Raw genomic sequence first — 56,406 nt, forward strand, 5'->3', positions numbered from 1 at the left:
CATTCCCCTGAGCGCAGGTTTTCGCTACCCTTCAGACTTTGATCGGTACTGAGTCGCTCATGTGCCGGGTTCCAGCCTCCATTTTCGCTGCCCGAAGCCCGTTCCGGCCTGGCCGCCGCCCGTCCTCTGCGAGGCGGAACCCGGCACCAGCGCTCGATTCCAGGCCTCGCCATCCGCATCCGGATACCCGAACCCAGCCCCTGACCGCCCCCAAGGTACCGACCGCTCATCGCTTTAGGAATGCTGCATGTCCACCCCCACAGTCCGCGAACAATTCCTTGTTATCAGTGCCCTCGGCGCCAACCCCATGGAGCTGACCAACGTCCTGTGCCGCGCCAGCCATGAAAATCGCTGCGCCGTCGTAACCTCACGCCTGACCCGCCACGGCGAGTACAGTGCGCTGGTCCTGCAGATTTCCGGTAGCTGGGACGCCCTGGCGCGCCTTGAAGCCGGATTGCCGAACCTGGCGAAGAAGCATGCCTTCATCGTCAGCGTGGTGCGCAGCGGTGCCCTGGAGAGCCGTCCCCAGGCGCTGCCGTACGTCGCTTATGTCAGCTCGGCCTACCGCTCGGACATCATCAACGAGCTGTGCCAGTTCTTTATGGACCATAACGTCGAGCTGGAAAACCTGACCTGCGACACGTACCTGGCGCCCCAGACCGGCGGCACCATGCTCAACGCCACCTTTACCGTGACCCTGCCTGCCGGCGTGCAGATCAGCTGGTTGCGCGATCAGTTCCTGGACTTCGCCGACGCGATGAACCTCGACGCGCTGATCGAACCGTGGCGCCCACAGAACCCAATGTAAGGAAACCTCCATGGCCGTCGTTATCGATCAACCCGTCGCCGATTTCCAGGCACCGGCCACCAGCGGGCAGACCGTCAGCCTCGCGGGCCTCAAGGGCAAGCAGGTGGTGATCTATTTCTACCCCAAGGACAGCACCCCGGGCTGCACCACCGAGGGCCAGGGCTTTCGTGACCAGTACCCGGCCTTCCAGGCCGCCAACACCGAGGTCTTCGGCGTGTCCCGCGACAGCCTGAAGGCCCACGAGAACTTCAAGGGCAAGCAGGCGTTCCCGTTCGAGCTGATCAGCGACAAGGACGAGGCCGTCTGCCAGCTGTTCGACGTGATCAAGCTGAAGAAGCTCTACGGCAAGGAATACCTGGGCGTGGACCGCAGCACCTTTTTGATCGATGCCCAGGGCGTGCTGCGCCAGGAATGGCGCGGCGTGAAAGTCCCCGGCCATGTCGACGCCGTGCTCGCGGCGGCCCAGGCCCTGCACCAGGCCTGAGCCGACGCGCTGCGTCAGGCTTTACGCAACCAGTAACGATAAACGCCGGACGCTTCCTCTTCATGAATCAGGATGTGTCCGGCGAGCCTGGCGAAAGTCCGAAAATCGCGCTGCGATCCGGCATCGGTGGCAATCACCTTGAGCACCGCACCACTGGCCAGGCGATTGAGTTCCAGCTTGGCCTTGAGCAACGGCAGCGGGCAGTTCAGGCCACTGGCGTCCAGCTCGGCGTCGTGCTCTACAACTTCGGTCATTGCTTCACTCCTGGCGCGCGCCGGATGGTCGATTCGAAGCGCTTAGAATACCTCAAGTGGAAGCGGCTCTGGTGGCAAGCCCAGTGTCCGGCTACAGTAAGGACTTTGCCGACTCAGAGCCCTGTGCATGACCTTTCTGCGCCCCACCCTGTTGACGCTCGCCTGCCTGCTCGCCTCCCCCGGCTTCGCCGACGACCTGCCGTCACTTGGCGACGCCAGTTCCGCCATTGTCTCCCCGCAACAAGAGTTCCAGCTGGGTCGTGCCTGGCTGAGCCTGTTGCGCAGCGAGGTCAAGCAACTCAATGACCCGCAGCTCAAGGATTACGTCGAGAGCACGGTCTACAAACTGGCGGAAAGCAGCCAGGTCCAGGACCGGCGCCTGGTGTTCATCCTGATCGACAGCAACCAGCTCAACGCCTTCGCCGCCCCCGGCGGGATTGTCGGGATCAACGGCGGCCTGTTCCTCAACGCCCAGACCGAGGGCGAATACGCCGCGGTACTCGCCCACGAACTGGCGCACTTGTCGCAACGTCACTTCGCCCGCGGCGTGGAAGCCCAGCAACGCATGCAACTGCCGATGATGGCGGCCCTGCTGACCGGGATCGTGATCGCGGCGGCGGGCGGCGGCGACGCCGGTATTGCCACCATCGCCGGCACCCAGGCCGCGGCCTTCCAGGAGAAACAGCGGTTCTCCCGTCAGAACGAACAGGAAGCCGACCGCATCGGCATCCTCACCCTGGAAAAAGCTGGTTACGATCCACGCTCGATGCCAACCATGTTCGAGCGACTGATGCGCATCTACCGCTTCGACGCCAAGCCGCCAGAATTCCTCCTGACCCACCCGGTCACCGAGTCACGGATCGCCGACACCCGCAACCGCGCCGAGCAATCCAAGCCCGGCGGCATCGAGGACAGCCTGCGTTATCAGTTGATCCGGGCCCGCGTGGTGCTGTCCTATGAAGACTCGCCGGGGCTGGCGGCCAAGCGTTTTCGGGCGCAGTTGGACGAGAACCCCAAGTCCGAGGTGGCGCGCTACGGTCTGGCCATCGCTCAGGTCAAGGGCACGCAGTTGAACGAGGCGCGCGCGACCCTCAAGCCGCTACTGGACAAGTCGCCCAACGACATCACCTACAACCTGGCCCAGATCGATCTGGACACCGCAGCTAGTCGGTTCCCCGAAGCGCTGCAACGGACCGACAAGATGTTGCTGCAATATCCCGCCAGCTACCCGCTGAAGCAGGAGCGTATCGACCTGCTGATCAAGCAGAATCGCCCGGCCGAGGCGGAAAAGGCCCTGGACGACTTGTTGAAGACGCGCCAGGACGATCCGGATGTCTGGTATCAGCTCGCCGAAACCCGTGGCCAGTCCGGCAATATCATCGGCCTGCACCAGGCGCGGGCCGAATACTTTGCCCTGGTGGGCGACTTCAAGCAGGCGATCCAGCAACTGGACTTCGCCAAGCGCCGCGCACCGAACTTCCAACTGGCCTCACGCATCGATGCGCGCCAGAAGGAATTGATTGATCAGGAACGCATGGTCAAGGATCTGATGGGCGGCTGACAACATCAGCCCCCTGTAGGAGCGAGCTTGCTCGCGATGGTAACCCAGGCACTGCGGGGTATCAGGTGCCCTGCGTTATCGTTGACGTCCATCGCGAGCAAGCTCGCTCCTACAGGGGTGAGCCGTCGCCAAATGCCTCTCAGGCATTCCCCGCCAGTTTCAGGCGCGCCGCCTGGGTGAAATCCAGCATGCGCTTGAGTGGGCGAACCGCGCGGGGAATCACCGCCGCATCAACGAAGATCTCGTTGCTACCCTCGCGCAGGCACTGCAAGGTGCGCTCCAGGGTGTTCATGGCCATCCACGGGCAGTGCGCGCAACTGCGGCACGCCGCGCCGTTACCGGCGGTCGGCGCTTCGATGAAGACCTTGTCCGGACACAGCTGCTGCATCTTGTAGAAAATGCCGCGGTCGGTGGCCACGATAAAGGTCTTGTTCGGCAGGCGCTGCGCCGCCGCGATCAACTGGCTGGTGGAACCCACCGCATCGGCCAGCTCGATCACCGACTCCGGCGACTCGGGGTGCACCAGGATCGCCGCCTCGGGATACAACGCCTTCATGTCCTCCAACTGCTTGGACTTGAACTCCTCGTGGACGATGCAGGCCCCGTCCCAGAGCAACATATCGGCGCCGGTTTCCTTCTGGATATAGCGCCCCAGGTGCTTGTCCGGTGCCCAGATGATGGTTTCGCCGTTGTCCATCAGGCTTTCGACGATCTCCAGTGCACAACTGGAAGTCACCACCCAGTCGGCCCGCGCCTTCACCGCCGCCGAGGTGTTGGCATACACCACCACCGTGCGCTCGGGATGCTGGTCGCAGAACGCGGAAAACTCATCCACCGGGCAACCCAGGTCCAGCGAGCAGGTCGCTTCCAGGGTCGGCATCAGGATGCGTTTTTCCGGGGTGAGGATCTTGGCGGTCTCGCCCATGAAACGCACCCCGGCCACCAGTACGGTCTTGGCCGGATGGGCGGCACCGAAGCGGGCCATTTCCAGGGAGTCGGAGACACAGCCGCCGGTTTCCTCGGCCAGCGCCTGGATCACCGGATCGCAATAGAAGTGGGCCACCAGCACGGCATCCTGGGCCTTGAGCTCAGCGGCGATCTGCGCACGTAGCTGCGCCTCTTCGGCGGCACTCAGGGGTTTGGGGTGCTTGGCGTCAAGGTGGGCTTGAACCAGAAGGCGTTCGGAAATCTGCGTCATGTTCGCAAGACCTGCAAGCGCGAGAGCGCGAAAGTCGAGTATACCCCGGCCCCCGCCCCTTTCCGAGACGGGATATTCAGTGCAACGTACGGGCCGGGAAAGTGAATCCATCAGGCATGGACTGCTTTGCAGCGCCGCAAGGCTACAGAATATCCAATGAATTCAAAAGATTATTCTGATCTTCGGACAAGTGGGGGCAAAGCGTTGGATAATCCGCCCATTGAAGAGGCCTGGATGGCAACCGATGAGATCCGATGAGTACCTCGTAATGACCCGCAACGAGTGGGCGGAACTGCGTGCCAGCACGCCGTTGACCCTCTCGGAAGAAGATTTGTCGGCATTACGCGGCGTGAACGAAGACGTCTCCCTGGAAGATGTCGCCAACGTCTACCTGCCCCTGTCGCGGCTGATCAACCTGCACATCGGCGCAGCCCGCCAACTGACGGGCATCCGCGATACCTTTCTCGGTCGCCCAACCCACCGCGGCCCGTATATCGTGGCCATCGCCGGCAGCGTCGCGGTCGGCAAGAGCACCTTTGCCCGCGTACTGCAGGCGGTCATGGCGCGCTGGCCGGATCACCCGAATGTCGCCCTGGTCACCACCGACGGCTTTCTCTACCCCAACAGCAAGCTGGTGGCCGATGGCATCATGCACCGCAAGGGTTTTCCGGAGAGCTACGATCGCAAGCATATGGTCAAGTTTCTCGCGGCCGTGAAAGCCGGCGAACACAATATCGAGGCGCCGATCTACTCCCATGTCAGCTACGACATCGTGCCCGACCAGTACCAGGTAATCGACCAGCCGGACATCTTGATCTTCGAAGGCCTCAACGTGCTGCAGACCGATGGCGTCGACGGGCAGAAACCCTCCACCATCGTCTCCGACTTCTTCGATTTTTCGGTGTACCTGGATGCCGATGAACAAGATATCGAGCAGTGGTACGTGGCGCGTTTTCTGATGCTGCAGAAAACCTCGTTCCGCGCCCGCGGTGCGTACTTCCGCAAACTGGCCGACCTGACGCCCGAGGAGGCCCCCGAAGCCGCGCGCCAGATCTGGCGGGATATCAACCGGGTCAACCTGCTGGAAAACATTCTGCCGACCCGCGAACGGGCGGATCTGGTGCTGCGCAAGGCGGCGGACCATTCGGTCAGCGAAATCTGGTTACGTTGAGGCTGAGTCCCCATGAAGCTCCTCAGAGCATTGTTGAGCGTCACCTTGCTGAGCATCCCGGTCATGGCACTCGCCGAAGGCGGTAGCAACCGAGTGATCGCCCGCGCGCAAGCCCAGCGCGACGAGTCGATGGCACGCTTCCTCGAGCGTCAGGATGCCAAGGCGATTGTCAGCGCCCAACAAGCCGCCAAAGCTCGCCTCGCGGCTCGGATAGCAGGCTCGGCGCCCGTGGAAAAATCTGTAGACCAGCCCTGAACCGCGCGCCCGTGGCAACAGGCTCGGGTTACGCTGAATCCAGCGCCTGCTCGGCTTGCCATTGCCGTCGCCGCACCTCAGCGTGCGCCAGCCAGGCCAGGGTATCGGCGAAAGCCACGGGACGGCTGAAGAAAAAGCCCTGCACCTGCGTACACCCCAGGCTACGCAGGGCCTTGAGTTCATCCTGTGTCTCGACCCCCTCGACCACACACTCCAAGCCCATGTCCAGGCTCAAGGCCACCAGCGACTTGACGATCTTGTAGCTCGCGGGATTGACATGAATATCGGTGACGAAGCGGCGATCGATCTTGAGCTTGGTCAGCGCCAGGGCGTGCAACTGACTCAGACTGGAATAGCCGGTGCCGAAATCGTCCAGCGAGATACCGCAGCCCAGCTCGCGAAACTGCTCGATCGCCCATTGCACCTGGAGAATGTCCTGCATGACCACGGTTTCAGTGATTTCCAGGTCCAGATGCGCGGGATTGAAGCCACTGGCGTTGATCACATCGATGATCGACCGCACGCTGTCATGGGAGCCGCAATCGTGGACCGACAGATTGAATGAAAGCCGTATGCCTTCCGGCCAGGACCGCGCCATCTCCAACGCCTGCCGCAACAACGGTAGCGTGAGGCGATTGATCAGGCCGATGCGTTCGGCAATCGGAATGAACCGCACCGGGGAAACCAGGCCCAGCTCGGGGCTGTCCCAGCGGGCCAATGCCTCGAAGGCGACCGTCTCGCGACTGCAACTGTCGAGAATCGGCTGAAACAGCACGAAAAACTCCTTGTCCAGCACAGCCCTGCGCAACGCCTGCTCGGTGATGGCATCGCGATGCAGCTGCTCGCGATGGCTGGTCGAGAACAGGCACACCGACCCCGGACTATGGTGCTTGCCTTGATACAGCGCATAGTCCGCGTATTCGAAAAGCTCCTTGGTATTGGCGGCCCCCTGGGGAAACGTGGCGATGCCCAGAGTGCCGCCGATCTGGATCGGCACATCCACCAGCAAAAATTCCACGTGCAACTGCTCGCATACGGTCTTGCCGAATACCTGCAGCTCCTCGTCGCTGAGATCGCCTTCGAGCACCAGGGCGAACTCATCGCCACCCAGCCGCGCCACATGCACCGTGGCACCGGCCAACTGCAGCAACCGCCCACCGACCATGGTCAGAATCTTGTCGCCTACGCTATGGCCGTAGAGATCGTTCACCGGCTTGAATCCATCGAGATCGAGGATCCCTACCGCGAGGCGCGTTTCCTTGGCGAGCGCCTGGCTCATGGCGCTTTCCAGGGTGGTGAAAAACTGGCGCCGGTTGGGCAACCCGGTCAGGCTGTCCTGATTGGCCAGCCGCAGGTTCTCGTTGCTCAGCCGTTCGGTTTGCGCCTGCACATTCACCAAACGGGTGAAGTCGCGATAGTGATGCTGCAGGATGATCAACATCGCCAATGACACCAACAGGATGTTCACCGCCGTGGCAATAAAGGCCGGATTGTGGGTGGAGGCGAAAAAAATCACGAAGGCGACGTTGACCAGCAGTGTGGCGGTCAGCGCCGCGGGGCGCAGGTGCATCATGCAAAAAATGCAGACGATCACCGTAATCCCCATGAAAAAGGCGATTTGAGACTGTGAATAGGCGTCGCCGTAGGGATACAGGGCCAGGGACCAGGCGGTGAAAGCACTGGCCATAATCGGCACCAACTGATTGGTTCGCCGCAGGGACGCCAGGATTTGCGCATCGGCCGGCAAATGTCCGGAACAACGTAACCACATGCGTGCGCGCAGTACACAGATCAGCGTCATGATCAGTGGGATGACGAACGACAGCCAAAAAGGTGCGGTGCTCAGATGAGTGACGGCAAGCGCCCACATGTTGAGCAGCAAGACCAGGTACATCAGCGGCAGCTGCCGCGACAAGGCAACGTACTGGGCCTGAAGCAGCTTGGGGTTGTCATGGGGGACGGACAACAAGGTCCGCAGCGTATCCAGGAGCGTTCTTATCATTACAATGCCTCTCTGTCTGCGCAGTGAAGGCGTGCAGCGCTCGTCCGTTTCAGGTAGCTGACCAAAAATGAAGGCTTCCTCCTTACAACTGTCGGCGCTGGCGTTTCTTTCTTTAGAACCAACGGAGGATAAGCGTGTGGAAACGGACGAACGCACATTTCAAGAGACCGCTTGGGCGGTTCTCCTACGGAAGGCCACGATTCGTGGCAGGATCACTGTCCCCGCACTGACCGGGTTTGGCGACCACATCCAGTCGCTCAACTTCATCCAGCAAGCCGCAGAAGAGATCCACCAGCTGCGGGTCAAAATGCCGGCCAGCCTGTTCGCAGAGATATTCCCTTGAACGCTCGACGCTCCAGGCCTGCTTGTAGGGACGCGGCATCCTGAGAGCATCATAGACATCACAAATCGCCACGATCCGGCCCGACAACGGGATCGCCTCGCCTCGCAAACGGCTGGGGTAGCCGCTGCCGTCCCAACGCTCGTGATGGGCCAGGGCAATCTCCGCCGCCAGGTCGGTGACAGGAGAGCCATTGCTGTCATGCAATATTTCATAACCAATGCGCGGATGTTCCTGCATGACTTCGCGTTCCAGCGCTGTCAGCGCCCCGGGCTTTTGCAATATCGCGTCTTCTATGCCGATTTCCCCGACATCGTGCATCGGCGCCGCCATGCGGATCAGTTCACACCATTGCCGGGGCATACCGACAGCCTTGGCCAGCATGGCCGCGGAGTCGCCGATGCGACGGATATGACTGCCGCTATCGTGGTCACGGTAACTGGCGGCCCGGCTCAGGCTCTTGATGATCGCCTGGTAGCCGGCCTCCAACTGGGAGGTACGTCGTTCGACCTTGCGCTCCAGTTCGCCATTGGTGTCGCGCAACAACCGGGTGGCCTGGGCCAGTTCCAGGCAACTACGTACGCGCAACAGTACCTCCGGCAGATCGATGGGTTTGCAGATAAAGTCGTTGGCCCCCATCTCCAAGCCTTTGCGACGGTTCTTCGGATCATTCAGGGCCGTCACGATAATAATCGGCGATTCGATCCGACTGCGCTGCTTGAGCCGCTCAAGAATCTCGAAACCATCGGGTGCCGGCATATACAGGTCCAGCAGCAACAAGTCCCAAGGGTTGGACTGTAGCCAGGCAAGCCCTGAGGTGGAGTCGGAGAAAGTTCTGATGTTATTGAGTCCCGAGGCCCGCAAACACGAATCCAGCAGCCGGAGATTGAGCGGAACATCATCGATGATGACGATTTCACTTTCAGCGTTGACTTTGGAAAACATAAATCCGTCACTCCCATGGCCAGTGTCCCGTCGGAAGGAGCGCTGTCGATACCGGCAAAAGCACAGCAGATCCCCCGGGGCGGGATGATCCTGTGAAGCGGGGCGGTTTTCTTCGAAATGTTCGACGATATGGCATCAGCAACATAGCATCATATTGATATCATCCTATTCATACCTTAGACGTTTGTCCAAGCGGCCAACCGTCCTTCCGTCGGCAGAGGGGTCAAGACGCAATCGAGCCACTGGGCCCGCCTGGATCAGGCGCTGACCGGCGACCCCATGCCCCCAACCGAGCGGCTGTTCATACTATCGGGGGCTTACGCTATGCTCCAGACAGGATAACCGGGGGAAAGGCGAATGGATTCAACCGTGACAGCTGAGGTCGCTCCCACGCCAGGCGCGGAGGAAACCGATGCCCTGCTGCCGGGCCCCGCCGAGCAAGACTATCGCCTGGCCTTCGATTCCGCCGGTACTGGCCTGGCCTTGCTGCGCCTGAGCGGCGAATGGATCGCCGCCAACCAGATGCTCTGCCGGATGCTCGGCTACACCGAAGCAGAACTGCGCCGCACCTCGTTCCAGCAACTGACCCACCCCGATGACCTCCAGGTCGGCAGGGATGAAGTACCCAGGCTGGTCCAGGGCCAGCGCGCGAGCCTGACCCTGGAAAAGCGTTACCTGCGCAAGGACGGCAGCCTGCTCTGGGCGCGCTTGACCATCGGCGTCGCGCGCAACCCGCAAGGCGAAGCCCTTTACTACGTGTCCCAGCTCGAGGACATCAGCGAGCATCTGGCCTTGCGCCAGGCGCTGCTGAGCAACGAACAGAAGTACCGTTCCCTGGCGCAAAACTCGCCCAACATCATCCTGCGTTACAACCGGCTCGGACAACGTATCTACGCCAACCCCGAGTTCGAACGCACCCGCGGTTTTCCCGATGTTCCCGGCATCGAGCGCACGTCGTCCCAGGGGCCCCACACACAACCGATCGACGAGGATTTCCGCGCGCAGTTGCAACACACCCTGTCCACCGGCATCCCGGCCACCCAGTTGCTGGAAAGCAAGGATCCCTACTCCGGACGCTCCGTGGCATTCCTGTGCAGCCTGACGGTGGAACACGAGGATAGCGCCGAAATCTCCGGGGTCCTGGTCATGGCCCAGAATGTCAGCTCGTTGCGGCAACAGGAACGCGCGGAGAACGCCCGCTCGGCGATTTTCCAGGTGATGATCATCGACGGTGCGCTGCAGACAGTGCTGCCGTTGTTGAGCACCTACCTGGAGGTGCTGACACCCGAGTTTCGCCATGCCATCGTGTTCAAGACAGAGCCCGGCAGCAGCAACCCGCCCCTGCCGCCCGATGACCCGCGGTCGCTTCAGGCCTGCCTGGCCGCGGACCTGAACCGCTTTCCCGGATTCTTCGAGCAACGCCGGTTGATCGACGACCTGAGGACCGATGCCGCGCACCAGAGCTTCAGCGCCCCCGCCCTGCTGGCCGGCTATCGGGGCTGCTGGCTGGAGCCGGTGGTCAATAGCAGCGGTCGGACGCTGGGAGTCATCGTACTGCTGATCAACGCGGAACAGGCCCTGCATGACCAGGACCGCAAGTATGCACAAATGGCCAGCCATATAGGCTCCATTGCCTGGGAACGTTGCTCGGCCCTGGATAGCCTGGCGCAAAGCGAACGCCGCTACCGCGAAGTCTTCGATCACACCCAGGACATGCTTTGCCTGCTGGCCATCGATGCCGACCAGCAACTCAGTTGCCTGGAGGCCAATCCGATGCTCTGCCAGATGCTCGCCAGGAAACATGCGGACCTGATCGGGCAAGCCCTGGACCAATGGCTACCGGGCGAAGCCGCGCAAGTGGTCGAAGCCATCTGCCAACACTGCATCGCGGTCGGTGCCCCCATCGAGCTCGATGCCCACCTGCCCTGTGGTGAGCGCTCGCTCTTTATCCATTTCAACCTGGTGCCGGTCGCCGACGCCAACGGCCGCCTGCACCGAATGGTGTGCATCGCCCGAAACATCACCGACCTGCGGGAAATCCAGCGTAACGAACGGGCCCGCCAACAGGAAATCGGCACCCTGGTGGAAAACTCCCCGGATGGCATCGCGCGCCTGAGCCCGTCCGGCAAGCTGCTGTTTATCAATCCGGCGCTGGAACGCTGGCTTGACCGGCCCAAGGCCAGGTTGCTGCATAAACGCCTGCCGCAGGTTCTGCCCCGCAACCTGCAAAGCCAGCTGCTCCAGGATGCGCTGATCGAAGCAGTGGAAACCGGCCAGCCGCTGGAGCACGAGTATGTGCTCAGCGGCCAGCGACGCTTGCAACGGGTCTACCACATCAGCCTGGTTCCGGAACAGGACGTCCAGGGGCGCATCGGCACCGTGCTGGTGGTGGTCCGTGATATTTCCAAACTGCGGGTGGCCGAGCGGCGCCTGGTCACGCTGAACAATCAACTGCGGCAACTGATGTCCAGCCGGGAAAGTGCCCGGGAAGAGGAGCGCAAGCTGATCGCCCAGGAAATTCATGACGAACTGGGGCAGCACCTGACGGCGATCCGCATGGGCACTTCGCTGCTGCGCTTTCAGTATGGCGAGCAAGTGCCGCAACTCAGTGAGCAGGTCACGCGCCTGCTGCAACTGATCGATCAGACCGTCCAGGTGGTGAGAAACATTTCCACCAGCCTGCGCCCGTCGATCCTCAATATGGGACTGGTGCCCGCCCTCGAGTGGCTGACCGACACGTTCAGACAACAATGGGGCATCGTCTGCGACTTGCAGATCCCCCGACAACCGGTGCAACTGGAGGATGCCGCCGCCACCGCGGCCTTTCGGATCGCCCAGGAATCGCTGACCAATATCGCCCGTCATGCCGAGGCCAGCCGCGTCAGGGTGACGTTGGAAAAAACCGTCAGTGGCTGGTCGCTGGAAATCACCGACAACGGCAAGGGCTTCGAGCAACGCGGGTTATCCGGCAAGACCCTCGGACTGCTGGGCATGCGCGAACGTGGCCTGACCCTGGGCGGCACCACCCAGATTTCCAGCAAAATCGGCGGCGGCACCACCGTGCAGCTGAAGGTACCCGACTCAAGGACCCACGACTCATGATCCGACTGATGGTAGCCGACGACCACCGAATAATGCGCGAAGGCCTCAAGCAGCTGTTCGCCCTGGTCAAGGACTTTTGCGTGGTCGCCGAAGCGGAGAATGGCGCCCAGGTCCTGGACCTGCTGCGCCACACCGAGATCGACGTCTTACTGCTCGACATGACCATGCCCGGTAGCAGCGGCGAGGATCTGATCGGGCGTATCCACGCCCACTACCCCAAGCTGCCGATGCTGATCCTGAGCATGCACAACGAAGCCCATATCGCTCAGCGGGCCCTGCGTGCCGGGGCTTCGGGCTACATGACCAAGGACCACGATCCGGAGACCCTGCTGGCCGCCATCCGCAAGGTCGGCGGCGGCGGTCGCTACCTTGATCCGGAACTGGCCGAACAGATCGCCCTGCAAAGCAGCGGCTTGTCCCCCGAAAGCCCGTCGCAAGCGCTTTCGGCACGGGAATTCCAGATTCTGCGCATGCTGGCACAGGGCCTGAGTGTCAATCAGATCGCCGAACAACTGGTGATCAGCAACAAGACCGTGAGCACCCACAAGACCCGGTTGATGGAGAAGATGTGCTTCACCACCAGCACCGACCTGGTGCGCTATGCCCTGAGCCAGGGACTGGTCTGAGCCGGTCCCGGGCTCCTCAGCGAGCGTGTCCGCAGATGCCGAGGATCGCCCCGGCAATCTGCTCCAGCGGCAACTCCCGCTCGACCGCCCCCAGCTTGAACGCCTCCCGCGGCATGCCGTAAACCACACAAGACGCCTCATCCTGGCCGAGGGTCCTGGCGCCGGCCTCGCGCATTTCCTTCAACCCCCGGGCGCCGTCATCGCCCATCCCGGTCATGATGATGCCCAGGGCGTTGCTGCCGGCGCCACGCGCAACCGAACGGAATAGCACGTCGACCGAAGGCCGGTGCCGGCTGACAGGCGGACCTTCGACAATCTCCACCTGATACTGCGCACCACTGCGTTTGACCAGCATGTGATGGCCCCCCGGGGCGATCAACGCACGCCCCGGCATCACCCGGTCGCCGTGCCTGGCCTCACGGACTTCGATCGCGCAGACCTGGTTAAGGCGTTCGGCAAAAGCCTCGGTAAATTTTTCCGGCATGTGCTGGACGATGACAATCCCCGGGCAAACCCGCGGCAACACCCGCAGCACCTGCTCCAGGGCCTGGGTGCCACCGGTGGAAGTACCCATGGCCACGATGCTTTCGGTCGTGCGTAGCATGGCCGTGCTGCCCGCTGGCAGGATGGCGTCGGCCGTGAGCCTGGGTGGGACCTCGGGAGTCAGGACCCGCTTCATATTGGCCTTGGCCGCAGCCTTGACCGCGTGTATCAGTTCTTCGGCACTCTCGGTCAGGAACTGGCGCAGGTTGGACTGGGGTTTGCTGACGATACTCACCGCTCCCGCCGCCAGGGCCTGCAAGGTGGTCTTGGCGCCCTTCTCGGTCAGGGTCGAGCAGATCACCACCGGGGTCGGCCGTTCAGCCATGAGTTTTTTCAGGAAGGTAATACCATCCATGCGTGGCATCTCCACATCCAGCACAATCACGTCCGGCCATTGCTTGCTCATCTTTTCCATGGCGAAGAGCGGATCGGCCGCGACACCGATGACTTCGATCCCGCTGGCCTGGCCCAGGGTCGCGCTCAAGACCTGACGCACCACCGCCGAGTCGTCGACAATCAACACCTTGATATCCGTCATCTGGCGCGACTCCTCGGGGGCTCGGTCGGGCTTGGGGCCGAGTCGGTATGGTTGAGTTGCAGACGACCGCTGGCGACATCGAACACCAGGCTGCGATAACCCTGGCCACCCACGTGATACACCTCGCAGCGCAGGCCATGGGCCTGGATCAGACGCCGGGCGGCATTCACATTCAGCTCGCCGATGCCGACACCACCCTGCCGCCGGACACTGGGAAACATGTCGCCGCCGCCAAAGACACTGACGACGAACTGCTCGGGCCGCGCCTCGGCCTGGCGAATGAAGGTGAACAGCAACGCCAGCGCGTCGCTCGCGTAACGACCGTTGAGGTCGCCCGAGCCCCGTCCATGGCGCAGGGGCAACATGTAATGACACATCCCTCCCAGTAACCGCTGCGGATGCCACAGCACCAGGGCTACGCAGGACCCCAACAAGGTCCGCAAGCGCAGTTGCCGTCCGCCGAACACCACTTCGCCGGGTTGCAGGAAATGCTCCACCACCTCAGGCGCTTCACGCTGCGGGCTTGCGGTAGACGGAGGGTTTGACCAACTGCACATCATCGGTAATTCCATTCAGGCTCTCCGAATGGCTAATGACGAAGTAACCACCGGGTTTGAGGTGCTTGAGCAGACGCTGCACCACCTGAGACTTGGTCTGGTTGTCGAAATAGATCATCACGTTGCGCAGGAAAATCACATCGAACTGACCCACCGCGGGTATCGGGTTGTTCAGGTTGAGCGCGGTGAAATCGATGCGCGATGTCAGCGCCGGATCCACCATGAAAATGCCGGAGTTACTGCCGACACCTTTGAGGCAGTACTTGTTCAACAGCGCTTCGGGAATGCCCTTGATGGCATCCAGCGGGTAGCGCCCGGTGCGGGCCTTGTCGAGGACCCGGCTACTGATATCCGAAGCGAGGATCTCCCACGGCCGCGTGCCCAGGCTATCGGCCAGGACCATGGCCAGGGTGTAGGGTTCCTCGCCAGTCGAGCAGGCGCCACTCCAGACCCGCACCGGAGCCGGCCCCCGTAACTCGGGGAGAATGACCTCCTGGAGGAATTCGAAGTGCCTGGGCTCGCGGAAAAAATAGGTTTCGTTGGTGGTCAACAGGTCCACGGCCATCTGCAGTTCGGCCTTGTCTTTCATCAGCAGGCGATAATAGCCACCATAGGTGGTCAGCTTGAAAAACTGCAGGCGCTTGGCCAGACGGCCACTGATCAACTGTTTCTTCGCATCGGACATGCTGATGCCCGCGATCTCGCGGATCATCGAGCGAAACTGCTGGAACTCATTGTCTGAGAGAATCACATTCATGACGCCAGTCCTTGTGCCAGCGCACCCTGGGGTTGCAACACCGACCAGTCGTCCGCGCTGAGAATCTGCTCGATGTCCAGCAACAGGACGAAGCCACTACTGAGCTTGCCAATGCCCAGGACAAAGGCCGGGCTCAGGCGCCCATTGAGCGCTGGCGCGGGTTCGATCTGGTCCCGGGCGATCTCCAGCACCTCGCTGACCGCGTCGACAATGATGCCCACCAGACCGGAGCTGCCCGCTCCACGGGTTTCCAACATGACGATGCAGGTGCGTGCACTCTGCTGCGTCAGGCTACCGCCGAAACGCAGCCCCAGGTCCAGCACCGGAATCGCCGCGCCACGCAGGTTGGTCACCCCGCGAATGCTCGGCGGTGCCAGCGGCAGCGCGGTAATCGGCCCGTACTCGACGATCTCGCGGACACTCAAGGTGCCAACGGCAAACATCTCCTGGCCCAGGCTGAACGTCAGGTACTGGGTCGGCACCGCATCCCGTGGGGGCCGCAGCGGCGAATTGGATTCAGACATGGCTCACTCCCGGGGGCCGGCCGTGAACGGCCGGTCCCTTCTCAAGATTGGACAGAGGCACCCGCTTGCCCGGCGCCCGATCGACAGCACTCAGTGCAGTTGGCCGGCGATTTCGCTGACGCAGAGCACCTGGTCGACTTGCAGCAAGGTCAGGAACTCACCCCGGACCCGGACCATGCCGCGGATGAAATCCCCACGGATCCGGTTGCCGATCACCGGGGCCGGCTTGATGTCGCCCAGGTCGATCTCGATCACCTCGCTGACCGAGTCGACGACGATGCCCAGCACCTGCGCGTCGCCCTCCTGGTACACCTCGAGGATCACGATGCAGGTACGACTGCCCTGTTGCGTGGTGCCTTTGCTGAAACGCGCCTGCAGATCGATCACCGGTACCACAGAGCCTCGCAGGTTGATCACCCCACGGATAAAGTCCGGCATCATCGGCACCTGGGTGACCTGGCCGTACTCGATGATCTCGCGCACGCACAAGGTATCGATGGCGTAGGCCTCCCTGGCCGAGGTGAATGTCAGGAACTGCGCGGGCTCGCTCGCTCCCGGGTTCTGCGCCTCCGGTTCGAGGACGCTGGCGGCGACTGGGTTCATGGCTTAACTCCCGAAGCGAATGAAACCGCCCTCATGGGCATGCTCGCGGTCCTGCATGCCCCGCTGGCTGGAAGGGGCCACTCGCAGCGCCGGGGCGACCGTCGCACCGCCCTGCAGGGTGAAAAAGCCCATCAGTTCCTGCAACTGCTCGGCCTGGCTGCTCATTTCCTCGGCCGTGGCCGCCAGTTCCTCGGAGGCCGAGGCATTCTGCTGGGTAATCTGGCTCATCTGCGACATGGCCCCATTGATCTGTTCGGAGCCAATCGACTGCTCCTCGGAAGCGGCGGCAATTTCCTGGACCAGGTCGGAGGTCTTGGTGATCGAGGGCACGATTTCATCCAGCAGGCTGCCCGCGCGCTCGGCCAGGGCCACGCTGTTTTTCGCCACCTGGCCGATCTCCTGGGCCGCGATCTGACTCCGTTCGGCCAGCTTGCGCACCTCGGCCGCGACCACGGCAAAGCCCTTGCCATGCTCACCGGCGCGGGCCGCTTCAATCGCCGCGTTGAGCGCCAGCAGGTTGGTCTGATAAGCAATCGAGTCAACGATGCCGATCTTCTCGGCAATGGTTTTCATCGCCGAGACAGTGTCTTTCACCGCCTGCCCACCTTCGCTGGCTTCCTTGGTGGCCTTGCCCGCCATGCCGTCGGTGACTTTGGCGTTCTCGGTGTTCTGGGCAATCGAAGCCGACATCTGCTCCAGCGACGCCGAGGTTTCCTCGACCGAAGCCGCTTGCATCGACGCCGACTGGCTGATGCTTTGCGCGGTGGCGGAAATCTCTTCCGAAGCACTGGACAGCGAATCGGCGGAACTGCGCACTTCACCGATGATTTGCGAGAGCTTGCCGACCGTCTCGTTGACCGAGTTTTTCAGGTCTTGCAGGCTGCCCTGATAATGCCCCTTGACGCTGCGGGTCAGGTCGCCGCCGGACAGCGCCGCCATGACTTCCATCGCCTCGCTGAGCGGGGCGACGATCGAGTCCAGAGTGCTGTTGACGCCCTCGACGATGCGGCGGAAGTCGCCCTGGTGCCGAGCGCTGTCGGCGCGGGTGTCGAGTTTGCCGACCACGGCATCCTCGCTCAACCGGCGAGTGTCTTCGACCAGCGCCTGGATATTGCTGCGCAACTGCTCGATGTGCTCGTTGATAAAGGCTTTCTTGCCGGGGAAACGGGCCAGGGGCGCCGACAGATCGCCCTCGCCGAACGCGCGGATACAGGCCATGGCTTGTTTCTTCACGCTGATGTGGCCGTTGACCATATCGTTGATGCCCTGGGCGATCTGACGGTAGGAACCCTGGAATTTCTGCGCATCGATCTGCACATCGATGTCGCCTTTCTCATGCTCGTCCGACATCCGGCGCATCTCTTCGATCAAGGTCATGATCGTGCTGCGCAGGTGTTCGATGGTGACATTGATAAAGGCTTTCTTGCCGGGGAAAGCCTGGAGCGGCGCGCCCAGATCGCCCTCGCTGATCGACTTGATGCAGGCCATGGCTTGTTTCTTCACGCTGATATGGCCGTTGACCATAGTGTTGATCCCCTGGGCCATCAGTCCGTAGCTTCCGGCGAAACGGCCGGCCTCGATCTGCACCTCAATGTCGCCTTTATCGTGCTCGGCGGACATGTGGTTCATTTCCGTGATCAGCTGGTTCAGGGTGCCGCTCAGTTGCTGCATGGAACCCAGCAAGCCCGAAGCGGTTGCAGCATTGCCACTGGTCATGGCTTCCAATTGACCGGTGACCAGGCGATCGGTCAGAACCCGGACTTCATCCGGCTCCCCCCCCAGGGTGCGCAACAAGCCTCGAGCCAGGAAAACGCCCAGCAGGATGGTGACCAGCAGGGTGACGCCCCCCACCAGGACCACGGTATAGAACGCGGTCTGCTCCGTGGCGGTCGCGGCCTGGGCCGCCTTGCTGCCCAGCTCCAGGTTGTACTGGCGCATATCGCTCAAGGCCGCGGTGACTTTATCCAGAGCCGCTTCGCTGTCGAGCAACAGGCCGCGCGCCGCTGCCTGATCACCCCCTTTGAGCAGGCTGTCGAAACGTTCCAGGCCATGGTTATAGCCATCGATGCGACTGCGCAGGCTATTGAGCAACGCCGTGTCATGATCGTCGGAAATCAACTCTTTCTGATAGCGATCCAGTGCCTGGGTCACCGACGCCTGAGCCTTGTCGAGCGGCGAAGAGCGGCTGTCGAGCGGCGCGGAAAGACTCTGCCACTGATGAACGTGGCTATCGGCCAGGGTCTCGGCCACCTGGTCCAGCAAGACCACACTGGGAACCGTATTGACTTGGGCATAGCTGGCCATGGTTCTGACCCCGCCCATCAGGTAGAGGCTGACGGCCCCCAGGATCAGGATGCCCAGCAGGGCGGACGCGACCAACAGCGAGATATTCTTTTTGACGGTCATGAGGCTGCACTCCAGGGTGAAGGCTATTGAGTCAGTTCAGGGCTGAGGGTCGTGCCGTGCTTCTGCTGGCTGGCGACTTGCCCAAGTAAGTTGGGAATATCCAGGATCAGCGCCACCGCGCCGCTCCCTAAAATGGTGAAACCGCCCAATCCATGGGCCCTGCCGAACAGCTTGCCCAGCGGCTTGATCACGGTCTGGAATTCACCCAACAGTTGATCAACCACAAGCCCCACCCGAACGCCGGCGTAATGCACTACCACAATGTTTTCACGGCCATGGTGCGGCTCGTTGATGGCAAACATCTCCCGTAGCCGCAGGACCGGCAGCACCGAGCCGCGCAGGTCCAGATAGTCTTGGTTGTTGCGATCATCGGCGCTCAGCTCGATACACTCCTCGACCATGTCCAGGGGCACCACATAAGAGGCCTTGCCGACCCCGATGAGAAAGCCATCGATGATCGCCAGGGTCAGTGGCAGACGGATGCGCACCGTGGTGCCGACGCCCTCCTCGCTTTCCAGATTGACGCTGCCGCGCAGCGCAAGGATGTTTCGCTTCACCACATCCATGCCCACGCCGCGTCCGGAGAGGCTGCTGACCTGCTCGGCGGTGGAAAAACCCGGCTCGAAAATCAGGTTGAGAATGTCCTTGTCCGCCAGCACCTGCCCTTCGGCCAGCAGCCCCCGCTCCCGGGCCTTGGCCAGAATCCGTTGTTTGTTCAGGCCACCACCGTCGTCGGAGACTTCGATGACAATGCTGCTGGCCTCGTGATAGGCGTTGAGGCGAACGCAGCCCTGCGCCGGTTTGCCCCGCTCGCGGCGCAGTTGCAGGGCTTCGATGCCGTGATCCATGGCGTTGCGCACCAGGTGGGTCAGGGGGTCGCCAATGCGCTCGACCACGGTCTTGTCCAGTTCGGTTTCCGCACCGTTGACCTCCAGGACAATGTCCTTGCCCAGTTCCTTGGAGACATCGCGGACCACCCGCTGGAAGCGGTTGAAAGTGGCGCCGATCTGCACCATGCGCAGGGTCAGGGCACTGTCGCGCACCTCCTCGACCAGACGCGACAGGGAACTGGCGGCCTCGATCATCTCGCCGATACCGCTACGCACCGCCACCAGGTTGGCACCGGCGCCGGCGATAATCAGTTCGCCCACCAGATTGATCAGTTGATCCAGCTTGCCGGCATCGACGCGAATCAGGTTGCCCTCGACCGCGCGCGCCTCCCTCGGAGCCTTGGCACGGGACTGCCCGTCAGCTTGAGGTAGCGGTGGGTCCAGCACGGCTTCGGGAGCCGCTGCTTGAGTCGCCTGCAGCCAGTCCTCCCGGGTCAGCGAGCCACAAGCGATGAACGCCTCCAGCAAAACCTCCGGGTCGCTGCCCAGGCGGCCGATCAGCGCCTGGAAGTCCGCGACTTGGCGTGTGGGCGGCAGCACGCAGATCTGGCTGTCTTCACGAACGAAGTCGAAGGCGCTTTCGATAGTCGCCTGATCGGCCTCACTGACAAACCCCAACTCGAACCCCAGGTAGCAGCTTTCCGGGTCCATGGCCGCGACCTCGGGCAGGCGGTCGGTCATGCAGACGACCCCGGTGATCTGCCCGAAACTCTTGAGGTAACGCAGAAAGGACAAGGGATCCATGCCATTGCGCAGCACATCGGCGCCGAAACGCAGCGACAGGTGCCAATGACGAAATCCATCCGCCGAATCGCTCGCCGGCGTGTCCACGGGCGCCGCTTGTTCCGGCGCCAGCGACGGCTGTAGGTAACGATTGAGCCGGGCAACCAACGCGCTGCCCTGCCGCTCGTGGTCGGCGGTGAGACCTTGCAGGTCGCCATGGCTGGCGAGCAGGTCGATGAGTTCGCCCAGGTGGTCGCGAACCTGCAGGAACAACGCACTGAGTGCTTCGTCGACCCGTAGCTCATTGCCGCGGACCCGGTCCAGCACGCTTTCCGCCACATGGGTGAAGGCGACGATGGGGGTCAGGCCAAACAGGCCGGCAGAGCCCTTGATGGTGTGGGCCACGCGAAACAACGCATTAATGGTGTCAACGTCATCGGGGACCTGCTCGATCTGCAGCAGTGCATCCTCCATCAGCAACAACAGCTCCTGGCTTTCGGCGATAAAGGTCTGCAGCACATCGTCCAGGTTCATCGGCGAGGTCATGGCGTCAGCCTCTCTGCGCATGAGCGGCAAGCGGCTCAGCGAAATAGTGGTGCAAGCCGCTCAAGTCGAAGGCCTGGAGTACCGCGGCGCTGTGATTGCTCAGGATCAGGGTGCTGCCCTGACGGATCGACTCCTGCTTGGCCAGCACCAGCAACTGCAGGCCGGCGGTGTCCAGTTCGTCGACACTGCCCAGGTCCATCTCCACCTCTTGCGCCAGGGGAAACAGTTCCAGCAACAGGTCCCGGCGCTCGGTCGCGGTGTAGATGGTCAGCGGTCCCTCAAGAACCAGGATCCGGCGCAGGCAAGGCATGGTGTGTGGCATGACAATCTCCTTTCCAGGGCGTCCCGGACGGCTACGGCATGATCAATTTGGACACGGCACTGAGCATCTGGGCCGGCTGGAAGGGCTTGACCATCCAGGCCTTCGCGCCAATGGCCTGGCCCTGCTGTTTCATCGATTCCGAAGCTTCGGTGGTCAACATGATTACCGGCGTGAACTTGTAGGCCGGCAGCTGCTTGGCGGCCTTGACGAAGCTGAGGCCGTCCATGTTCGGCATATTCACGTCGCTGACGATCAGGTGGATCTTGCGACCGTCAAGCTTGCTCAGCGCATCTCTGCCGTCACAGCCCTCGATCACGTCGTAACCGGCGCCCTTGAGGGTGATGCTGACCACCTGGCGAATGGAGGCGGAGTCATCGACGATCAGAATGGTTTTGTTCATGGGGGATACTCCCTAGAAAAAGGTGATGTCGGATGAAGCATTGCCAGCCAGGGACTTGCCGTGATGAATCGCGTGCTGCTCTGGCATGGTGTAGGTACTGGCCAGTTGCTCGAGCCAGTCATGGGCGCCGATTGGCGGCGGCGTGACGCCGGCCTGGCTGAGTTGTTGACGTTGGTTCATCTGCTCATGCAGCTTGCCGAGGTCGTTGTTGACCAGGTTGAGCATCTGGCTGACCCGATCCTGAAACTGCAGCGCCACCAGCACATCGGCAATCTCGCTCGCCACGTTTTCGCTCTGCTGCTGCAGGGAGCTGCTGGTGTCGACGATGGCCTGGGCGTTGTGCCGGAAATGCTCGATGACCTGGGACACCAGTTGTTCGGAATGGGCCAGGGTTTGCGAGTCCTGCTGCGCCTGATGCCGGGACAGCTCGACCGTCCTGGCGATCGCCGCATTGACCGTGTTGACTGTTTCGCTGATTTTCAGACCGGTATCACCGGACAGGCTGGACAGCTTGCGCACTTCATCCGCCACCACCGCGAAACCGCGGCCGGCTTCACCGGCGCGGGCCGCCTCGATGGCCGCGTTAAGCGCCAGCAGATTGGTCTGCCGGGCGATATCACCGACAAATTTGGCCATCTCCTGCAACTGCGAGGTGAAGTCGGACAGCATCAATACTTCCTTGAGCTCCGACTCCTTGCGCAGGAGGGCGCCGCGCAACGCGACCATAATCGCGTCCAGGTCACGTTGACCGACCTCGAGGATCGCCACCAACCGGGTCCCGGAAGTCTGCCCGGCGTCCCTGGAAGCTGAAGCGCTGATGTCACCCGACAAGGTGGCGAAACGATTGCTGAGCTTGAGAATCGACTCTTCGCTGAGGCCACGGGCCGCGTCGATCTGACGGCACCAGATCGGCAGGACCTGGCTGCATACCTCGCCCAGTCCCTCATCCGGCGACACCGGCGCTGGCTTGCGCCATTGCTCAAGTTCCTGTTCCTGATGGCGTTGCCCGGCGCTCAGGGCACGCAAGGCAAGCGTGCCCATCAACAGCGCGCCCAACAGCACGGCGACACAGCTGCCGATGGCCAGACCGCTCAGGCCCATGCCGAGCAGGATCGCCAGGCAACCGAGCGCACCGCTCAAGACCGCAGGTAGCAGAGTCAGATTCACAGGGGAAGATAGCGTCTGTCCTTTCACCTTCGTCTCTCCAGATCAGGGCGGGTCAGAAAACCGGAAGACCGGTCGCGCATCAGGTAAAAGCGCTGTGCCGGTATTTCTGGTGGCCTGGAGAAAGAGTGGCCCAGCGACATCAGCGCAACTATCGGAGCATCCCTATTTCAGGGTAGGGATGATGGGGAACGGGGTAGGAAAATCCCTAGCCCCGTTGAAACGGAGCAGGTTCGGGGTTCTGCCGATTCAAAACCTTTATTCAGGCATTCCCTGTCGACGGATGGTTTTCATTGTCGGCGTTTCGGAAACTGCCGGGGGTGACACCGACTACTTTCTTGAACGCCCGGCTCATATGGCTTTGATCGAAGAAACCGCAGGCCAATGACGCTTCGGCGAGGCTCGCCCCAGTGCGCAGCAGGCCCTGGACCCGGGCAATTCTTTTCTGGATCTGATAGCTGTGCGGGGAGACGCCAACGTGCTTCTTGAACACCCGGATCAGATAGAGCGGCTCAAGATTCACCCACCGGGCTAGTTCTTCCAGGGAGATCGGCTGGTCGAACTCGTCTTCGAGTTTCTGCTTGAGTCGTTTCACCGCGTGCTGCTCAGCCGCACCGACCGATGCACTGGCCGCGTCGCAACGCTCGAACAATTGAGCCAGCAAGTCCAACAGGATAGTTTCCCGCTCCAGGCCGGGAGGGGACTTTTCAATGATTTGATGTTGACGCAAAAAGGTTCGGGCAAAGTCCGAGGCCGGACCCAGGGCTGTTTGAAACAGGTGGATGTGATCGCTCGCATAACGCCCCTGGAACACCACCCGATTGAGCCATTGCGGGTCGATGTAGAGCATTCGGTACATCCAACCCTGGTCGTACCCTGGCAAACCGTCATGAATCTCGCCGGGGGTAATGGTGACCAGACTGCCGGCGCCCCCCAGGGAGTGGCTGCCACGGTAGAAAAGCTTTTCAACACCGCCACTGATCACGCCAAGGGCATATCGATCATGGGAATGCCGGCCGAAGGATTGAGTGCTGTAGCGTGCGGATAACAGCTCGCAATCACCTTCAGCGATGCGCCAGAACCGAACAAAGTCTTTGTCATCACCAGGGGCTTGGTGACACGGCGTTTCATGCATGGCCTGTCCAGTTTTGTACAAGACGGTGGAAAACCCGGCGGCCAAACTTAGCACCTCGTTCATCACACAAGCTAGAGGGAACAATGTCCATCAAACTGGTTATTGGCGACTTCAATAAATCGTCGTGGTCATTACGCGCATGGCTGGCTCTTGTGAAGGCCGATATTTCATTTGAAACCCTTCAGGTCAAATTGGAACAGAGCACGACCCGGCAACATATTCTTGAGTATTCGCCCTCCGGCAAGGTGCCGGTACTGCTGCTCGATGACCTCGCGATCAACGACAGCCTGGCCATCTGCGAATACATTGCCGAGACCTACCCTACTGCCCGGCTATGGCCCGAGGAACCTCGGCTCAAGACTTTGGCACGGGCCGCAGCGGCGGAAATGCACGCGGGCTTCAGCGACCTGCGCACTCAGATGTCGTTCGGCCTGAACACCGGCGATATCCCTGAAGAGCTGAGCGCTGATACCCGGGAGGATATCCAGCGGGTTTTCGCCATCTGGAACCATCTACGCGAGGTCAGTGGTTCAACACAATTCCTCTGTGGTGACTTCGGTATTGTCGATGCGATGTTTGCTCCGGTGGTCTTCCGTTTCCGCCGTTATGGGATTGCCGTGCCCACCACTTTGCAGGGCTATGTAGACAATGTATTGGCTTACCCGCCGATACAACAATGGCTGGCGTTGGCCGCAGAAGAAGCTGCCTACCCCTGATCGACGCTTATATCTTCACCAAGTTGATAACAGACAACGGACCAAACGGAAGTTCAAACAACCTCCCGCCCGACTCCAGCGACCCCAGGTCGATGCCCGTCAGGTCCAGTTGCCCTATCAGCTTGGCGACATCCGCCTTGGCATCGGCATCGTCACCGGCGAGAAAAAACACCCGCTGGCCATTAGGCACGTCCAGATTGGCCAGCACCTTTGCATCCAGGTGATTGAACGCCTTTACCACACGGGCACCAGTTCCGAAGACACCACGCGGGAGGATCTGCCACCGATATCCAGGGCCTTGATGCCCTCAGCGACTCCGGCCCCCGGCTATTGGCAATCAACGCGGGGATACCCTTCTTGGCCAGTGCCCGAGCAAATCCACCGCCCAAGTTGCCTGCTCCAATGATGCCTATGCTCATGCCAACACCTCACAAGTATGTCACCAACACAGTTACATTTATCAGTAAAAACTCACCACGCCAAAGGAATGGTGAATTTGCCCAGCCGTGCCACTTCCTCGGCGATGTCGGCAACGCTGACCTTCGCCAATTCCATCTCAAGCGCCTGACGCGCGCGATCCAATGAAGGTTGTATCGCCGCCAGGATATTTCCGCCAACCGCGCAGCTTTCGCAGGGAGGCGTGCGGTGCAAGGAAAAAAGCTCCGGAGCTTCTACCGCTCGATACACGTCCAGCAACTTGATCTGCGCCGCCGGCTTTGCCAGCAGCGCACCGCCGCCAGCGCCCAGTTGAGAGGTCGTAAGTTTTGCCGCGCTTAGACGCGAAAGCAGTCCACGGATCACCACAGCGCTGGTGTTGGCGCTATAGGCGAGGTCTTCAGAGCGCATAGGCCTGCCACCACTCACGGCAATGGCTGCAAGTGTGTGAATCGCGACGGCAAAGCGTGTGCTGGTAGGCATCGCGGACACCCAAACTGTGTGTAACCAACACTATTACATTTATATTTTTTGCCGTCAATTTCTAACTCAGCCTCAGCCGTCATCGGTTTTTCATTGCCAACAAGACAACTCGCTTTCCCTTGACTGAAATTTCCTAGAAAATCCTGACCGCTTGCGCGTGCCTTCTCCGCTGGCTAGTCTCCTGTCTGGTAGGGGCAAGTCCAGCCTTTATGGTCTCATCTCCATCCTGTGGTTCTTGGTGCAACGAATTGGGCCAAGTAACCCGCGCATTTAATGCTCTCGGCTGAGGCCACTTTGCTAGATAGCGCTCGCTACCGAAGCCCAGGTGTCGCCCTGAAGGATCAGCTCGATCAGGGAAGAGTGGTTTCGCTCGCTGTATTCTCGAAGACAACAGGCACCGACTTGAGCGCTCCGTCCAGGTTGCGATAGCGGTGGTATCCATCGGAAGAAGGCAGCAGTTGTCCACGCTCGACGATGCGCTGGCCATCAAGTACGTAACGGATGGTCTCCTCGCGGCTGAAATGGCTATCGGTGACATTTAAATCCTGCGTCAACACACGCATGGCTTCGGCAATGCACACTTGCAGCTGCTCATTCACCCTGGCCTGATCCAGGTGCCCGTCATCCACGCACTGCTCGCCGCAACGACGGAATGGCTTGCCCAGGACCTCGATCCGCCGCTGATAGAGAACCGAACCCGCAATGTCCTGAACCTGTGTTCGGCTGACCAGGACAAAACGGCTGCGATCAGCGCTGAGCACCAGTTGCGCGGTAATCAGCAACCGTGCGCTGACCAGTCCTTGTGCTTACCTGAGTCCGGCAGCCTGACTCGCTTCTCGATAACGTCGCTGCAGGACGTCTTGCAGGCCCTGGTCGTCAAGCAGCGCGGCCATGGGCCGAGCGTCATTCTGTGCGCTGGCCCTGGCATCGCGCTCGAGTGCACCGACACCGGTTCGGGTATTGATGGCGCTGGCCGCCAGCAGGCCTACCAGACCACCGGCATTGACCGCACTTCGCGTCAGGGTGTCGCTAGTTTGCATGGCGTTTTGCGCAGTCTTGGCGTCAATGACCATGCTCGCGGTGACAAAGCCCTCGGGCGGCAGCTGCACCTCCACACTCACACCGTGGGCATTGACGTAAGGCAGTGCGGATGGATCGTCGAAATCGGGTTCGGAAACTGAATGTTCGACACATCCCGTCAGCAGCACGCCGCCGGCCAACAGGAATGCGCAATACCAGATCTTCATTGTGCGAAAGGAGTAATCACCAGTTGGCGACTGCTGTCCACAGCTTGATAGAACGCGTTGGACAAGTTGCTGTAGTTCGGTTGGTCCCATTCGCCTTGAGCGGGGTGGACAACAGCGAAGGGTTTGTACCAGAGCAGGTGATTGTCATGCAGATCTACCACCGCGCCGATGCCGCCTACTTGCGGAGTGGGGACACTTGTGGGAACTATGCTGTAGTAACTGCGAAAGGCACCGCTTGCGGTGTAGGAAATAAGCAGCAAGCGATCCACGCCAAACTTTGCTTGAAGCGGGGTCAGGTCGCGTCTGAAAAAACCATCGTGAAACGCAGTCTCCTTATAGACCTTGAGGTCGACTACCTCGTCCACTTTCTTGGCTTTGTAGCCCTTGGCCAGCAGCTTGGCAACGATTTCGTCGGGAATGGTAGCGGCATCATTCAGTTTCCAGGTAGCAACCTGATCGCTGAGCTTGCTGTTGATGCCTTTGTTGATCGCCAGATCCAGCAGCCCTTGATTGCCTACCAGGGCCAGTTCCGAAGGTGGCAGGGTCGTCATAGCCACACCGATGCTCTGGCTCTTGTCGCCCCAGAACTGCTGGTCAAGCTCGATGGGCTTCTGGAGGGTGGAGGCGCAACCTATCAAGCCGAAGCAAACGAACAGCAAGGCAAGGGAACTCAGAGCGACGCGTAGCGACATTGGCAAATCCTTTTGAGGGTGAAGTTCGACTTTCTACAACGGCTGATCACACTCGCGAGAGCGAGAGTACGTAGCAATAGGCTCAGCGGCAGCGTCTTGTGGAGTGCTTACTCAAACAGCTCTCGCCGCGAGGCCCGCCAGCAACAGATGTCATAATGACATCATTGCAGCGGGGCATGCTAGATCGTTTGAAAAATGGCGTCAAGATTCCTGCGAAAGAAAACATCGCCCGCTAAAGGCTGAACGCGAAAACCGGGCCAACTGCTGACCGACCCTGCACAGACATCAAGGAAACATTCACGCAGACGAAAAAAAATCCGGAAACCCTCACTTTCGTGGGTTTTCCGGATTTTCTTCTACTGCAAATATGGTGGGTCGTGTGGGATTCGAACCTACGACCAATTGGTTAAAAGACAATTGGACTAAAGGTTAGCTGTAGGCCCCGTAAAATAAGGCTCTCCACGATACGAGCATGGCTTCGCAGCCTCTAATGACCCCCACATTAGAGGCTTCAAAAATGAAAATCACATCGGTCGTTTCGACCAAAGGCGGTACCGGCAAGACCACGACGTCTAGCAATCTCGGCGCTTTGTGCGCGGATGCTGGGCTTCGAACCCTCCTCATAGACCTGGACCCTGTCCAGCCCTCCCTTTCGTCGTATTACCAGTTGGTAGAGGAAGCTCAGGGCGGCATCTACGACCTGCTCGCCTTCAACGTGACGGATTTTGATCGGATCATTTCAAGCACCTCAATCCCGAACCTCTCCCTGGTGCTGTCGAACGACGCCAATAACCAACTCATAAACTTGCTGCTACAGGCACCCGACGGACGGTTGCGCCTAGCAAGCCTAATGCCGGCCTTCAAAGATCATTTCGACCTGGTGTTGATCGACACCCAGGGCGCCCGCTCGGCCATGTTGGAAATGGTCATCCTAGCCTCTGATCTGGCTATATCACCACTTCCGCCGAACATGCTCGCTGCACGGGAGTTCAGCCGCGGCACTATGCAGATGCTGGATGGGCTGCGTGCTTACGGGCGTCTCGGCCTCAACATCCCTCCTGTTCATATCGTGGTCAACAACCTCGACCGGACTAAAGATGCACAGATGATCGAACGGTCTGTGCGTGAAATCTTCGAGGACAACCCTGAAATCAACGTCCTGGAAACCACCGTCCCCGCGGCCGTAGTTTTTCGCGAAGCCGCCTCCCGGGGCATGCCTGCCCACCGGTTGGAGTACAAAAAGCCTGCGGATCAAGTTGCTCCGTCGGCACTGACTACCATCCGTAACTTGGCTATCGAGGTCTTCCCTGAATGGCGTGATCGCTTCGAAGCCCTGACCGAGGAAAGGGTAGCCAAGCTGGTGAAGGAGGGTCGTTGATATGGCGAAGCCATCCATTACCGACGCCAGCGGCATTACGCCTGAAGTAATGCAAAAACTGAATCAGTCCTACAGCTCAAAGGAGCTACGCGCCGTTCAGACCAAACTCACTAACACAGCACGCGAAATCCGCAAGCTTAGCGACGGCCGCTGGAAAATGGGCACTGGTGTATTGGGTCGTCTCAGCGAACACCTGACCCCAGAGCAGCGCAAACTCCTGCAGGATGCAGCTCATCTCATCTACTCGGTGAATACTCAGGTCGAGCATGCGAAGGAAAAGCGCGTGCGATCAGAAAAAGAGTCGAAACGTCGCCAGGAAGCACGTCTTGCTCGGGCTAAACAGCTTGTAGCCAGTGCTTACCCCCTCCCAGCCGAGACCAATGAGCAGCAGCTGGACGTTATCAAAACTGCGCTCATCCTCAATCGCGCAAGACAGCACCACACCGTGCGTAACGCGATCGAGTTCAATCTCTACGTCAGAAATGAACTCAAGGAACCAGCTCGTCTATATGGGTGGACGATCACGCAATACCGCATAAACAACCTGACCTCGATCCGGTATGACGTCATCCACGACATAACAAGCCATCTCGCCTATGACGACGGGTCAACTGTAGAGGATCGACTCCAAGCCATTCAGGAAAAAGTAGCTGATGCCATCGCCCTAGTCGCATTGACGTCGGATGAACGCGAGACCCTTCGTCTGTGGAAGGACGCTTTATCTCCTGCATGTGAAAAACAGGAGGGTCAGGCATGAGCGCTCAAACGGTTAGCCAAGAGCAACTCAGCCTTCTTTGGCACACCCTCGGCTTGTCGCCCGACAACCGATATCGACGCACGGTGAGCCGAAACCACTTTCTCACCAGTCCTGGTTGCGACGACGGTCGGCACCTCGACGGGCTGGTCGCTGCAGGCCTCATGTCGTGCGGAAAGCCCCCAGCCTTTTGCCCACAGGATGAGGTCGTGTACCGCGCGACCCGGGATGGCGAACGCTTCGCCTTGGCTCATTTGCCAGCACTACCGAAGCCAACGCGCTATGAGCAGTTCCAGAGCGAGGACACCGGGCTGAACTTCCATGAGTGGCTGGGCATCGAGAAACCGAAAGTCGAGTATCGGGAGAAGTGCCGCATTTCTGGCTACGAAGCGGGATACCGCATGCGCACTAGCCGCGCCACTGGCGAGTGGTGCAAGACGCAGAAAGAGGCGAAGGCCAGCTACAAGACTGCGTTGGCAGCAACGAAGGCCAAACGTTTGGAGGCTGCATGATGGACAAGCAGAAAGTCTTGGACAAAGTCGCCAAGTGCTTCGCGCTGGCGAACTCCAAAGGTGCATCACCAACCGAGGTCGAAACTGCACTGCGTCAGGCCAGAGCGCTGATGAAGCAGTACAACCTCGAATCCCTTGAGGTGGTGGCACACTCCATTGATGAGGTCAGTGTAGCGACCGGAACTAAACGTGCACCGCAGGACTGGGCGCACCGCCTGGCATCTATCTGCGCACAGGCCTTCGATGGCTCTTACCTGGCCTACTTCAACGTATTGAAAGGATGGTCCTTCAAATTCCTGGGAAAGGGGATCTCCCCTGAGCTAGCAGCACATGCCTATTCGGCACTCCACCACCAGTTGGTGGCTGCTCGGCAAGAATTTGTTGCCCAGCAAAAACGCTGTCAGCTGAAAACCAAACGCCGTCGCGGTCAACTGTTCGCTGAAGGTTGGTTGAATGCTGTCAGCTACAAAGTGGCTGAATTCGCCGGGGCAATGGATGAAAAGACTGACCAGGAGATCAAAGCCTACCTGGAGTTCCACCACCCTGCCCTGAGCCTCAAGGAGATTGAACCCCTTGAGGCTAAGGGCTACGACACTGGCTCGCTCAATGCGGGCTGGACACAAGGTCAGAAAGTCCGCCTACACCGAGGTGTAGGACAGAACGCTAAAGCTGCACTTCCAGCTGGGGGTGCCAGATGACAGCCACTGTCAAACTTTCACCTTTGGCAAAAGCCGCAATGGAGCGAGCGCACGCAGCAAGGATCAATAGAAGCCGCCCTGTACCCCGCCGCCGCCAATGGACCCTGGCCGAAGAGGCCGAACTCACAGCCCGGTATGCGGACGAACCCACGGAATCGATCGCCGTTGATCTTGGCGTGACTGTGCCGCAGGTCTACAAAAAAGCAAATCAACTGGGTTTGCATAAAAGCGAGGAGTACCTCAAGCAGAGCCTTGCCGCATGCGGCCAACAGGTGAATAAACGCGGCGAAGCCAGCCGATTCCCCCTTGGTCATCGACCATGGAACCAAGGCCTGAAGGGGCTTCCCGTAAGAGGCCGCGCTGCTGATACGCAGTTCAAGAAAGGTAGCAAGCCAGGGAACTGGCTCCCGGTTGGTAGTACCCGAACTACACCCGAGGGCTACCTGCAGCGCAAAGTCACCGATACAGGTTATCCACCAGCCGACTGGGTATCCGTGCATGCCCTGCTCTGGGAAGAACACAACGGTCCGATACCTACCGGCCATTGCATCTGTTTCAAGGACGGCAACAAGAACCGCATCGTTCTTGAAAACCTGGAACTCATCACCCGTGCAGAGCGCATGAGGCGCAACACCATCCACCGCTATCCAGAAGAGCTGAAATCAGCCATTCGCGCCGTCGGCAAGCTCAAGCGCGCCATTCGTGAGGTCGAGCATGAAAAACAAGATTGAGGATCTGCGTAACCACTTGTTCGTCACGATCGAAGCCTTGCTTGATCGAGACAAACCGCTGGAGATCGAACGTGCCAAGGCCGTCGCCGAGGTTGCCCAGGTGATGGTCAACTCGGCCAAGGTCGAAGTGGAGATGGTCAAAGCACTCGACGCCCGCGGCGGTAGCGGCTTCCTGCAAATCGAGCAGGAGGCACGCAAATGAATCATCTCGATCTTTCACCGCCTCATTCGCTCGAGGCAGAACAAGGTGTCCTGGGCGGTCTATTGCTGGATAACAACACCTGGGATCTTGTCGCGGACAGGTTGCTGCCCGAAGACTTTTTTCAACATGAGCACCGGTTGCTGTTCAGAGCGATAGCCACGCTTTCCAGCAAATCCGTTCCGTTCGACATAGTGACGGTGCATGACGCTCTGGAAACGCCTTCCGAGGCGGGAGGGTTACCCTATCTGGTCGAGTTGGCCAAAAACATTCCGTCGGTGGCCAACATTGAGCATTACGCACACATCGTGCGCAATCGCTCACAGCTTAGGCAACTGATGTCCGTGGGCTTTCAATGCTCACGCGAAGCGACTGACCCGCAGGCAGATGCAACCGAGGTTCAGGAGTCGATTGAACAACAACTGTTCGCCCTCGGCGAAGGCAAAAACTCATCAGACTTTGTGAACGTCAACCAATGCCTGAACACCGTCGTCGAGCAGATCGACGAGCACTTCAACGGTAACGTCACGGTCACGGGCGTGCCCTCGGGATTGGATGATCTGGATGATATGACCTCCGGCTTCCAGGAGGCAGATCTCATCATCGTTGGTGCTCGACCGTCGATGGGCAAGACGTCCTTGGCACTAAACTTCGTGGACACGGCCTTGCACAAGAAGCCCGACCGGACGGTTCAGGTCTTCAGTGTAGAGATGCCGGCAAAAGCCCTCCTCTATCGACTGATGGCAGTTCTCGGACACCTCGATCTCGGGAAACTGCTGAAGGGCACGCTCGATGATGAGGACTGGCCGAAACTGACGTACGCGGTCGGACGAATCAACGATTACGGCGAACGCCTGGTAATCGACGACTCCTCAGACCTCACTCCTGCGGCGCTGAGGGCCAAATCGCGACGCGCAGCACGTCGGTTCGGCCACCCGTCTCTGATCATGATCGACTATCTGCAGCTTATGCGCTGCCCAGGTCAAGAGAACAGGGCGAATGAGATCGGCGCCATATCTCGATCGCTCAAGGCTCTGGCCAAAGAGATGAATTGCCCGGTCATTGCCCTTTCCCAACTCAACCGGGAGCTGGAGCGCCGCCCGAACAAACGCCCTATCAACGCGGACCTGCGTGATGGAGGGGCAATTGAGCAAGACGCCGATGTCATCCTGTTCGTATACCGCGACGAGGTCTATCACCCGCAAACCGAGTTCAAGGGAATCGCCGAACTGATCATCGGCAAGGCTCGTAATGGCCCTACCGGGACCGTGCGCACCGCCTTCATTCCTCACCAAACCCGTTTTGCGAACCTCAGTGCCAGCAGCGGCTGGCAAGGAGCAGGAGTATGACCATCATTGATACGAATTCGATAACGCACTGGTGCCGTGGCTGCAATTCCCACTACCAACTCAACCAGGTGCGTCACTGCATTCCAGCTCCGACCTCTCCCGACGGCGAGGTCGAAGTCAACATCTGCCCGCAATGCGGCAGCTACGACGTCGTGGAGCTCAAGGACGAGGTGTCCCATGCACTATAGCGCCCCCCTCTTCCCATCAATTCCAGCCAACACACTCTTTGAGGCTTCGGCTGTCGTTCATGCTCACAGAACCGGTATCAATCCCGTGGAGCTGGACGCTCTCGCCCAGGCGATCGGTCGTCTGGCTCGCGATCACAGCACCGTGGTACCGGCAAGCATGAAAAACGACCTGCTGGAGTTCAAACAACTTGGCTACATCGACCTGGCCGTCACGACTTGCGGAACCCTCTCTGTTGACCTCCTCTGCGCCGGAGCATTGATCTCCAGCTACTTCTGGTCAGTGTGGATACCCCGCCACCTACAAGGCTGTGCATTGAAAGTGGCAGTCATGCCCCACCTGAAGCCCCAGGTCGATGTTCAACATTGCACGGTAATTTTCCGCATTCCGGGTGCTCGGGAGGCAACACGACAGTTCCTCAATGACCTCGGTACCCACTTCCCTGGAGACGAAGCCGAGATCATCGCCATAGAGGTTGGGAATGCACTTGCCGGTGAAGTCGACCGCAAGCAGACGGGAGAAAACGCCCATGCATAGTCCTTTGCTCACTCGTAAAAAACACCAACAGTTGGTGGAGTTTGCGATTGCCAACGGCTGGACCGTCACCCGCACTCAGGGCGGGCATATCAAGTTAACAAAGGTCGGTCGTGGATCGATCTTCACCTCTTCGACGGCCAGCGACTACCGCTCAGGCCTGAACGCAATCGCCCGCGCTCGCCGCGCGGATCGCATGCCGACACAGCATTCGCAGGAGACAATCTGATGCCTATTCGCCACGCCATTGTCCATTTGATCGACAAAAAACCTGATGGCTTGCCCGCGATCCTGCACGCCCGTGACTCCGAACTGGCCAAGTCCCAGGCCATCGAGCACCTGCTCGCCGAGCTCAACGAAAGCTACAACGCCAAGCAAGGCAAAGCCTGGGGCTTCTTCCATGCCGAGTCTGGTGCGCATCCGTTCAGCGGCTGGCTGAAGGAATACCTGGACGGCGGCAAGGACTTCACCGCGTTCAGCCGGATTGCGGTCGAACATCTGCAAAAGCTGATGGAGTCCAACCTCTCGGTGGGCGGCTATGTGCTGTTCGCGCACTACCAGCAAGGCATGACCGACTACTTGGCGATCGCCCTGCTGCACCACAGCGAAGGCGTGACGGTGAACGCCGAGCTGGACGTGACCCCGTCGCGTCATCTGGACCTTAACCAGCTGCACCTGGCGGCTAGGATCAACATTTCCGATTGGCAGAACAACAAGCAATCGAAGCAGTACATCTCATTCATCAGGGGCAAGAACGGTAGGAAAGCCACGGAGTATTTCCGCGATTTCATCGGCTGCCTGGAAGGCGTCGACGGTCCGGCCGAGACCCGCACCCTGCTCAAAGCCTTCAGTGACTTCGTGGAAAGCGAAGACCTACCAGAGGACGATGCCCGAGAAAAAACCTGGACCCTGGTCGACTACGCCAGTAGCCAGGTAAAAGCGGGGGAGCCTATGGGCCTGGAAGAACTGTCCGGGCTGATCGACGAGGATCGTCCACGGGCGTTCTACGACCATATCCACAACAAGGACTACGGCCTGTCGCCGGTGATCCCAGTGGATAAGCGCACCATCAACCAATTCCGTCGCTTCACCGGCCGAGCCGAAGGTCTGTCCATCAGCTTCGAAGCCCACCTCCTGGGCTCGAAGATCGAGTACGACGAAGAGGCTGGGACCCTGATCATCAAGGGGCTGCCTACTCAGCTCAGTGATCAATTGAAACGCCGTTGAACCCAACTGAATTTGGAATTGGAGAATGCTATGACCGCCCAACAACGTCAACTTGAAGAGAAATTCGTCGTCCGTCTTCCGGATGGGATGCGGAACCGAATTGCACAAAACGCACGAGCCAACGTTCGCTCTATGAACTCCGAGATTATTCATCGCCTGGAGCGTTTCACCGAGCTTGAATCGGCTCTTGAGCGAGCCAACAAAATCATCGACCAGTTGCTGACTGCCCCTAGCTCAGCCGTTCAACCTGGATCTGAAGCATGAAGCCCTCTCCTTCTATCGCCTCAATGAAAGAGCAACTGCTGAAGCCGGCGTTTCAGCAGAATGCCCCTGTAGCTCAACGTATGAGCGATCCCATCGTTGATACTCCCATGTTGCTGACGCTGGATGAAACGCTGCCCTACGACGATAACCCACGCACAACGCGCAACCCGAAATACGACGAGATCAAAGAATCGATCCGGCACCGCGGGCTTGATACACCTCCCCCGGTGACCCGCCGTCCTGGCGAGGAAAAGTTTCGCATCCGGAATGGTGGTAACACGCGCCTGGCGATTCTCAATGAGTTGTACCGTGAAACCGGGGACGAAAAGTTCTTTAAGTTCCACTGCCTGTTTCGTCCATGGGATAGTGCTCGTGGGGAGATCATCTCCCTCACCGGACACTTGGCTGAAAACGATCTGCAGGGTCAGCTACTGTTCATTGAGCGTGCCGTTGGGGTAGAAAAGGCACGAGCGCTTTACGAAGAGGAGTCTGGGGGCGCGATATCCCAACGAGAACTTGCACGACGTTTGGGGGCCGATGGGTACCCAGTATCACAATCACACATAAGCCGCATGCAAGACGCTATCCGTCACCTATTACCCGCAGTTCCCGGCCTACTCTATTCGGGACTAGGAGTAGATAGGATTGCAAAACTGCTTGCTCTACGAAAGACCGCTCATCAATGCTGGGAACGAAATTACCAGGAGCAGGGGCAGCTCCTAGACTTCGACACGATCTACCAAGATGTCCTGTCCCAGTTTGAGGGTGATGCCGAAGAGTTTCTGTTCCAGCGCTTCCAGGACGAGCTGATTGATCAACTCAAAAAGCCGCTGGACCTCGGTTACGAGAAAATACTACTGGAAATCACTCAGAGCCAGGATCAGCTCCGCCGCTCTACTCCAGTACTCGAAATGCCTCAGAGCACATTTTATGGCTCAGAATCCGGGCAGGTAGCGCAGCCCCTGACAAGAAGTGAGAACACCAGCACGCCAGGTACCGAACAAAAGCCACCTACGTCCCAAGAATCGAAAACACCAGGAAGCCTCACTCAACACAAGCAACCACTCACCGAGCCTACTCCACCTTCACCAATGTCTCCGGTGGAGCGGCAAGCCCGTCTGGACGGTCACGTAGCTAGCCCTGTTACGACCTCGGCTCGCGTTCAGAACATGAAACAACGACTCGCTGCAATCGACGGTGAAGAGCTGCCGGACTTCGAGGCAAACGCACTGGTGGCAATTCCTGTTCAAGCCGGTGGGCTGCACCCGATTTCAGATCTTTGGTACATCGAGCGAGAGATCGACACAACGGACCTACTCCGTCTCCACATTGCTCAACTCGCCCGGGAAATTGCCAGCTCGGTAGGTGCACCTGGAGAAATCATCGAAGTCGAAGGCGGGATTGGATTCAGCTACCGGCATCCAGAGGATGAGCTTGAAGTCACTGCTACAGCTCAGCACACATTGATGCTGCTCCAGTCCTTGAGCGGTTCGATTGCCATCGCACTGAACATGATTCAGCAAAAGCCCGAACTCCAGGTGGATGCACTGACCGATTTCGAATTCGCAGCTGGCCTTGGCCAGTTGCTGCTGGGACAGCCCGTCACTAAAGACCAGAAGCCAAGCGACTCCGGCCGGCTGAGCGATGGAGCCTTGGTGAAATTATTCCGGATCATTCGCCTAGCCCGACGGTTAATTGATCTGGAGATCCAGTCACTCACTGACACCACACCACCGACTGACAGCGTATAGCGGACGATCATGGGAGGGAGTCTAAATGTCCAAGTCACCAATCAATGAAGCCATTCTGTCTCAGATCTTGCACAACATGCGCAATGGCCAACTGAGACGCTGTATTGAGATGGGATTGGAGCCAGAAATACTGGCCCAGCTCCAGCAACCGTCGGTATTGAGTCTACTGCTCAATACCCCCGTGTCCTGGTGCACCGTCACCATTGATGGGGAAATTCTGAAGAAACTTCTTACAGGAGCCGAACGATCCAACGAAGAGGTACGCATGATTGAGCGTGCGTTGCGTCTGGGGGCAACGACTCAAATGCTACAACAGTTCTTCGGCCTGTCACCTCAGGATGTTGCCCTGCAACGCCTGATCATCGGGGTAACGGCACGCAGAGGCCGGTGGCGGGAATTCAGCGAAGAAATGGATGCCCTGCTCTGGTACAGGTGGACCCACCTGATGAGTGAACATCAGGTCGTCGAACTGGAGGACAGCGTTCAGTTGCTCGATATCGCCATGCTGGTTGCCGAGGAACTGAACTCACCGCAGGACAGCGACACTGATGAGAGTTCGGAAAACCTGAGCTTGGCCATCATCTGGAACAGAATCCAGAGCTGGATCAAAGAGGGACTCTACCCACCCGCTCACGGAAACGCTTGGAGCCCACGTAAGCTCCAACTCGTCGCATCCAATCATCAACGACAGCAGCAACCTGTAGTGACTTCGGCGGAAGGTGATTCCGAACTATGAAGTTGTCTCGGTTTCCATTGTCGTCGCTTTTGGACTCGGCTTCAGGTCACCTTGAAGCACATTTGCGTCAGAAAAAGGAGTCGGCGCCGCCGGGGATTGCCGGCTCCGCGCCTTACTCCGGCATCATCTTCAGCGGTAACCCTCACGAGACGGTTCCTCGTCGTCTGCTCTTGGACGACAGGCTGACACCGCTTGAGAGAAACACCTGGCAGGTGTTTCGCCTACTTATTAACGATGACGGTTTAACGGCGTTCCCCACCTATGACCAATTGCGGCCATACCTGGGCATGCAACCCGGAAAACCGGCGTCACGTGAAACTATCTCAAAGGCACTCGTGACTCTTCGCCTGACTCGCTGGCTCAGCTTGGGTCGACGCGTTCGCAATGACCTCAGTGGCCAAGTCCAGGGTAATGTCTATTTACTCCATGACGAACCGGTGACCCCGGCGGAAGCCATGGAGTGCGACAAGGACTACCTGCAGCTACTCAATCAGTCCATGAAGCATCCGACCAAGGTGATACGCGAAGTCGCGGAAATTGCCTGGAGCGAATTCTCTGCCGATCCCGACGTCGGTCAGCGCTTACCGAGTCGACTGGACATCGTCGAAGATCGGCTGAACAGCCAGTCATGGGTCAAGGTGCAGGCAGCTTCTGCCTTGAGAGAACCTGAGTTCGGTATCCGAACTCAGCAAGATCCCTCTCAGTTGTCACTGAGTTCGGCATCCGAACTCAGTGACAACTCAGCTAAGAGCAACGCTTTGGACCAGAGTTCGGAATCCGAACTCAGCCGGAAAACACTGAGTTCGCACTCAGTTCGGCATCCGAACTCATATAGTACGTATACAGATACAAACAACGTTGTTTGTAAAAGCTCTGTACATGTACAGCCCGATGCTAATGAAACTGGTGCTGATTTGCTCCAAGCCCTGCATCGTCTATCACCGGATCAAAAACATCGCGCCGTGGCGGCGATGCAGAATGTCCCGCTAGAGTTGAAACCCGCAGTCATCAAGCATTGGGCACACCGCTGCGAATCCGGAACGGTTCAAAACCCCTTGGGTTACTTGCTGTCACTTGTCGGACTGGCCGCTCGTGGCGACTTCAACAGCAGTTGGAGCCCTGATGACAAGGCAAACAAAAAACCTGGGGATCCGCCTGCAGTCCCAAAGCTTGATACTCCCTCCAGGCAGACATTTGACCAGCCGGCAAAGGAAGCGGCTCCCCCACGTAGCCCTGAATCGATACAGACTGCAAATCAAACGCTCAGCGAGATGCTGCATCTGCTGAAACCTCGCCAGAGCAAACATCCATGACTTCAGCCAGAAGCCAAATGCGCTCAGATGTTGTGGCCCACAACACTCAGCCAGGATCCGTAGTCGGTGCCGGCAGCGCACTGAGTGGTGCGGCCCGCATCACTCGACCAGGATCCGACACCGGTGCTGGCTGCACACTGAGTGATGCGGCCCGCATCACCCGACCTGGATCCGACACCGGTGCTGGCTGCGCACTGAGTGATGCGGCCCGCATCACCCCTTCTATATATAGATGCAGTTACCGCAACAAATCCCCTTCCGTCAGACAATCTATTTCTTGCTGCACCCGTAGTAGCCGAATTGCAGCATGGGCACGTCACTCCTCTCCCCAAGGAAAAACTGCACCATGGCTGATAATTTCCGGCTCAACATCGGTTCCCTGCGCAGTGATGTGAAGCTCACCCTTCATACACACCACGCCGCGCGCATCTGGATGGGACGCCAAAAAGACGACCTCAAGCCCGGCATTATTGGACTCTCTGGTTTCTGCAACGTAGTCAACAAAATGGCCCGCGGGGCCAGCCAGGACGATCCCTACTCCGATTGGTGGATGATCCGGATAGAGGAAAAAATCAGCGAGTCCAAGGAGTCGCTGAAAGCCATTGAAGAACGCCTCGATACGGCAATGGCCTCCCTGCCACCCGCGATTACTATCAGCCAAAACCTCTCCATCCAACCAGTCAGCCTTCCGCTTTACATCTCCAACCCCCTCGGTTTTCAGGCCGTCTACCTGCTGACCAGCTACGACGAAGTCGTTCGCCGTATCTTGCTGGCCCAGCATGTCGGTCTGGTCGGGCGTCGCGATATGGAAGCCTGGATCGATGAAGGCGCCGCAGTGCTACGTAGGCTCTTTGCCCTGGCCCAGAACTATCGCTTCTCGGGCGCATCGCGCGATGACTTCGCCGCGAACAATGCGAAGGCTGAAGCAGCACGCAAGATGTACGAACGCCATGGCGAAATGCCCCAGGACATCCTGGAAGGCACACGCCGGTCGGACTTCGCCCCACCCATCATTCGCGGCCAACAGCAAACCGAAGTGGAAGACCACTTCGATGACGCTGGCGAGGAGTGATGGGCGTGGGCCAGACCAACACCGACGATGGAGTGCTGCAACAGACGCCCTTCCGACCACTGCAACAGGAAGCCTTCCAGCGCCTGCAACAGGCAGCCTCACTAAAAGGCCTTTTAAAGCCTTTTAAAGGTAAGGGGGAGCTGACCCAGTTTGCCGAGCTATGTCGAGAGCAGGAGTCGGGGCTGAAAGCGTTTGCCCAGGAAGTGCTGGTCCAGGCCCGGCGATATCCCTTCACCCGCGTGCCCGTTCGACTGACCGAGCAAAACACTCAAGCCGGCACCCAGTTCCTCAGGTGGCAACAGGTCACGGACCGCCGGATGGGCGTCGGTGTCTGGGCGGAGATGATGGGCTCTTCAAGAACACCCGAATCGCTGCTGCATGACCTCTACGCCATGGAACTGCAGCGCATCACCCTGAACATGCAAATGAGCTTGCTGCACTCGATCGCCAAACAGGCCTTCGAGTGCGCCGAAAAGATGGGCCAAGCAGAGGCCGTGTACATGCGCCGCCTGCAGCAGCACACCAACCAATCGCAACACCAATAACCTCGGAGACTACTCATGGGTACGCCCGTACAAGGCTGGGAAGGCAACATCGGCTCCACTCCAGAATTCAAGGAGTTCCAGAACGGCAACAAAGACCCGCGTAGGCTCCTGCGAATTAACGCCTACTTCGATAACTCGATTCCAGACGGTAAAGGCGGCTATGAAGACCGTGGCGGGTTCTGGGCTAACGTCGAGTGGTGGCACAAGGACGCGGAGCAATACGCCAAACTGTTCCAGAAAGGTATGCGGGTATTGGTCATGGGCCGGGCTGTAATGGATCGGTGGGAAAAAGACGGCAGCGAGTATGAAGCCCTGAAAATCCAGGCATCGCGAATCGCCATTCTTCCCCATCGCATTTCGGAGGTGACCCTGGCACCTCCGCAAAATCAAAACTCGCAACAGCCTCGCAGCCCTCAATCGAGTCCGCAACCGCAATCGCAGCCTCAGTCGCAGCCAGCACCTGGGCTGGACGAGTATCCAGACCCAGATATCCCGTTCTAAAAATTTCGGCCCGTTCGTGAGGCTATCGGTGCTGGGGGAGGCGCTTCATCGCCTCCCCCAACTTCATTCAGCAATTGCTTAAAGTCGGAGTCGCAGATGAACAATGATCAGAGGGACATAACCAGATACGTTATCGTGGGTGCGAAGCGTCCAGTTGTGGGTCCCATCTTCTGGTGTTACTGCGATGAAAGCGACGTCAACGCCCCGAACTACTACGGTTTGACAACGTCCCCAGACCATGCGGCACGCATTCCTGTTCGCTGGATCTGGACGGTTGAGTGGCTGGATGAACCGGCCGTTTGCATGACCGACTGACAAACGATTTACATTGAAAAAAATCGCGCCATTCGTGTAGTTTCTGGATTTATTTACCCGACTTTCGGCAATCTACTGCTCTGAAATTCCATTTTTTTCTATTACTCAGAAAAATCGCCCAATCGTGACACTGCTGTTTTATTGATCCGTTCTGCGGGGAACTCGACCAATGGAGCAAACATCAACGCCTTCGAAGCCGGTGGACAGGCGTCAGTTCAATAACCCCCACGCTGCCGTGCATACTGCCGGTGCTGCGGCCGCCCGGAAAGGGCTACGGGTGTGCAGCTGCCCCTATCATCACCCCGCGATGCGTGCGTCGTGGCTAAAGGGCTTTGCCCAGGCACAGCAGCTGACGCTTGACCTCTAGCCGCTGAAAGCCCCCCTCTCGGGTTGACCATTTCCCATTGAAGCTCCACCCGCGCAGCAGCGAGAGTCCCTCTCTGAACAATCGAGAGGGGGCAACCCATGAAGCTGATGATCATCGAGGCACCTGGCAAGCTGAAGAAGCTCCGGCCGATGATGGCGAAACTGCGCCCAGGCGAGGACTGGCAGGTGATCGCCAGTGGTGGGCATATTCGTGATCTCCCGGCCACTGGCCAGGACAACACAATGATCACGACCGGCGTGCGCAAGAACTACGCCCCCGTGTACGTGATCCTGGACAAGAGCGCCAAGTCAGTTGGGGTAATCAAGGCCGCGGCAAAAAAAGCCACTGAAATCTATCTGGCTACTGACCCGGATCGCGAAGGTGAAAGCATCAGTTGGCACCTCCAACAGGTTCTGCAGCTTGCGAACTACAAGCGCATCACTTTCAACGAAATCACGATGAAGCGCGTGCAGGAAGCCTTGGCCAACCCTCGGCAAATCGACCTGAACAGGGTGGCATCACAAGAATGCCGCCGAGTCCTGGACCGTATAGTCGGCTACCTGGTGAGCCAGGAGCTTCGCAGGCTGATGGGCAAACCGACCTCTGCTGGGCGCGTGCAATCGCCTGCCGTGTACCTGGTGGTGCTACGCGAACGCGAGATTCGCAACTTCCAAGTGATCGATCACTTCGGTGTTCGATTGAACTTCATAGACCTGGACATGGGCATCGCTTGGTACGCTGAATGGCAACCGATACCTGACTTCGCGAGTAAGGACCACCCCTACATTCAGGATCACAACCTGGCCCAGATCGTCACGGCGACTCGCAACGTTGTGGTCGAGTCCTGTGAAAACCGCAAGTCCGAGAGCAACCCACCTGCCCCATTTATCTCCTCCTCTCTACAGCAGGCGGCGAGCAACGCCCTGAAGTGGGATCCGGATAAGACTATGCAGGTCGCGCAGCGCCTGTACGAACAGGGTGTCATCACCTACCACCGAACCGACAACCCCAATATTCCAGACGAAGCCATGGAGGACATTCGCCAGGTAGCGGCAGCTCTTCGACTCAAGGTCGTCGATGAGCGACGTACCTTCAAAGCCGCCGAAGGCGCCCAGGAAGGCCACCCGGCTATCACACCAACCCACTGGGCCGAGGAGTCAGCCGGTGAGGACGCAGATGAACGGGCACTGTACAAACTGATCCGGATCCGTGCGCTGGCCAGCCAGCTCGAAGCCGCCATTTACGACGTGAGAACTGCAAAACTCCTTGCCGTCGGTCCTGGCGGCAAGCCTCTGCGTTTCACGGCAACAGGCAAAACGCTGTGCTATCCCGGCTGGATGAAGCTGCTCCAGGGCGACGACACCGACGATGACAAGGAGCCTGAAGCAGACAACCCGGTCCCCTCACTCTCCTCAAGGCAGATCCTGTCGGTGCACAACAGCGAATTGCAGAAGAAGAAAACCAAGCCGCCGGCACGCTACACCAAGGCCAGTCTCATCAAGGAAATGGAGCGCCGCGGCATCGGGCGTCCCAGCACCTTCGCCTCGATTATGAAGAACATCACCAGCAAAGGCCTGATCGAGGAGAAAAGCCGCAAGCTGGTGCCCGCCCCCTTGGGTGAAGAGACGATCACCAAGCTTGAAGGGTTCTTCAGTTTCGTGGAGCTGGACTTCACACGAGAACTGGAACGCGACCTGGACAGGATCGCCCAGGGGCAGGACACCTACGGCGCCGTAGTCGCCCGAATGCACCGCCGTCTGGAAGACGAACTGTCGAAACAGCGCGGCATGCCCAGCGTCCCAATGGCATCGGCGCCCAGGGCTGCTCAGACGGGTGCAACGTTCAACTGCGGCAAGTGCGGCCAGCCCCTGGCGAGACGGCAAAAGAAAGGGGACGGCGGTTATGACTTCTGGGGTTGTAGCGCGTACAAAGCAAGCGGTTGCCAGGTCAGCTACCCCACGCTGAATGGCAAGCCCGAATTCAACAAACCACGGGGGTTGTGAGTCACAACAAGGGCAGGCAATCGTTCTGCCCCTTCTTGCAGGGTGTGAAATTCACCCTCTCTCCATTGTGTATTTGCCATAGCTCCCATCCCCTCTGACGACCGACAGTGCTGCGCGTCGACAGAGGAGATGATGCGTGGCGACTGTGCTGGAAACACCGACAACCAATCAACCGTTGCTTGATCCAACCCTCCAGATCTACTCCGAGCGGCAGCTTGCCGTCGCGGGCACCTGGGCCGACCACTTCGAATTGCATGAGCAAGATCGAGCACCGTTCATTCGGCACTACCTGCGCTCCACCTCGACAACCCGTTGCTGGTGCGTTGCCCTGGGCAAAGCTGATGATCAGATACGTCCAGCTCTTGCCCGTTTTGGTAACCGACTTCAACTCTTCGATGGCCAATCGATCTGGACAAGCAGCTTCAGCGATGGCAACCGCATCTCACTGACCGAACCCACCCAAGCTGCCGCTGCCAAATTGATTTCCTGCTTTAGGCACGGTGGCGGAGAAGCGATTCTGACCTCGTTCAGCAAGGATGCACGGGACTTGGCGCTGATGATGTCTAAAGCTGACCTCGGCAAATACCAGCGCAAATACCAAATCCACCCTATTGGCCGAAACAATCGCTATTTCGGGACTCGAAACAGGTTCTACCTGACTCAGATCGGCGGTGCGTTAAAACGCTTTTGCCGGTATCTCGACCAGGAGTTGTTATTCGCCGTCCGTTCGGCAAGCTGTCCATCAGCCCAGCTTTACAACTGGCTGGCTGATGGGAACCGTCAACGCAGGCTCCAGGCGCTAAAAGCACAACCAGTAATGATTCCGTTACTGGTTCTCGCAGAATCGACTCCATGGCCAAGCTGTGACGTCGCCCCCTGGTCAGAGCTCAGCGCCTGTGAACCAGAGATCTCCGAAGAGGGCATATTTGGCGTAGGTGGGGAGACAATACTGGGTGTCGCAGCTGACGCTGGGTTGCCTCTCAACGAGGTGATTGCCTGGCTGTTCGGAGTACCGCAATCGTCTATCCGCTACCTGGGAAGGCAGCGCCCGTTCCACATCGGAAGCTCACTGACCCACTTCCAGCGTGAAGGGAAAGACACCGGCTGGAACGCGCTGCTGGCCGGTGCGGCCCTGGGAAACCGTCGACCTTCGACCAAACCGCAATGGAAATCGTTTTTTTCAACCTGGAGCAAGCTGCCGTGGCAAATCACGCAGCGCGTCTCCAACCTAAATCATCTGTTCACAGGCTGCCCGACGGACTGGAATGATCCCACCTGGCCTCATATCGCAGCGCGCTTATCCGACCTCCAGGACTTGTTCAATCCTCTCTCAGAGTACGTGTTTCCGGAAAGCGAACGTGCGAAAAACCTCCTGCAAGCTTTCGTGTCCCGAAGCTCATATCACCAGGTCGGCCGGCTCGTAGATGATTTCCACCAAGCTCTGAATGATATCCGCGAGCAAATGGACAGGGAGTTGGGGGCTCGCAAGGAATCCGATGAACACACCCTCTGGCCAACGTTCCTCGTCAATGGCGCATATGTCGATTGCCCGAACGGGCTACAGATCGTCGAACTCACCTGCCCAGCCGAGCTTTCGGCAGAACACTGTGCACTGGACCATTGTGTCGACACCTACGACTACCGCGCTTATCACGGTAGCTGTCGCCTGCTTTCCGTTCGGCACAACGGTAAGTCCTTAGCCACAGCCGAGGTGGTCTATGAGCCCCCACATTCAGCGTCAACCCCAATCCAGCGCATACCTCGCCATCTGGTGACACAGCAACTACGGGGTTTTCAGAACGACCTACCCGCTCAGCACTCGCCAGAACAGAAGGCCTACGATTGGTTCTGGCTCCGGGTTAAGACGGAAACCATTGCCGTGAACCTTGATTGGCCGGACATGACCAGGACCATGACACGCTTTGGCGATAACGGTTACAAGTCCCGACATGCTCAAGCGGTCGTCCAGTGGATCGTTCAGCGCTTGGATAACGCATGAGCCGGCCGCGTCTCATGAATCGGCCGCCCGCCCTACTCGGCAGAGCAGTGTTCGACGGGTATGACTTCGGCTTGCAACTCCAGTTCGTCGAAGGAGCCAACCGCCTGCTTCTGGAGCGGGAAGGATTCTACATACGCCGCTCGGAACATCCCCTCCACCGCTACTGGCGCCTACCCAAAGGCAAGTTGCTGGAAGACCTGGATCTGGTCTTTCACCGCCTGATGGAATTGAGCGAAAGTCGATTCAGTGAGAGCTGGCAGACCTTCTGCGAAAAACTGGAGGCAGCACAACGCGCGCCCGAGCGACAAGCTTTCACCTGGGGCCTGGTCTTCCGGATCGCCCCGCTTGCCCATGGCGGAGTGCTGCTGGCAGGCGACTACCACCCCGGAGTGGTGGCAGTCTCCAGGCGTATGCGCGGAGTCTTCCTCGGGCAGTCCCGCTCCTGGCGTATTGACGCCAGCGCCGAGCTGGTGCGTAGCAACCTGATCCTTGAGATGGGTCTTTCAGAGGATCAATTCGAGATCCTCGATACCGTCCAGGAACTGCTGACCGATGGATCTGTCGTTCCCGCCGAAACCATCACTCGAATCAGCCTCGGCGGCCCGCCTCAGGAACGCGCAGCGCAGCTGGTTGACGATGATGTATCGACTGACATCTATCTCGCCGCTGTACCCTCAGTTACCGCTCAAGGAGTTCTGCGAACAGTTCGCCGGCAACCAGGACTTTCGCAAAAACTTGCGCGAGGCGATCGGCGACTGGATGCTGCGCCGGCGCAAAGACGTACTGCCCGGTCTCAAGGGGAAACAGCGGCAGACCCTGCCGGTCGAGCTCTCCGTCGAGGAACGTAAGGAATATGATCGGATTCGCCTTGAAGACAGGCCCAGCCTGGCCAGATTGGGCTCACTGCGTCAATTGCTGGAGCAAGTGAAAGTCCGGATCGTGATGGAGCTGGTTTCCGAGCTCGACATCGAGGACAAGGTGATTCTGTTCTGTGAGTTCAAGGACACGGTCGGGACTTTACGTGCTAAGTGCGAGGAGGCCGGCTATGGCTGCGTCACCGTAGTGGGGAGCGACTCCGTCACCAAGCGGCAGAAAGCGATCGACAAATTCCAAGGAGATCCCGATACGAGAGTCTTCGCCGCAACGACATCCGCCGCCGGTACCGGAAACAATCTGACGGCCGCGAACTACGTCATGTTCCTCGGGCTGCCGTGGACGCCTGGTATGCAGGACCAAGCCGAAGACCGTGCCTATCGTAATGGTCAGCTCCGCTTGGTCGTGGTAAAAATCCCGCTCGTGGAGAACACCATCGACCAGATGCTGTGGCAGATGCTGCTCGATAAGCGGCAGCTAACACAGGATCTGATTGAGCCTGACGCCGCTGCTGCGAACAGGGCAGAGCTTACTGCATGCTTGTAGTTGCGATATGATGGCCACCTTTCCGCTGGGCAGCACTCGCAGCACTGAAGAGGCAATTGGGTCTACAATGGCAGCTAAGAAGGGCGTCAAGGGGAAGGATCCTGTCCTCAAGAAAATCTCGCACTCTGACATCATCCCTCAGAAAAAAGGCAATGGTCAGTTGCGAATCGAGTACTTGATCAACGAAGCGACAGGGGAGGTTCATACGTATAGCATGGCCTATATCAACGATGCGATCTGCTCTGTCGACAATGGCAGAGTGATCGGGTACGACAATGCACATGGTCAGCATCATAAACATGTCATGGGTGCCTACATCCCCGTTGAGTTCGAATCACTGGAAATGACGCTTGAGCTCTTTCACGAGCAATGGCAGCAATATCTCAGCAAGAGGAGAAGCAAATGAAGACAATCATTAGGCACGAAACCCAAGAGGATTTTTTCGCCCGGATGACTTCGCTTGCCCAAAAGCTTGATCGTCGCGAACCAGTAGAAGAGTGCGACAGCATCAGCTTTGAAGATCATGATGAGATGAAAGCATACCAAGCAGATCAGGAGAAAAAGGAGCGTAAGGCTTCATTCACCTTGATCGCTGGTGGTGGCAAAAGGAAGCCCAAGGCCAAAGGTCTGGATTACCCTCAAATGCCTGTTTACAAATTCAAGAACGCAAGGTGGCTGAATGCCTCTGCCACATTTGAGCGTGATGCCGCGAAGTTTGTGAAAAAATACACCATCACGGTGGACCTCTCTGTGAATGGATTGACTGTTGTCACAGGAGTACGCTCTGAAGCCGACAGAGCGCATGTGACCCTCAGAGAGAAATGAGCTAATCTTCAGACCATCCAAAGCCCGCTAAGCCAAGCGGGCTTTTTTCATCTTCTCACTTCCAGATTTAGAAACCGTTGGATCGCGGCCTATAGCAGCGCTATAAAATTATTCCAACCTGAAGAATCTATTTCCTACTGCGTCATAGCACCTTGCCTGCCAACGTGTCCCCCATCATCAAAGGGGGCCTCTCGGCACATGATCAGGCACTTCACCACACTCTCTCTGCTCGCGCTCGTCGCCAGCTGCACGACCCAAACGGCGCCGGCGCCCAAGCCAACGTTCGACAGCAGCCGCAATCCGGACATGCTCGCGCCGGACCTCTACCCCAGCGGTGCCGTTCCTGAAAAGGAGCCGGTCGTTCGCTACGGTCGCTACACCCTCGTCAGCACCCTGCCCGACTCCGGCCAGCGCGACCTCATGGCCCAGATCATCGACGTGAACATTCCGGCCAACATGCACCCGAATGTCCGCGACGCCATGCAGTACGTCGTGGATCGCTCAGGTTATTCGCTGTGCTCTCCGGACACTGACCACGTCAATATCCTCTACACCCGGCCACTGCCAGCAGCGCAGTACAAGCTCGGCCCCATGACCTTGCGCAACACCTTACAGGTGCTGGCAGGTCCAGCCTGGCAGGTGAAGGTCGATGAAGTGAATCGTCAGGTCTGCTATGTCCTGCGCCCAGGCTATCAACTGCCAGAGTCGCCTCGCATCGCCACCACTCTCGTCGCCAAACAGAACGCGGAACTGTCGGCAGGATCGAAAGCAGTTACCCAGGTCCCTCCAGTAAGCAAAGACCTGGCTGCCAGCTCAATCACCAGCGGAGCAGTCACCGTTGCAGCGGTACCGACACAACCAGGTATCACAACATCTCCAGCTCCTGTTTCGACTGCGACCCCGATCTCCGGCGCAATGTCCCAACCTGTTACCACCCCAGTGGTACCCGCCAAGGATGGCCCTTTATCGCAGAGCAAGCCGGCGACAGCAGTCGCCCAGGCAGTTCCCGCGGCAAAACCGCTCGCAGCGCCGATATCCGCATCAACAGTCGCCGCTGTCGCGCGCCCTGAACCAGCCCACCCTGTGCGCGCCCCTGAACCAGCCCCTCTACCCCTGAGCTGGACTGCGCCAGTCGGCAGCACTTTGCACCAGACCATTGCTGACTGGTGCAAGCGCGCAGGGTGGCAATTGATCTGGCCTCAGGAGGACCTGGACTACCCGATTGAAGCCTCTCTGAATTTCAAAGGCACCTTCGCCGAAGCGATTGCCCAGATTTTCCCGCTGTACGACGGCGCTCCTCGCAGCTTCATCGTCGATGGCAATTCAGGCTCCAGCTCAAGCCAGCGAATCCTTTACGTTTCTGAGAGGAAGAAGTGATGAAGTCGTTCTTCAGGATGAGCTGCGCAGCCATCGCATTGCTGCTCTGCACCAGCTGCTCGCTCCAACGCGTGACCGAATCATCTCAGCGGGCCGAGCAAGCAGGCGCCGAAGGTGCCCGCTACGAGGCCATCGCACGGAATCAGCAGCCAGAACCAAAACGCGAGACGGTGATCTTCAGCGACAAGCCATGGGTTTCTACTCAACCAGTCGTTGCCAAGCGCGGCCTACCCGCAGCGCTCGACTGCGAACGCGGTTTCAGGCCTGGCGGCAGCGTAACCATCAATGACGTGGCGCAGTTCATCACCAACGAATGCGGCGTCCCCGTTCTTGTTTCGCCAGACGCGGTCAATCCAGGGCTGAACTCTGTGGCGGCCGGAGGTGGCCAAGCCCAGTCGGGACCAGCCACCGTACCCACGCAGAATCCTGTAAATCCAGAAAGCCTTGCCGGGCTGTTCCCTGCCGGTTTGACACCAGGCCCAAGTCAGATGGGTGGTGCAACCGCCAGAGGCTTTGACCCGTCGGGATTCGCCATCCCAACCACCGTCAGCGGTATCAAGTTTAATGGCCGGATTTCGGCTCTGCTGGATCTGGTGACTTCCCGCTTGGGACTTTCCTGGCACTACTCGCCGACCGAGCGTGCTGTGCGCGTCAACTACTTCGAAACCCAGGTCTTCGACGTCTACGCCTTCGGCGACAAGCTTGAAATCGAATCCACCGTAAAATCAGGCATGACTACTACTTTGGGCTCCGGCTCTTCCGGAAACGGGGGCTCCGGACAGACCTCAGGTGCCAGTGGTGAATCGGGCAGCAATCAAAGTACCAAGGTCACGCTTAACACGTCGATCCTCAACGACATTCAGAATAATGTGCGGTCGATGCTCAGCCAGTCACCACCTGGACGACTGTACCTAGCACCTTCGACCGGTACCCTCACTGTTACGGATCGCCCGGATGTATTGGCCCGCGTCGAAGCCTACCTGAACAAGACCAACACCGATATCACACGCCAAGTGCTCTTCAACGTGAAGTTGTTTGAGGTCACTCTGACCGATAAAGATCAACTCGGTCTGAACATGTCAGCGGTCTACAAGTCACTTTCCAACAAATTTGGCTTCTCACTCAAAAACACCGTCACGGGTTTCAGCAGCAATGCAATCTCAGGTTCGGTGGGGATTGTCGACGGGTCGAATTCTGCTTGGGCTGGCTCGACCGCAATCATTCAGGCCTTGTCAGAGCAGGGTCGCGTCTCTAACGTCCGGTCGCCCTCTGTGACCACGCTCAACCTGCAACCGGCCCCAATTCAGATCGGGAACGTCAAGGGCTACATTCCTTCCAGCTCGAGCACAGTTACCCCTACCGTGGGTTCAACTACAAGCCTGAACGCAGCCACTATCACCTCAGGCTTCAACATGACCCTGCTGCCGCGAATCATCAAGGATGATGACTTGCTAGTCATGATCTCGATCAACATGACCTCCAAACCCACCTTTGAGCCGTTTACCAGCGGCGGATCCAACGCACAGGTCCCGGACTACGACGCGAAAAGCCTGGGGCCCAAAGTCAGGCTCCGCAGTGGACAGACGTTGATCCTGTCCGGTTTTGACGAGATGAGCGAAGACGCCACCAAGAGCGGCGTTGAAAACCCAGGCTTCTTTGGTCTCGGTGGTTCACAGGTTCGGACCTCCACTCACAGCGTCCTGGTTGTGCTGATCACACCGATCCTGCTGGGTCAGGCTGTGAATGATGAAGTCTTTGGTCGGATCGCCGCCTTGTCGCCGGCGACCGCCTTGTGGGTCGCGTAGCTCATGGCTATTACGGTAACAACCGCCAAGCTGGCGAAAGTCCAGGTCCTGCCTTACCACGGTAATTCGTTTGTCACCGGTCTGTTGTGGCACCCCTTGGGCAGTCTGACCGGCTACATGCGCGAGGCCCGACAGTTCGGACGAGATGAGAAGATGGATATTGTGGCCATCCGGGCCGACCAATCGATCATCCAGGCCGGATTCGTTTCCAACAGTGCCGGCGCCGTGAAAGGCATGTACTCACTCGCGTCGACACTCGCAGGCCAGTTGGGCGACTCATGGATCGCAGCATGGCGTGTATCACTGGATGAGGATCGATACGCTCTGGTCGCTGTCGACCAGGGCGCCGTGCTTCCCGGTTGCGACCATGTCGGTACCGCCGAGGACATCCAGCGCAAAGTCGCCCAGATGCTCAGCAGTACGATCGTCTTCAAAGATACCTACCTGCCCCCAGAGTTCGGACGCGGTGGTGACGTCCTTGATGTTGAATCACTGCTCCAGCCGCGAAATCTGCGCCGTGAATACCGGTTACGCCCCCTGACCTTCGGGTTGTCCAGGAGCGAGTTGATTCGCCTATCGCTGGCTGGGACCCTGGTCATTGGAGCTCTTATTGGCTGGCAACAATGGGAGGCGCATAAAACGCGCCTGGCCCGGGAAGCAGCCATTGCCCTTGAAAAGCAGCACCAGGCTGAGCTCGAAGCACTGAATGCCCGCTCCAATCAGCCGCAAACGCTGCAGGCGCTGGAACATCCCTGGGCAAAACGGCCCGGTATCGCGGACTTCATCGCAGGGTGCAACGGATCCATTGATCAAATTCCTCCGAGCATCGAGGGCTGGATCTTCACCTCCGCCCAGTGTGATGGCGGCCTGGTCTCCGCTACGTTCAAACGCACCGGCAACAGCACCGCCAGCGGGTTTATCGCGGCCACGCGTGGCCACTTTGCCGATGAACCAGCTTTCTTCGATGGCGGTAACAGTGCCGCCGTGAAGGTCAGCCTAAAGCTGGATCTCGCCGGCGACGAGCCACTGCTCGAAGCAAGTGAAGCACTGGCACTCATGACCTCCTGGTTGCATGGCCAAGGCCTGGAGCCGACGATCAAAGAGCTACCAGTGCAGGCACCCGCGCCTGCGACGCTCCCAGGCGGTAAAGCCCCACCGGCACCACCTCTCCCCAAGTGGAAGCATTTCGAACTGCAATTCAGCAGCCCACTGCCTCCTGCCATTGTCCTGCGAAATGCACCGGGCACAGGGCTTCGGTTACGCGAAATCAAGACTCAACTGCAGAGCGACCAGCTGACCTGGTCGGTGACTGGAGACCTCTATGCAAACTAAATACGTATTCCTGCCAGCACTGTTGACCATCACCTGTTTGTCGGGAATGAGCCAGGCATCAGAAAGCCCGCCCTCTGCATCCACTTCCGCCGGCATCACCGTGGGGGAGCTCTCAGCCGTGCAAAGCGAGACCTTCTTGTACAAGGCAAAGGCCGAACGGGCCAAGGCCATTCGGTCTATCGATGGGGATAGCCCGCGGACCGACGCATCGCCAGCCCCGGCCTACCAACCACCTCCCTTTGCCCCCGACCAATTCGGTTCGGGTTTAGGGGAGCAACTTCCGGTTGTGAAGCTGGTGTCCGGTTCCAGCCGAGCGCTGCGTGCCACTTTGCTCTACAGCGGAGGTTACGAAGTCGACGCGAGCGGTGGTCAGGATTTGCCCGGTGGCTACAAGCTGGAAAGCATCAGCCTGGACAACGTGGTCCTCTCTCGTGCCGGGAAACGCTTTCCCCTTGGCTTCTCCTCCAGGGCGCCGTCGGCCAGCTTCGATTCAGGTCGCATGCCTGCTTCAGGGCTACCAGGAGCAGGAATCCCAATGGGGCAACCGTCTCCTGTCACCCTTTCCGGTCAACGTTGAGGCGCTTTCACCATGACAACATTGTCACAGCAGCAGATCGCTCCGGTGCCGATTGCCGACGCTCACACTCTCAATCTGGGTAGTACGTCAACGCCGCGCCTGACACTGGCAGATCCAGAGACTCCGGCAATCAATCAGGAACTGGCGGGTGACTTCTCCATCGCGGTTGGGCGAGTCCTGACAGCCGTCGGAGAAGTCTGGGAGCTCAAACCCGAGCTGCGTCAGCTCTGCGCATTGACCGATGACGGACACCTCTACGTTTCCACGCAACACCTCACAGACCACTACGTAATGGCGTTCATGGATCGTCTTGAGCGGCATGACGTCACCTTCGAAGTCAGACCGTCGAGCATGAGCGAGATCCTGGCGATCTACCAGGCGCAGTCCCTGACCGACGACTCACCGACCTCCACCTTGAGTAGCACTCAGCGACAGCAGGAAGTCATTGCCCTAATGGGCCGTGCTCACAAGGCAGGTGCCAGTGACATCCACTTCGTGGTCGACCACGAAATCACTCGGATCTTCTTCCGTGTGCATGGCCTGCTCAAGAAAGCCGGCGAAATCCCCAGTTCAAAAGGGACCGAGTTGTGTTCTTCGCTCTACAACAGTATGTGCGACGTGTCGAAAGAGCACTACCAGCCAGAGATTAGCCAAGACGCTCGCGTTAGCCGGCTATATGTCGATCAATTGGGCTTGTTCGGCGCACGGGTTGCTACCAGGCCGCTGGTCGCAGGGCCACTGATGGTGTTGCGACTACTGTCTGACGACAAGTCCAAACAGACTATGGAAGACCTAGGCTTCCTGCCGGAGCAGGTCACTCAAATCAAACGGCTGTATCGTTTGCCCTATGGCATCACCTTCATCACCGGCCCAACCGGCTCTGGCAAGTCAAAAACGCTGCAGGTCAATATCAATCTTTTGGCTAAGGATACGCGGGGCACCCGGCACATCCTGACCGTCGAGGATCCACCTGAGTACCCACTGCTGGCCAATCAGTCACCAAAAAGCAGTGACGAAACCTGGGCGCAAGCCATCGCCAACTCGATGCGTCTGGATCCGGACATCCTCATGTACGGCGAGGTACGTGACCTGGAGTCCTGCATCGCCGCCTTCTCGGGCGGCCTCACGGGCCACTTGGTGTTATCAACCTTACACACCAACAACGCGGTCGCTTCGCTACAACGTCTCATCGACATGGGCATGGACAGAAGTCTTGTCACCGACCCCGCCCTTCTGACAGGAGTCGTGAATCAGTCACTTCTGCCGGTCCTTTGCGAATGCTGTCGAAAACCGGCTAAAGATCATCTCAATGAACTGGACGCCGATTTGGTAGCACGCCTGGAAATGCTGAAGATCGAGGATGCGTATCTCGTGGGGGACGGTTGCGAGCGCTGTGAAATGCTCGGAGTAACTACCCGAACTGTGGTGGCTGAAGTCTTGGGGAGCACTCACGCATTCATGAAAGTCTTCAACGAAAAAGGGGCCAGTGAAGCCCGTAATTACTGGGTCCAACAGATGGGGGGCATCACCAAGACAGCTCACACCCTGATCAAGGTCAAAGCCGGCCTCATTGATCCTCGAATGGCAGAAACCATCGTAGGGCCTCTCGACTTCGATAACTACATCCTGGAGCAAAAGCATGCTGGCTAGCATCGTCGACTATTGGTCGATGCTGTCCGAGCTCTGGTACAGCAAGCAGTTCGGCGGCAAGGAGCGTATCCAGTTCTACGAGAGCATGGCCGCCCTGCTTGAGAACGGAGTCGGCCCCAACGATGGGTTGGTCGAAGTCGGCAACGTCTACAGCGATGGAGGCAAGAACCCGAATCACCCGATCGCGCTGGCCTGCTCGGCAATGAGCTTGAGTGTCAGCAATGGCAAGAAACTGGCCGAGGCCTGCCAAGCCTGGATGCCTTACCAGGAAGTCGCGATCATCGCCGCCGGTGAGAAGTCAGGCAACCTGCTGCAGGCGTTTTTCGAATGTGTGCGTATCATCGAGGTCAGGCAGAAAATCACATCTCTGATCCTTTCCTCATCGCTCTATCCATCGCTGCTTTGGGCATTGATGGCCTACCTGCTGCACATCATCGCAACCAAGATGGTCCCGGCAATGGCTCGCAGGTCCGATCCCGAGTCGTGGACCGGTATTCCCTCCCTGCTGTATTCAATCTCGACATTCGTCAACAACTGGGGCCTGGTGACGCTGATCGGCTTCGTGCTGTTCGTTGTCATCTCAATAGCGACCTTGCCTTATTTCTGCGGACCGATCCGAGTGCGCCTCGAGCGTTTTCCACCTTGGTCAATCTATAAAGCCCTGCACGGCAGCACTTTCTTGCTCAACATCTCGGTGATGCTGCGATCGAACATCAACCAGATCGACGCGCTGGACGCCTTGAAGCTCAATGCAAAGCCCTGGTTGCGCGAGCGGCTTGCCGCCGCACGCTACGGCGTCCGCATGGGCAAGAACTTCGGCATGGCCTTGAAACTGGCCGGCCATGACTTTCCGGACAAACAGGCGGTTCAGTTTCTCTGCGTTCTTGCCACCCGCAAGGGCTTCTCAGAAGCCATCCATCGCTTCAGTAACCGCTGGCTAGACAACTCACTAAAGAACGTCGAGCGGTACTCCAAGAGCCTGCTGATCTTTTCGTCTGTGGCCATTGGCGTGCTGATGATCCTGGTCCTGATTGGGACGTACAGCATGCAAGCCGACATCACCAACACGATTCAACGCTGACCCATCACGAGGACCTTCCTATGCAACACAGCACGCGCAACCGGCAACACGGTTTCATCGACCTTTCTATGCTCTTCGTCCTGATCTGCATCGCGATTGGTATCGGCTACGCAATCTACAACGGCAGCTCTTTGCTCTCCAACTCAGATATCAGCAACGAACAATCGAACATCAGCCAACTAATCGTTAATACGCGAAAACTCAAAGGCAGCGCAGGGTACGGCGCCTCTGGCACCGACCTGGTAGCGCAGCTCGTTGCCAGCAAAGGGTTGCCCAATATGAGCTTCTCGGGGTCGACTTTGTACAACGCCTGGAATGGTGCCGTTACCGTTGTATCTGGCGGTATGAACTTCGTCATTACCGCAAATGGCCTGGCCCAGGACGCTTGTATGACCCTGGCAACCAAACTCAGCCGCGGACAAAAGGGTACAACATCGATCAACGGCGGATCAGCGATTACTGGTGAAGTCACCTCCGCA

58 protein-coding genes and 2 pseudogenes (1 of these 60 running past the window's edge) are annotated in these 56,406 nt (G+C 58.8%); 39 read left to right on the top strand and 21 right to left on the bottom strand.

Going from position 1 to position 56,406, the window contains the following annotated elements:
* Positions 1–247 precede the first annotated feature (247 nt).
* On the top strand, positions 248–808 hold the full coding sequence (locus AC07VG_RS07520) for a glycine cleavage system transcriptional repressor (RefSeq protein ID WP_100938862.1): 561 nt from the start codon (positions 248–250) through the stop codon (positions 806–808).
* 10 nt (positions 809–818) lie between these two features.
* Positions 819–1,292: a peroxiredoxin gene (locus AC07VG_RS07525; protein ID WP_494999652.1), complete on the top strand. Its 474-nt coding sequence runs from the start codon at positions 819–821 to the stop codon at positions 1,290–1,292.
* Positions 1,293–1,306: 14 nt separating this feature from the next.
* On the opposite strand, the gene AC07VG_RS07530 is transcribed toward AC07VG_RS07525, so the two are convergent.
* Positions 1,307–1,546: a sulfurtransferase TusA family protein gene (locus tag AC07VG_RS07530; protein WP_103498659.1), complete on the bottom strand. Its 240-nt coding sequence runs from the start codon at positions 1,544–1,546 to the stop codon at positions 1,307–1,309.
* A 127-nt stretch (positions 1,547–1,673) separates the two neighbouring features.
* Between AC07VG_RS07530 and AC07VG_RS07535 the strand changes: the two genes are divergently transcribed.
* Positions 1,674–3,107, top strand: a complete 1,434-nt coding sequence (locus tag AC07VG_RS07535) for a M48 family metalloprotease (protein ID WP_494999651.1) — start codon at positions 1,674–1,676, stop codon at positions 3,105–3,107.
* 139 nt (positions 3,108–3,246) lie between these two features.
* On the opposite strand, the gene nadA is transcribed toward AC07VG_RS07535, so the two are convergent.
* The gene (nadA, locus tag AC07VG_RS07540; RefSeq protein WP_494999650.1) at positions 3,247–4,305 is read right to left on the bottom strand and encodes a quinolinate synthase NadA; all 1,059 of its coding nucleotides are present in this window, start codon (positions 4,303–4,305) and stop codon (positions 3,247–3,249) included.
* A 268-nt stretch (positions 4,306–4,573) separates the two neighbouring features.
* Between nadA and coaA the strand changes: the two genes are divergently transcribed.
* Together coaA and AC07VG_RS07550 are read left to right on the top strand one after the other, a co-directional pair.
* Entirely contained in the window at positions 4,574–5,476 is a 903-nt protein-coding gene (coaA, locus tag AC07VG_RS07545; RefSeq protein ID WP_494999649.1) for a type I pantothenate kinase, read from the top strand.
* Positions 5,477–5,488: 12 nt separating this feature from the next.
* Entirely contained in the window at positions 5,489–5,731 is a 243-nt protein-coding gene (locus tag AC07VG_RS07550; RefSeq protein ID WP_494999648.1) for a co-regulatory protein PtrA N-terminal domain-containing protein, read from the top strand.
* Between the two features lie 28 nt (positions 5,732–5,759).
* Here the strand turns inward: AC07VG_RS07550 and AC07VG_RS07555 are convergent, their stop codons facing one another.
* Together AC07VG_RS07555 and AC07VG_RS07560 are read right to left on the bottom strand one after the other, a co-directional pair.
* Positions 5,760–7,733, bottom strand: coding sequence for a putative bifunctional diguanylate cyclase/phosphodiesterase (locus tag AC07VG_RS07555; RefSeq protein WP_494999647.1), 1,974 nt, complete (start codon positions 7,731–7,733; stop codon positions 5,760–5,762).
* Positions 7,734–7,917: 184 nt separating this feature from the next.
* Positions 7,918–9,018: an HD domain-containing phosphohydrolase gene (locus AC07VG_RS07560; protein ID WP_495020755.1), complete on the bottom strand. Its 1,101-nt coding sequence runs from the start codon at positions 9,016–9,018 to the stop codon at positions 7,918–7,920.
* 369 nt (positions 9,019–9,387) lie between these two features.
* Between AC07VG_RS07560 and AC07VG_RS07565 the strand changes: the two genes are divergently transcribed.
* Both AC07VG_RS07565 and AC07VG_RS07570 read left to right on the top strand, forming a co-directional pair.
* Complete coding sequence (locus AC07VG_RS07565; RefSeq protein ID WP_495020756.1) at positions 9,388–12,120, top strand: sensor histidine kinase; 2,733 nt, start codon at positions 9,388–9,390, stop codon at positions 12,118–12,120.
* On the top strand, positions 12,117–12,746 hold the full coding sequence (locus AC07VG_RS07570; protein WP_494999644.1) for a response regulator: 630 nt from the start codon (positions 12,117–12,119) through the stop codon (positions 12,744–12,746). The genes AC07VG_RS07565 and AC07VG_RS07570 overlap by 4 nt, the downstream gene beginning before the upstream one ends.
* Positions 12,747–12,762: 16 nt before the next feature.
* Here AC07VG_RS07570 and AC07VG_RS07575 read toward each other — a convergent pair whose 3' ends face one another.
* The 11 genes and pseudogenes from AC07VG_RS07575 to AC07VG_RS07625 all read right to left on the bottom strand — a co-directional run bounded on the left by AC07VG_RS07575 (position 12,763) and on the right by AC07VG_RS07625 (position 23,854).
* Positions 12,763–13,827, bottom strand: coding sequence for a protein-glutamate methylesterase/protein-glutamine glutaminase (locus AC07VG_RS07575; protein WP_494999643.1), 1,065 nt, complete (start codon positions 13,825–13,827; stop codon positions 12,763–12,765).
* A complete protein-coding gene (locus tag AC07VG_RS07580; RefSeq protein WP_494999642.1) occupies positions 13,824–14,399 on the bottom strand; it encodes a chemotaxis protein CheD in 576 nt (191 codons plus the stop codon). Before AC07VG_RS07580 ends, AC07VG_RS07575 begins: the two co-directional genes overlap by 4 nt.
* The gene (locus tag AC07VG_RS07585) at positions 14,338–15,141 is read right to left on the bottom strand and encodes a CheR family methyltransferase (RefSeq protein WP_494999641.1); all 804 of its coding nucleotides are present in this window, start codon (positions 15,139–15,141) and stop codon (positions 14,338–14,340) included. Before AC07VG_RS07585 ends, AC07VG_RS07580 begins: the two co-directional genes overlap by 62 nt.
* The gene (locus tag AC07VG_RS07590; protein ID WP_494999640.1) at positions 15,138–15,665 is read right to left on the bottom strand and encodes a chemotaxis protein CheW; all 528 of its coding nucleotides are present in this window, start codon (positions 15,663–15,665) and stop codon (positions 15,138–15,140) included. The genes AC07VG_RS07585 and AC07VG_RS07590 overlap by 4 nt, the downstream gene beginning before the upstream one ends.
* A 90-nt stretch (positions 15,666–15,755) precedes the next feature.
* Positions 15,756–16,268, bottom strand: coding sequence for a chemotaxis protein CheW (locus AC07VG_RS07595; protein WP_494999639.1), 513 nt, complete (start codon positions 16,266–16,268; stop codon positions 15,756–15,758).
* 3 nt (positions 16,269–16,271) lie between these two features.
* Positions 16,272–17,939, bottom strand: a complete 1,668-nt coding sequence (locus tag AC07VG_RS07600; protein WP_495020903.1) for a methyl-accepting chemotaxis protein — start codon at positions 17,937–17,939, stop codon at positions 16,272–16,274.
* 758 nt (positions 17,940–18,697) lie between these two features.
* Entirely contained in the window at positions 18,698–20,833 is a 2,136-nt protein-coding gene (locus AC07VG_RS07605) for a chemotaxis protein CheA (RefSeq protein ID WP_494999637.1), read from the bottom strand.
* 4 nt (positions 20,834–20,837) lie between these two features.
* On the bottom strand, positions 20,838–21,155 hold the full coding sequence (locus tag AC07VG_RS07610; RefSeq protein WP_494999636.1) for an STAS domain-containing protein: 318 nt from the start codon (positions 21,153–21,155) through the stop codon (positions 20,838–20,840).
* Between the two features lie 31 nt (positions 21,156–21,186).
* Positions 21,187–21,555 (bottom strand): response regulator, encoded by a 369-nt coding sequence (locus AC07VG_RS07615; protein ID WP_494999635.1) that lies wholly within the window; start codon positions 21,553–21,555, stop codon positions 21,187–21,189.
* Between the two features lie 12 nt (positions 21,556–21,567).
* Positions 21,568–22,170, bottom strand: a pseudogene (locus AC07VG_RS07620) (methyl-accepting chemotaxis protein); the annotation flags it as partial.
* A gap of 811 nt (positions 22,171–22,981) precedes the next feature.
* Positions 22,982–23,854, bottom strand: a complete 873-nt coding sequence (locus AC07VG_RS07625) for a helix-turn-helix domain-containing protein (RefSeq protein WP_495020757.1) — start codon at positions 23,852–23,854, stop codon at positions 22,982–22,984.
* A gap of 83 nt (positions 23,855–23,937) precedes the next feature.
* On the opposite strand from AC07VG_RS07625, the gene AC07VG_RS07630 reads away from it, so the two are divergent.
* Positions 23,938–24,570, top strand: a complete 633-nt coding sequence (locus AC07VG_RS07630) for a glutathione S-transferase family protein (protein ID WP_494999633.1) — start codon at positions 23,938–23,940, stop codon at positions 24,568–24,570.
* 7 nt (positions 24,571–24,577) lie between these two features.
* Here AC07VG_RS07630 and AC07VG_RS07635 read toward each other — a convergent pair whose 3' ends face one another.
* The 6 genes from AC07VG_RS07635 to AC07VG_RS07660 form a co-directional block, all read right to left on the bottom strand.
* Complete coding sequence (locus AC07VG_RS07635; protein WP_495020910.1) at positions 24,578–24,811, bottom strand: hypothetical protein; 234 nt, start codon at positions 24,809–24,811, stop codon at positions 24,578–24,580.
* On the bottom strand, positions 24,753–24,989 hold the full coding sequence (locus AC07VG_RS07640; RefSeq protein WP_495020758.1) for an NAD(P)-binding domain-containing protein: 237 nt from the start codon (positions 24,987–24,989) through the stop codon (positions 24,753–24,755). The genes AC07VG_RS07635 and AC07VG_RS07640 overlap by 59 nt, the downstream gene beginning before the upstream one ends.
* Positions 24,990–25,041: 52 nt before the next feature.
* The gene (locus tag AC07VG_RS07645; RefSeq protein ID WP_494999632.1) at positions 25,042–25,488 is read right to left on the bottom strand and encodes an Rrf2 family transcriptional regulator; all 447 of its coding nucleotides are present in this window, start codon (positions 25,486–25,488) and stop codon (positions 25,042–25,044) included.
* A gap of 350 nt (positions 25,489–25,838) precedes the next feature.
* Positions 25,839–26,270, bottom strand: a complete 432-nt coding sequence (locus AC07VG_RS07650; protein ID WP_495020759.1) for a hypothetical protein — start codon at positions 26,268–26,270, stop codon at positions 25,839–25,841.
* A gap of 24 nt (positions 26,271–26,294) precedes the next feature.
* On the bottom strand, positions 26,295–26,735 hold the full coding sequence (locus AC07VG_RS07655) for a hypothetical protein (RefSeq protein ID WP_495020760.1): 441 nt from the start codon (positions 26,733–26,735) through the stop codon (positions 26,295–26,297).
* Positions 26,732–27,427: a hypothetical protein gene (locus tag AC07VG_RS07660; protein ID WP_494999630.1), complete on the bottom strand. Its 696-nt coding sequence runs from the start codon at positions 27,425–27,427 to the stop codon at positions 26,732–26,734. The genes AC07VG_RS07655 and AC07VG_RS07660 overlap by 4 nt, the downstream gene beginning before the upstream one ends.
* A gap of 517 nt (positions 27,428–27,944) precedes the next feature.
* Here AC07VG_RS07660 and AC07VG_RS07665 point away from each other — a divergent pair.
* The 31 genes and pseudogenes from AC07VG_RS07665 to AC07VG_RS07815 all read left to right on the top strand — a co-directional run.
* On the top strand, positions 27,945–28,805 hold the full coding sequence (locus tag AC07VG_RS07665; RefSeq protein ID WP_495020761.1) for a ParA family protein: 861 nt from the start codon (positions 27,945–27,947) through the stop codon (positions 28,803–28,805).
* A gap of 1 nt (position 28,806) precedes the next feature.
* On the top strand, positions 28,807–29,562 hold the full coding sequence (locus AC07VG_RS07670; RefSeq protein WP_495020762.1) for a hypothetical protein: 756 nt from the start codon (positions 28,807–28,809) through the stop codon (positions 29,560–29,562).
* Positions 29,559–30,071, top strand: coding sequence for a hypothetical protein (locus AC07VG_RS07675; protein ID WP_495020763.1), 513 nt, complete (start codon positions 29,559–29,561; stop codon positions 30,069–30,071). The genes AC07VG_RS07670 and AC07VG_RS07675 overlap by 4 nt, the downstream gene beginning before the upstream one ends.
* Positions 30,071–30,769, top strand: a complete 699-nt coding sequence (locus tag AC07VG_RS07680) for a DUF2786 domain-containing protein (RefSeq protein WP_495020904.1) — start codon at positions 30,071–30,073, stop codon at positions 30,767–30,769. The genes AC07VG_RS07675 and AC07VG_RS07680 overlap by 1 nt, the downstream gene beginning before the upstream one ends.
* Positions 30,766–31,500, top strand: a complete 735-nt coding sequence (locus AC07VG_RS07685) for an HNH endonuclease (protein WP_495020764.1) — start codon at positions 30,766–30,768, stop codon at positions 31,498–31,500. The genes AC07VG_RS07680 and AC07VG_RS07685 overlap by 4 nt, the downstream gene beginning before the upstream one ends.
* Complete coding sequence (locus AC07VG_RS07690; protein ID WP_495020765.1) at positions 31,484–31,702, top strand: hypothetical protein; 219 nt, start codon at positions 31,484–31,486, stop codon at positions 31,700–31,702. Before AC07VG_RS07685 ends, AC07VG_RS07690 begins: the two co-directional genes overlap by 17 nt.
* Positions 31,699–33,048, top strand: a complete 1,350-nt coding sequence (dnaB, locus tag AC07VG_RS07695) for a replicative DNA helicase (RefSeq protein ID WP_495020766.1) — start codon at positions 31,699–31,701, stop codon at positions 33,046–33,048. The genes AC07VG_RS07690 and dnaB overlap by 4 nt, the downstream gene beginning before the upstream one ends.
* Positions 33,045–33,236 carry a hypothetical protein gene (locus AC07VG_RS07700; protein WP_495020767.1) on the top strand — a complete coding sequence of 64 codons (192 nt, stop codon included), beginning with the start codon at positions 33,045–33,047 and terminating at the stop codon, positions 33,234–33,236. The genes dnaB and AC07VG_RS07700 overlap by 4 nt, the downstream gene beginning before the upstream one ends.
* Positions 33,226–33,771 carry a hypothetical protein gene (locus AC07VG_RS07705; protein WP_495020768.1) on the top strand — a complete coding sequence of 182 codons (546 nt, stop codon included), beginning with the start codon at positions 33,226–33,228 and terminating at the stop codon, positions 33,769–33,771. Before AC07VG_RS07700 ends, AC07VG_RS07705 begins: the two co-directional genes overlap by 11 nt.
* Positions 33,764–33,997 (top strand): type II toxin-antitoxin system HicA family toxin, encoded by a 234-nt coding sequence (locus tag AC07VG_RS07710; RefSeq protein WP_495020769.1) that lies wholly within the window; start codon positions 33,764–33,766, stop codon positions 33,995–33,997. The genes AC07VG_RS07705 and AC07VG_RS07710 overlap by 8 nt, the downstream gene beginning before the upstream one ends.
* Positions 33,997–34,995 (top strand): nucleoid-associated protein YejK, encoded by a 999-nt coding sequence (gene yejK / locus AC07VG_RS07715; RefSeq protein WP_495020770.1) that lies wholly within the window; start codon positions 33,997–33,999, stop codon positions 34,993–34,995. Before AC07VG_RS07710 ends, yejK begins: the two co-directional genes overlap by 1 nt.
* Positions 34,996–35,025: 30 nt before the next feature.
* Positions 35,026–35,259 carry an Arc family DNA-binding protein gene (locus AC07VG_RS07720; RefSeq protein WP_495020771.1) on the top strand — a complete coding sequence of 78 codons (234 nt, stop codon included), beginning with the start codon at positions 35,026–35,028 and terminating at the stop codon, positions 35,257–35,259.
* The gene (locus AC07VG_RS07725; protein WP_495020772.1) at positions 35,256–37,010 is read left to right on the top strand and encodes a ParB family protein; all 1,755 of its coding nucleotides are present in this window, start codon (positions 35,256–35,258) and stop codon (positions 37,008–37,010) included. Before AC07VG_RS07720 ends, AC07VG_RS07725 begins: the two co-directional genes overlap by 4 nt.
* Positions 37,011–37,035: 25 nt before the next feature.
* Complete coding sequence (locus AC07VG_RS07730; protein WP_495020773.1) at positions 37,036–37,746, top strand: DUF2857 domain-containing protein; 711 nt, start codon at positions 37,036–37,038, stop codon at positions 37,744–37,746.
* On the top strand, positions 37,743–39,059 hold the full coding sequence (locus AC07VG_RS07735; protein WP_495020774.1) for an STY4528 family pathogenicity island replication protein: 1,317 nt from the start codon (positions 37,743–37,745) through the stop codon (positions 39,057–39,059). The genes AC07VG_RS07730 and AC07VG_RS07735 overlap by 4 nt, the downstream gene beginning before the upstream one ends.
* A gap of 346 nt (positions 39,060–39,405) precedes the next feature.
* Positions 39,406–40,131 (top strand): PFL_4669 family integrating conjugative element protein, encoded by a 726-nt coding sequence (locus AC07VG_RS07740; protein WP_495020775.1) that lies wholly within the window; start codon positions 39,406–39,408, stop codon positions 40,129–40,131.
* Entirely contained in the window at positions 40,131–40,676 is a 546-nt protein-coding gene (locus AC07VG_RS07745; RefSeq protein ID WP_495020776.1) for a DUF3158 family protein, read from the top strand. The genes AC07VG_RS07740 and AC07VG_RS07745 overlap by 1 nt, the downstream gene beginning before the upstream one ends.
* 15 nt (positions 40,677–40,691) lie before the next feature.
* On the top strand, positions 40,692–41,177 hold the full coding sequence (locus AC07VG_RS07750) for a single-stranded DNA-binding protein (RefSeq protein ID WP_495020777.1): 486 nt from the start codon (positions 40,692–40,694) through the stop codon (positions 41,175–41,177).
* Between the two features lie 484 nt (positions 41,178–41,661).
* Positions 41,662–41,859: a CrpP family ICE-associated protein gene (locus AC07VG_RS07755; protein WP_248767873.1), complete on the top strand. Its 198-nt coding sequence runs from the start codon at positions 41,662–41,664 to the stop codon at positions 41,857–41,859.
* Between the two features lie 98 nt (positions 41,860–41,957).
* Complete coding sequence (gene topA, locus AC07VG_RS07760) at positions 41,958–43,862, top strand: type I DNA topoisomerase (RefSeq protein ID WP_495020778.1); 1,905 nt, start codon at positions 41,958–41,960, stop codon at positions 43,860–43,862.
* A gap of 136 nt (positions 43,863–43,998) precedes the next feature.
* Entirely contained in the window at positions 43,999–45,861 is a 1,863-nt protein-coding gene (locus AC07VG_RS07765) for a hypothetical protein (RefSeq protein ID WP_495020779.1), read from the top strand.
* Positions 45,858–47,280: pseudogene (locus AC07VG_RS07770) on the top strand (helicase-related protein). The gene AC07VG_RS07765 and the pseudogene AC07VG_RS07770 overlap by 4 nt, the downstream one beginning before the upstream one ends.
* Positions 47,281–47,287: 7 nt before the next feature.
* Positions 47,288–47,686, top strand: a complete 399-nt coding sequence (locus tag AC07VG_RS07775; protein ID WP_495020780.1) for a toxin-antitoxin system TumE family protein — start codon at positions 47,288–47,290, stop codon at positions 47,684–47,686.
* Positions 47,683–48,105, top strand: coding sequence for a hypothetical protein (locus AC07VG_RS07780; protein WP_495020781.1), 423 nt, complete (start codon positions 47,683–47,685; stop codon positions 48,103–48,105). The genes AC07VG_RS07775 and AC07VG_RS07780 overlap by 4 nt, the downstream gene beginning before the upstream one ends.
* Before the next feature lie 198 nt (positions 48,106–48,303).
* A complete protein-coding gene (gene pilL2 / locus AC07VG_RS07785) occupies positions 48,304–49,482 on the top strand; it encodes a PFGI-1 class ICE element type IV pilus protein PilL2 (protein ID WP_495020782.1) in 1,179 nt (392 codons plus the stop codon).
* Positions 49,479–51,287, top strand: coding sequence for a PilN family type IVB pilus formation outer membrane protein (gene pilN, locus AC07VG_RS07790; RefSeq protein WP_495020783.1), 1,809 nt, complete (start codon positions 49,479–49,481; stop codon positions 51,285–51,287). Before pilL2 ends, pilN begins: the two co-directional genes overlap by 4 nt.
* 3 nt (positions 51,288–51,290) lie before the next feature.
* A complete protein-coding gene (gene pilO2 / locus AC07VG_RS07795) occupies positions 51,291–52,619 on the top strand; it encodes a type 4b pilus protein PilO2 (RefSeq protein WP_495020784.1) in 1,329 nt (442 codons plus the stop codon).
* Positions 52,609–53,196: a type IV pilus biogenesis protein PilP gene (pilP, locus tag AC07VG_RS07800; RefSeq protein ID WP_495020785.1), complete on the top strand. Its 588-nt coding sequence runs from the start codon at positions 52,609–52,611 to the stop codon at positions 53,194–53,196. The genes pilO2 and pilP overlap by 11 nt, the downstream gene beginning before the upstream one ends.
* 12 nt (positions 53,197–53,208) lie before the next feature.
* Positions 53,209–54,846: a GspE/PulE family protein gene (locus AC07VG_RS07805; protein ID WP_495020786.1), complete on the top strand. Its 1,638-nt coding sequence runs from the start codon at positions 53,209–53,211 to the stop codon at positions 54,844–54,846.
* On the top strand, positions 54,836–55,927 hold the full coding sequence (locus AC07VG_RS07810; protein WP_495020787.1) for a type II secretion system F family protein: 1,092 nt from the start codon (positions 54,836–54,838) through the stop codon (positions 55,925–55,927). Before AC07VG_RS07805 ends, AC07VG_RS07810 begins: the two co-directional genes overlap by 11 nt.
* 20 nt (positions 55,928–55,947) lie before the next feature.
* A protein-coding gene (locus AC07VG_RS07815) for a type 4 pilus major pilin (RefSeq protein ID WP_495020788.1) crosses the window boundary here: on the top strand, positions 55,948–56,406 show its 5' portion. It continues 60 nt past the right edge of the window; the window shows 459 of its 519 coding nt (coding positions 1–459); its start codon is at positions 55,948–55,950; its stop codon lies off the right edge, out of view.

The sequence above is a fragment of the Pseudomonas sp. GW821-FHT03C07 genome (assembly GCF_059420925.1).

Bases quoted from the DNA above. Each gene is read 5' to 3' on its own strand.
- AC07VG_RS07520 (WP_100938862.1), top strand. From the start codon at position 248: ATGTCCACCCCCACAGTCCGCGAACAATTCCTTGTTATCAGTGCCCTC.
- AC07VG_RS07525 (WP_494999652.1), top strand. From the start codon at position 819: ATGGCCGTCGTTATCGATCAACCCGTCGCCGATTTCCAGGCACCGGCC.
- AC07VG_RS07530 (WP_103498659.1), bottom strand. From the start codon at position 1,546: ATGACCGAAGTTGTAGAGCACGACGCCGAGCTGGACGCCAGTGGCCTG.
- AC07VG_RS07535 (WP_494999651.1), top strand. From the start codon at position 1,674: ATGACCTTTCTGCGCCCCACCCTGTTGACGCTCGCCTGCCTGCTCGCC.
- nadA (WP_494999650.1), bottom strand. From the start codon at position 4,305: ATGACGCAGATTTCCGAACGCCTTCTGGTTCAAGCCCACCTTGACGCC.
- coaA (WP_494999649.1), top strand. From the start codon at position 4,574: ATGACCCGCAACGAGTGGGCGGAACTGCGTGCCAGCACGCCGTTGACC.
- AC07VG_RS07550 (WP_494999648.1), top strand. From the start codon at position 5,489: ATGAAGCTCCTCAGAGCATTGTTGAGCGTCACCTTGCTGAGCATCCCG.
- AC07VG_RS07555 (WP_494999647.1), bottom strand. From the start codon at position 7,733: ATGATAAGAACGCTCCTGGATACGCTGCGGACCTTGTTGTCCGTCCCC.
- AC07VG_RS07560 (WP_495020755.1), bottom strand. From the start codon at position 9,018: ATGTTTTCCAAAGTCAACGCTGAAAGTGAAATCGTCATCATCGATGAT.
- AC07VG_RS07570 (WP_494999644.1), top strand. From the start codon at position 12,117: ATGATCCGACTGATGGTAGCCGACGACCACCGAATAATGCGCGAAGGC.
- AC07VG_RS07575 (WP_494999643.1), bottom strand. From the start codon at position 13,827: ATGACGGATATCAAGGTGTTGATTGTCGACGACTCGGCGGTGGTGCGT.
- AC07VG_RS07580 (WP_494999642.1), bottom strand. From the start codon at position 14,399: ATGGAATTACCGATGATGTGCAGTTGGTCAAACCCTCCGTCTACCGCA.
- AC07VG_RS07585 (WP_494999641.1), bottom strand. From the start codon at position 15,141: ATGAATGTGATTCTCTCAGACAATGAGTTCCAGCAGTTTCGCTCGATG.
- AC07VG_RS07590 (WP_494999640.1), bottom strand. From the start codon at position 15,665: ATGTCTGAATCCAATTCGCCGCTGCGGCCCCCACGGGATGCGGTGCCG.
- AC07VG_RS07595 (WP_494999639.1), bottom strand. From the start codon at position 16,268: ATGAACCCAGTCGCCGCCAGCGTCCTCGAACCGGAGGCGCAGAACCCG.
- AC07VG_RS07600 (WP_495020903.1), bottom strand. From the start codon at position 17,939: ATGCAGCAACTGAGCGGCACCCTGAACCAGCTGATCACGGAAATGAAC.
- AC07VG_RS07605 (WP_494999637.1), bottom strand. From the start codon at position 20,833: ATGACCTCGCCGATGAACCTGGACGATGTGCTGCAGACCTTTATCGCC.
- AC07VG_RS07610 (WP_494999636.1), bottom strand. From the start codon at position 21,155: ATGCCACACACCATGCCTTGCCTGCGCCGGATCCTGGTTCTTGAGGGA.
- AC07VG_RS07615 (WP_494999635.1), bottom strand. From the start codon at position 21,555: ATGAACAAAACCATTCTGATCGTCGATGACTCCGCCTCCATTCGCCAG.
- AC07VG_RS07625 (WP_495020757.1), bottom strand. From the start codon at position 23,854: ATGCATGAAACGCCGTGTCACCAAGCCCCTGGTGATGACAAAGACTTT.
- AC07VG_RS07630 (WP_494999633.1), top strand. From the start codon at position 23,938: ATGTCCATCAAACTGGTTATTGGCGACTTCAATAAATCGTCGTGGTCA.
- AC07VG_RS07640 (WP_495020758.1), bottom strand. From the start codon at position 24,989: ATGAGCATAGGCATCATTGGAGCAGGCAACTTGGGCGGTGGATTTGCT.
- AC07VG_RS07645 (WP_494999632.1), bottom strand. From the start codon at position 25,488: ATGCCTACCAGCACACGCTTTGCCGTCGCGATTCACACACTTGCAGCC.
- AC07VG_RS07655 (WP_495020760.1), bottom strand. From the start codon at position 26,735: ATGAAGATCTGGTATTGCGCATTCCTGTTGGCCGGCGGCGTGCTGCTG.
- AC07VG_RS07660 (WP_494999630.1), bottom strand. From the start codon at position 27,427: ATGTCGCTACGCGTCGCTCTGAGTTCCCTTGCCTTGCTGTTCGTTTGC.
- AC07VG_RS07665 (WP_495020761.1), top strand. From the start codon at position 27,945: ATGAAAATCACATCGGTCGTTTCGACCAAAGGCGGTACCGGCAAGACC.
- AC07VG_RS07670 (WP_495020762.1), top strand. From the start codon at position 28,807: ATGGCGAAGCCATCCATTACCGACGCCAGCGGCATTACGCCTGAAGTA.
- AC07VG_RS07675 (WP_495020763.1), top strand. From the start codon at position 29,559: ATGAGCGCTCAAACGGTTAGCCAAGAGCAACTCAGCCTTCTTTGGCAC.
- AC07VG_RS07680 (WP_495020904.1), top strand. From the start codon at position 30,071: ATGGACAAGCAGAAAGTCTTGGACAAAGTCGCCAAGTGCTTCGCGCTG.
- AC07VG_RS07685 (WP_495020764.1), top strand. From the start codon at position 30,766: ATGACAGCCACTGTCAAACTTTCACCTTTGGCAAAAGCCGCAATGGAG.
- AC07VG_RS07690 (WP_495020765.1), top strand. From the start codon at position 31,484: ATGAAAAACAAGATTGAGGATCTGCGTAACCACTTGTTCGTCACGATC.
- dnaB (WP_495020766.1), top strand. From the start codon at position 31,699: ATGAATCATCTCGATCTTTCACCGCCTCATTCGCTCGAGGCAGAACAA.
- AC07VG_RS07700 (WP_495020767.1), top strand. From the start codon at position 33,045: ATGACCATCATTGATACGAATTCGATAACGCACTGGTGCCGTGGCTGC.
- AC07VG_RS07705 (WP_495020768.1), top strand. From the start codon at position 33,226: ATGCACTATAGCGCCCCCCTCTTCCCATCAATTCCAGCCAACACACTC.
- AC07VG_RS07710 (WP_495020769.1), top strand. From the start codon at position 33,764: ATGCATAGTCCTTTGCTCACTCGTAAAAAACACCAACAGTTGGTGGAG.
- yejK (WP_495020770.1), top strand. From the start codon at position 33,997: ATGCCTATTCGCCACGCCATTGTCCATTTGATCGACAAAAAACCTGAT.
- AC07VG_RS07720 (WP_495020771.1), top strand. From the start codon at position 35,026: ATGACCGCCCAACAACGTCAACTTGAAGAGAAATTCGTCGTCCGTCTT.
- AC07VG_RS07725 (WP_495020772.1), top strand. From the start codon at position 35,256: ATGAAGCCCTCTCCTTCTATCGCCTCAATGAAAGAGCAACTGCTGAAG.
- AC07VG_RS07730 (WP_495020773.1), top strand. From the start codon at position 37,036: ATGTCCAAGTCACCAATCAATGAAGCCATTCTGTCTCAGATCTTGCAC.
- AC07VG_RS07735 (WP_495020774.1), top strand. From the start codon at position 37,743: ATGAAGTTGTCTCGGTTTCCATTGTCGTCGCTTTTGGACTCGGCTTCA.
- AC07VG_RS07740 (WP_495020775.1), top strand. From the start codon at position 39,406: ATGGCTGATAATTTCCGGCTCAACATCGGTTCCCTGCGCAGTGATGTG.
- AC07VG_RS07745 (WP_495020776.1), top strand. From the start codon at position 40,131: ATGGGCGTGGGCCAGACCAACACCGACGATGGAGTGCTGCAACAGACG.
- AC07VG_RS07750 (WP_495020777.1), top strand. From the start codon at position 40,692: ATGGGTACGCCCGTACAAGGCTGGGAAGGCAACATCGGCTCCACTCCA.
- AC07VG_RS07755 (WP_248767873.1), top strand. From the start codon at position 41,662: ATGGAGCAAACATCAACGCCTTCGAAGCCGGTGGACAGGCGTCAGTTC.
- topA (WP_495020778.1), top strand. From the start codon at position 41,958: ATGAAGCTGATGATCATCGAGGCACCTGGCAAGCTGAAGAAGCTCCGG.
- AC07VG_RS07775 (WP_495020780.1), top strand. From the start codon at position 47,288: ATGATGGCCACCTTTCCGCTGGGCAGCACTCGCAGCACTGAAGAGGCA.
- AC07VG_RS07780 (WP_495020781.1), top strand. From the start codon at position 47,683: ATGAAGACAATCATTAGGCACGAAACCCAAGAGGATTTTTTCGCCCGG.
- pilL2 (WP_495020782.1), top strand. From the start codon at position 48,304: ATGATCAGGCACTTCACCACACTCTCTCTGCTCGCGCTCGTCGCCAGC.
- pilO2 (WP_495020784.1), top strand. From the start codon at position 51,291: ATGGCTATTACGGTAACAACCGCCAAGCTGGCGAAAGTCCAGGTCCTG.
- pilP (WP_495020785.1), top strand. From the start codon at position 52,609: ATGCAAACTAAATACGTATTCCTGCCAGCACTGTTGACCATCACCTGT.
- AC07VG_RS07805 (WP_495020786.1), top strand. From the start codon at position 53,209: ATGACAACATTGTCACAGCAGCAGATCGCTCCGGTGCCGATTGCCGAC.
- AC07VG_RS07810 (WP_495020787.1), top strand. From the start codon at position 54,836: ATGCTGGCTAGCATCGTCGACTATTGGTCGATGCTGTCCGAGCTCTGG.